The 57,671-nt window shown below is 45.7% G+C and carries 59 protein-coding genes (2 of these 59 cut by a window edge); 42 read left to right on the forward strand and 17 right to left on the reverse strand.

Features of this window, described 5'->3' with window-relative positions:
• The 3 genes in view from nirB (EJP77_RS00985) to EJP77_RS00995 are tightly spaced (at most 42 nt apart) and all read left to right on the forward strand, a layout consistent with a single transcriptional unit that may run on beyond the window.
• A protein-coding gene (gene nirB / locus EJP77_RS00985; RefSeq protein WP_127197328.1) for a nitrite reductase large subunit NirB crosses the window boundary here: on the forward strand, positions 1-1,510 show its 3' portion. Its footprint begins 854 nt before the window's first position; only the last 1,510 of its 2,364 coding nucleotides appear in the window; its start codon lies beyond the left edge, outside the window; its stop codon occupies positions 1,508-1,510.
• A gap of 42 nt (positions 1,511-1,552) precedes the next feature.
• The gene (nasC, locus tag EJP77_RS00990; RefSeq protein ID WP_246021589.1) at positions 1,553-3,664 is read left to right on the forward strand and encodes an assimilatory nitrate reductase catalytic subunit NasC; all 2,112 of its coding nucleotides are present in this window, start codon (positions 1,553-1,555) and stop codon (positions 3,662-3,664) included.
• Positions 3,665-3,704: 40 nt separating this feature from the next.
• Positions 3,705-4,901 carry a nitrate/nitrite transporter gene (locus tag EJP77_RS00995; protein WP_127197329.1) on the forward strand — a complete coding sequence of 399 codons (1,197 nt, stop codon included), beginning with the start codon at positions 3,705-3,707 and terminating at the stop codon, positions 4,899-4,901.
• A 154-nt stretch (positions 4,902-5,055) separates the two neighbouring features.
• On the opposite strand, the gene EJP77_RS01000 is transcribed toward EJP77_RS00995, so the two are convergent.
• Entirely contained in the window at positions 5,056-5,778 is a 723-nt protein-coding gene (locus EJP77_RS01000; RefSeq protein WP_246021598.1) for an MBL fold metallo-hydrolase, read from the reverse strand.
• A gap of 176 nt (positions 5,779-5,954) precedes the next feature.
• On the opposite strand from EJP77_RS01000, the gene EJP77_RS01005 reads away from it, so the two are divergent.
• Both EJP77_RS01005 and EJP77_RS01010 read left to right on the forward strand, forming a co-directional pair.
• Positions 5,955-6,845, forward strand: coding sequence for a TetR/AcrR family transcriptional regulator (locus tag EJP77_RS01005; protein WP_127197331.1), 891 nt, complete (start codon positions 5,955-5,957; stop codon positions 6,843-6,845).
• Between the two features lie 109 nt (positions 6,846-6,954).
• Positions 6,955-7,326 carry a rhodanese-like domain-containing protein gene (locus EJP77_RS01010; RefSeq protein WP_185897089.1) on the forward strand — a complete coding sequence of 124 codons (372 nt, stop codon included), beginning with the start codon at positions 6,955-6,957 and terminating at the stop codon, positions 7,324-7,326.
• A gap of 55 nt (positions 7,327-7,381) precedes the next feature.
• Here EJP77_RS01010 and EJP77_RS01015 read toward each other — a convergent pair whose 3' ends face one another.
• Positions 7,382-8,416: a SepM family pheromone-processing serine protease gene (locus EJP77_RS01015; RefSeq protein WP_127197333.1), complete on the reverse strand. Its 1,035-nt coding sequence runs from the start codon at positions 8,414-8,416 to the stop codon at positions 7,382-7,384.
• Positions 8,417-8,813: 397 nt separating this feature from the next.
• Between EJP77_RS01015 and EJP77_RS01020 the strand changes: the two genes are divergently transcribed.
• The 5 genes from EJP77_RS01020 to EJP77_RS01040 all read left to right on the forward strand — a co-directional run bounded on the left by EJP77_RS01020 (position 8,814) and on the right by EJP77_RS01040 (position 13,398).
• Positions 8,814-10,007 carry an MFS transporter gene (locus EJP77_RS01020; RefSeq protein ID WP_127197334.1) on the forward strand — a complete coding sequence of 398 codons (1,194 nt, stop codon included), beginning with the start codon at positions 8,814-8,816 and terminating at the stop codon, positions 10,005-10,007.
• 161 nt (positions 10,008-10,168) lie between these two features.
• Complete coding sequence (locus tag EJP77_RS01025; RefSeq protein WP_127197335.1) at positions 10,169-11,428, forward strand: ATP-binding protein; 1,260 nt, start codon at positions 10,169-10,171, stop codon at positions 11,426-11,428.
• A gap of 129 nt (positions 11,429-11,557) precedes the next feature.
• Positions 11,558-12,373 carry a DUF2935 domain-containing protein gene (locus EJP77_RS01030; protein WP_127197336.1) on the forward strand — a complete coding sequence of 272 codons (816 nt, stop codon included), beginning with the start codon at positions 11,558-11,560 and terminating at the stop codon, positions 12,371-12,373.
• A 165-nt stretch (positions 12,374-12,538) separates the two neighbouring features.
• On the forward strand, positions 12,539-12,976 hold the full coding sequence (locus EJP77_RS01035) for a MarR family winged helix-turn-helix transcriptional regulator (RefSeq protein WP_127197337.1): 438 nt from the start codon (positions 12,539-12,541) through the stop codon (positions 12,974-12,976).
• Positions 12,977-12,978: 2 nt separating this feature from the next.
• Positions 12,979-13,398 carry an organic hydroperoxide resistance protein gene (locus tag EJP77_RS01040; RefSeq protein WP_127197338.1) on the forward strand — a complete coding sequence of 140 codons (420 nt, stop codon included), beginning with the start codon at positions 12,979-12,981 and terminating at the stop codon, positions 13,396-13,398.
• An 88-nt stretch (positions 13,399-13,486) separates the two neighbouring features.
• Here the strand turns inward: EJP77_RS01040 and EJP77_RS01045 are convergent, their stop codons facing one another.
• Complete coding sequence (locus EJP77_RS01045; RefSeq protein WP_127197339.1) at positions 13,487-13,873, reverse strand: SET domain-containing protein; 387 nt, start codon at positions 13,871-13,873, stop codon at positions 13,487-13,489.
• Between the two features lie 183 nt (positions 13,874-14,056).
• On the opposite strand from EJP77_RS01045, the gene EJP77_RS01050 reads away from it, so the two are divergent.
• On the forward strand, positions 14,057-15,322 hold the full coding sequence (locus tag EJP77_RS01050; RefSeq protein WP_127198246.1) for an erythromycin esterase family protein: 1,266 nt from the start codon (positions 14,057-14,059) through the stop codon (positions 15,320-15,322).
• On the opposite strand, the gene EJP77_RS01055 is transcribed toward EJP77_RS01050, so the two are convergent.
• Positions 15,319-16,056 carry a spermidine synthase gene (locus EJP77_RS01055; RefSeq protein ID WP_127197340.1) on the reverse strand — a complete coding sequence of 246 codons (738 nt, stop codon included), beginning with the start codon at positions 16,054-16,056 and terminating at the stop codon, positions 15,319-15,321. The genes EJP77_RS01050 and EJP77_RS01055 overlap by 4 nt on opposite strands.
• A 141-nt stretch (positions 16,057-16,197) precedes the next feature.
• Complete coding sequence (locus EJP77_RS01060) at positions 16,198-17,217, reverse strand: ABC transporter substrate-binding protein (protein WP_127197341.1); 1,020 nt, start codon at positions 17,215-17,217, stop codon at positions 16,198-16,200.
• A 211-nt stretch (positions 17,218-17,428) separates the two neighbouring features.
• Here EJP77_RS01060 and EJP77_RS01065 point away from each other — a divergent pair, with 211 nt between their 5' ends.
• The 4 genes from EJP77_RS01065 (at position 17,429) to EJP77_RS01080 (ending at position 20,666) form a co-directional block, all read left to right on the forward strand.
• Complete coding sequence (locus EJP77_RS01065; RefSeq protein ID WP_127197342.1) at positions 17,429-18,412, forward strand: FecCD family ABC transporter permease; 984 nt, start codon at positions 17,429-17,431, stop codon at positions 18,410-18,412.
• Positions 18,409-19,452, forward strand: coding sequence for a FecCD family ABC transporter permease (locus EJP77_RS01070; protein WP_127197343.1), 1,044 nt, complete (start codon positions 18,409-18,411; stop codon positions 19,450-19,452). Before EJP77_RS01065 ends, EJP77_RS01070 begins: the two co-directional genes overlap by 4 nt.
• Before the next feature lie 18 nt (positions 19,453-19,470).
• Entirely contained in the window at positions 19,471-20,280 is an 810-nt protein-coding gene (locus EJP77_RS01075; protein ID WP_127197344.1) for an ABC transporter ATP-binding protein, read from the forward strand.
• 113 nt (positions 20,281-20,393) lie between these two features.
• On the forward strand, positions 20,394-20,666 hold the full coding sequence (locus tag EJP77_RS01080; protein ID WP_127197345.1) for a SunI/YnzG family protein: 273 nt from the start codon (positions 20,394-20,396) through the stop codon (positions 20,664-20,666).
• A 184-nt stretch (positions 20,667-20,850) separates the two neighbouring features.
• Here EJP77_RS01080 and EJP77_RS01085 read toward each other — a convergent pair whose 3' ends face one another.
• The gene (locus EJP77_RS01085; protein WP_127197346.1) at positions 20,851-22,188 is read right to left on the reverse strand and encodes an amino acid permease; all 1,338 of its coding nucleotides are present in this window, start codon (positions 22,186-22,188) and stop codon (positions 20,851-20,853) included.
• A gap of 173 nt (positions 22,189-22,361) precedes the next feature.
• Between EJP77_RS01085 and EJP77_RS01090 the strand changes: the two genes are divergently transcribed.
• The 10 genes from EJP77_RS01090 (at position 22,362) to EJP77_RS01135 (ending at position 33,512) form a co-directional block, all read left to right on the forward strand.
• Positions 22,362-22,979 carry a DNA-3-methyladenine glycosylase family protein gene (locus EJP77_RS01090; protein ID WP_127197347.1) on the forward strand — a complete coding sequence of 206 codons (618 nt, stop codon included), beginning with the start codon at positions 22,362-22,364 and terminating at the stop codon, positions 22,977-22,979.
• A 159-nt stretch (positions 22,980-23,138) separates the two neighbouring features.
• Positions 23,139-23,390, forward strand: coding sequence for a DUF2164 domain-containing protein (locus EJP77_RS01095; RefSeq protein ID WP_127197348.1), 252 nt, complete (start codon positions 23,139-23,141; stop codon positions 23,388-23,390).
• 289 nt (positions 23,391-23,679) lie between these two features.
• Positions 23,680-24,948, forward strand: coding sequence for a copper amine oxidase N-terminal domain-containing protein (locus EJP77_RS01100; RefSeq protein WP_127197349.1), 1,269 nt, complete (start codon positions 23,680-23,682; stop codon positions 24,946-24,948).
• A 247-nt stretch (positions 24,949-25,195) separates the two neighbouring features.
• The gene (locus EJP77_RS01105) at positions 25,196-27,025 is read left to right on the forward strand and encodes an assimilatory sulfite reductase (NADPH) flavoprotein subunit (protein WP_127197350.1); all 1,830 of its coding nucleotides are present in this window, start codon (positions 25,196-25,198) and stop codon (positions 27,023-27,025) included.
• A 37-nt stretch (positions 27,026-27,062) separates the two neighbouring features.
• On the forward strand, positions 27,063-28,784 hold the full coding sequence (gene cysI, locus EJP77_RS01110; RefSeq protein ID WP_127197351.1) for an assimilatory sulfite reductase (NADPH) hemoprotein subunit: 1,722 nt from the start codon (positions 27,063-27,065) through the stop codon (positions 28,782-28,784).
• A 239-nt stretch (positions 28,785-29,023) separates the two neighbouring features.
• A complete protein-coding gene (gene add, locus EJP77_RS01115; protein WP_246021599.1) occupies positions 29,024-30,055 on the forward strand; it encodes an adenosine deaminase in 1,032 nt (343 codons plus the stop codon).
• A 109-nt stretch (positions 30,056-30,164) separates the two neighbouring features.
• Complete coding sequence (locus EJP77_RS01120; protein ID WP_127197353.1) at positions 30,165-30,416, forward strand: YolD-like family protein; 252 nt, start codon at positions 30,165-30,167, stop codon at positions 30,414-30,416.
• A 236-nt stretch (positions 30,417-30,652) separates the two neighbouring features.
• Positions 30,653-31,639: an aldo/keto reductase gene (locus EJP77_RS01125; protein ID WP_127197354.1), complete on the forward strand. Its 987-nt coding sequence runs from the start codon at positions 30,653-30,655 to the stop codon at positions 31,637-31,639.
• Between the two features lie 441 nt (positions 31,640-32,080).
• A complete protein-coding gene (locus EJP77_RS01130) occupies positions 32,081-32,596 on the forward strand; it encodes a DinB family protein (RefSeq protein ID WP_127197355.1) in 516 nt (171 codons plus the stop codon).
• Entirely contained in the window at positions 32,583-33,512 is a 930-nt protein-coding gene (locus tag EJP77_RS01135) for an ADP-ribosylglycohydrolase family protein (RefSeq protein WP_127197356.1), read from the forward strand. Before EJP77_RS01130 ends, EJP77_RS01135 begins: the two co-directional genes overlap by 14 nt.
• A gap of 14 nt (positions 33,513-33,526) precedes the next feature.
• On the opposite strand, the gene EJP77_RS01140 is transcribed toward EJP77_RS01135, so the two are convergent.
• Positions 33,527-34,165, reverse strand: coding sequence for a cupin domain-containing protein (locus EJP77_RS01140; protein ID WP_246021601.1), 639 nt, complete (start codon positions 34,163-34,165; stop codon positions 33,527-33,529).
• A 150-nt stretch (positions 34,166-34,315) separates the two neighbouring features.
• Positions 34,316-34,537, reverse strand: coding sequence for a hypothetical protein (locus tag EJP77_RS01145; protein WP_127197357.1), 222 nt, complete (start codon positions 34,535-34,537; stop codon positions 34,316-34,318).
• A 186-nt stretch (positions 34,538-34,723) separates the two neighbouring features.
• On the opposite strand from EJP77_RS01145, the gene EJP77_RS01150 reads away from it, so the two are divergent.
• Entirely contained in the window at positions 34,724-35,002 is a 279-nt protein-coding gene (locus EJP77_RS01150; protein ID WP_127197358.1) for a GNAT family N-acetyltransferase, read from the forward strand.
• Between the two features lie 117 nt (positions 35,003-35,119).
• A complete protein-coding gene (locus tag EJP77_RS01155) occupies positions 35,120-36,127 on the forward strand; it encodes an LLM class flavin-dependent oxidoreductase (RefSeq protein ID WP_127197359.1) in 1,008 nt (335 codons plus the stop codon).
• Positions 36,128-36,132: 5 nt separating this feature from the next.
• On the opposite strand, the gene EJP77_RS01160 is transcribed toward EJP77_RS01155, so the two are convergent.
• A complete protein-coding gene (locus EJP77_RS01160; RefSeq protein ID WP_127197360.1) occupies positions 36,133-36,831 on the reverse strand; it encodes a nucleotidyltransferase domain-containing protein in 699 nt (232 codons plus the stop codon).
• Between the two features lie 103 nt (positions 36,832-36,934).
• On the opposite strand from EJP77_RS01160, the gene EJP77_RS01165 reads away from it, so the two are divergent.
• Both EJP77_RS01165 and EJP77_RS01170 read left to right on the forward strand, forming a co-directional pair.
• A complete protein-coding gene (locus EJP77_RS01165) occupies positions 36,935-37,036 on the forward strand; it encodes a dihydroorotate dehydrogenase (protein WP_127197361.1) in 102 nt (33 codons plus the stop codon).
• Positions 37,037-37,145: 109 nt separating this feature from the next.
• A complete protein-coding gene (locus EJP77_RS01170; protein WP_185897091.1) occupies positions 37,146-37,871 on the forward strand; it encodes a class I SAM-dependent methyltransferase in 726 nt (241 codons plus the stop codon).
• On the opposite strand, the gene EJP77_RS01175 is transcribed toward EJP77_RS01170, so the two are convergent.
• Positions 37,872-39,074, reverse strand: a complete 1,203-nt coding sequence (locus EJP77_RS01175; protein WP_246021603.1) for a CapA family protein — start codon at positions 39,072-39,074, stop codon at positions 37,872-37,874.
• A 167-nt stretch (positions 39,075-39,241) separates the two neighbouring features.
• Between EJP77_RS01175 and EJP77_RS01180 the strand changes: the two genes are divergently transcribed.
• The 4 genes from EJP77_RS01180 to EJP77_RS01195 all read left to right on the forward strand — a co-directional run bounded on the left by EJP77_RS01180 (position 39,242) and on the right by EJP77_RS01195 (position 42,199).
• Complete coding sequence (locus EJP77_RS01180; RefSeq protein ID WP_127197363.1) at positions 39,242-39,571, forward strand: ArsR/SmtB family transcription factor; 330 nt, start codon at positions 39,242-39,244, stop codon at positions 39,569-39,571.
• A gap of 20 nt (positions 39,572-39,591) precedes the next feature.
• A complete protein-coding gene (locus EJP77_RS01185) occupies positions 39,592-40,101 on the forward strand; it encodes an SRPBCC domain-containing protein (RefSeq protein WP_127197364.1) in 510 nt (169 codons plus the stop codon).
• Positions 40,102-40,178: 77 nt separating this feature from the next.
• Positions 40,179-41,459: an ArnT family glycosyltransferase gene (locus tag EJP77_RS01190; RefSeq protein ID WP_127197365.1), complete on the forward strand. Its 1,281-nt coding sequence runs from the start codon at positions 40,179-40,181 to the stop codon at positions 41,457-41,459.
• A gap of 176 nt (positions 41,460-41,635) precedes the next feature.
• Positions 41,636-42,199, forward strand: a complete 564-nt coding sequence (locus EJP77_RS01195) for a DUF1541 domain-containing protein (protein ID WP_127197366.1) — start codon at positions 41,636-41,638, stop codon at positions 42,197-42,199.
• A 175-nt stretch (positions 42,200-42,374) separates the two neighbouring features.
• On the opposite strand, the gene EJP77_RS01205 is transcribed toward EJP77_RS01195, so the two are convergent.
• The gene (locus tag EJP77_RS01205; protein WP_127197367.1) at positions 42,375-43,163 is read right to left on the reverse strand and encodes a protein-glutamine gamma-glutamyltransferase; all 789 of its coding nucleotides are present in this window, start codon (positions 43,161-43,163) and stop codon (positions 42,375-42,377) included.
• A 157-nt stretch (positions 43,164-43,320) separates the two neighbouring features.
• Here EJP77_RS01205 and EJP77_RS01210 point away from each other — a divergent pair, with 157 nt between their 5' ends.
• The 5 genes from EJP77_RS01210 (at position 43,321) to EJP77_RS01230 (ending at position 45,639) form a co-directional block, all read left to right on the forward strand.
• Positions 43,321-43,464, forward strand: coding sequence for a lmo0937 family membrane protein (locus EJP77_RS01210; RefSeq protein ID WP_127197368.1), 144 nt, complete (start codon positions 43,321-43,323; stop codon positions 43,462-43,464).
• A 125-nt stretch (positions 43,465-43,589) separates the two neighbouring features.
• Positions 43,590-44,015: a DMT family transporter gene (locus EJP77_RS01215; protein WP_127197369.1), complete on the forward strand. Its 426-nt coding sequence runs from the start codon at positions 43,590-43,592 to the stop codon at positions 44,013-44,015.
• A gap of 55 nt (positions 44,016-44,070) precedes the next feature.
• The gene (locus EJP77_RS01220; RefSeq protein ID WP_127197370.1) at positions 44,071-44,787 is read left to right on the forward strand and encodes a Crp/Fnr family transcriptional regulator; all 717 of its coding nucleotides are present in this window, start codon (positions 44,071-44,073) and stop codon (positions 44,785-44,787) included.
• Positions 44,784-45,254 (forward strand): DMT family transporter, encoded by a 471-nt coding sequence (locus EJP77_RS01225; RefSeq protein ID WP_127197371.1) that lies wholly within the window; start codon positions 44,784-44,786, stop codon positions 45,252-45,254. The genes EJP77_RS01220 and EJP77_RS01225 overlap by 4 nt, the downstream gene beginning before the upstream one ends.
• Positions 45,241-45,639 carry an NUDIX hydrolase gene (locus EJP77_RS01230; RefSeq protein ID WP_127197372.1) on the forward strand — a complete coding sequence of 133 codons (399 nt, stop codon included), beginning with the start codon at positions 45,241-45,243 and terminating at the stop codon, positions 45,637-45,639. Before EJP77_RS01225 ends, EJP77_RS01230 begins: the two co-directional genes overlap by 14 nt.
• A gap of 19 nt (positions 45,640-45,658) precedes the next feature.
• On the opposite strand, the gene EJP77_RS01235 is transcribed toward EJP77_RS01230, so the two are convergent.
• From EJP77_RS01235 to EJP77_RS01250, 4 genes are all read right to left on the reverse strand, one after another.
• Positions 45,659-46,753: a GerAB/ArcD/ProY family transporter gene (locus tag EJP77_RS01235; RefSeq protein WP_127197373.1), complete on the reverse strand. Its 1,095-nt coding sequence runs from the start codon at positions 46,751-46,753 to the stop codon at positions 45,659-45,661.
• Between the two features lie 34 nt (positions 46,754-46,787).
• Positions 46,788-48,017, reverse strand: a complete 1,230-nt coding sequence (locus tag EJP77_RS01240; protein ID WP_127197374.1) for a Ger(x)C family spore germination protein — start codon at positions 48,015-48,017, stop codon at positions 46,788-46,790.
• An 11-nt stretch (positions 48,018-48,028) separates the two neighbouring features.
• Positions 48,029-49,639, reverse strand: coding sequence for a spore germination protein (locus tag EJP77_RS01245; protein ID WP_246021605.1), 1,611 nt, complete (start codon positions 49,637-49,639; stop codon positions 48,029-48,031).
• 219 nt (positions 49,640-49,858) lie between these two features.
• On the reverse strand, positions 49,859-50,104 hold the full coding sequence (locus EJP77_RS01250) for a hypothetical protein (RefSeq protein WP_127197375.1): 246 nt from the start codon (positions 50,102-50,104) through the stop codon (positions 49,859-49,861).
• A gap of 238 nt (positions 50,105-50,342) precedes the next feature.
• On the opposite strand from EJP77_RS01250, the gene EJP77_RS01255 reads away from it, so the two are divergent.
• Complete coding sequence (locus EJP77_RS01255; protein WP_127198250.1) at positions 50,343-51,326, forward strand: glycoside hydrolase family 5 protein; 984 nt, start codon at positions 50,343-50,345, stop codon at positions 51,324-51,326.
• A gap of 113 nt (positions 51,327-51,439) precedes the next feature.
• Here the strand turns inward: EJP77_RS01255 and cobA are convergent, their stop codons facing one another.
• Positions 51,440-52,213 carry a uroporphyrinogen-III C-methyltransferase gene (gene cobA, locus EJP77_RS01260; RefSeq protein ID WP_127197376.1) on the reverse strand — a complete coding sequence of 258 codons (774 nt, stop codon included), beginning with the start codon at positions 52,211-52,213 and terminating at the stop codon, positions 51,440-51,442.
• 224 nt (positions 52,214-52,437) lie between these two features.
• On the opposite strand from cobA, the gene nirB (EJP77_RS01265) reads away from it, so the two are divergent.
• The 3 genes from nirB (EJP77_RS01265) to EJP77_RS01275 are packed head-to-tail and all read left to right on the forward strand — an operon-like array spanning position 52,438 to position 56,076.
• Positions 52,438-54,858, forward strand: coding sequence for a nitrite reductase large subunit NirB (nirB, locus tag EJP77_RS01265; protein WP_127197377.1), 2,421 nt, complete (start codon positions 52,438-52,440; stop codon positions 54,856-54,858).
• 31 nt (positions 54,859-54,889) lie between these two features.
• On the forward strand, positions 54,890-55,228 hold the full coding sequence (nirD, locus tag EJP77_RS01270) for a nitrite reductase small subunit NirD (RefSeq protein ID WP_127197378.1): 339 nt from the start codon (positions 54,890-54,892) through the stop codon (positions 55,226-55,228).
• A 26-nt stretch (positions 55,229-55,254) separates the two neighbouring features.
• Positions 55,255-56,076, forward strand: a complete 822-nt coding sequence (locus EJP77_RS01275; RefSeq protein ID WP_127197379.1) for a formate/nitrite transporter family protein — start codon at positions 55,255-55,257, stop codon at positions 56,074-56,076.
• A gap of 60 nt (positions 56,077-56,136) precedes the next feature.
• On the opposite strand, the gene EJP77_RS01280 is transcribed toward EJP77_RS01275, so the two are convergent.
• Positions 56,137-57,671 carry the 3' portion of a glycoside hydrolase family 13 protein gene (locus EJP77_RS01280; protein WP_127197380.1) on the reverse strand. It continues 151 nt past the right edge of the window, so the window shows 1,535 of its 1,686 coding nt (coding positions 152-1,686); its start codon lies off the right edge, out of view; it ends in the stop codon at positions 56,137-56,139.

Raw genomic sequence — 57,671 nt, forward strand, 5'->3', positions numbered from 1 at the left:
TGGACTTGTTGCTCCGCTCTATGAGCAGGCAGCTATACTTGCCCGCAAAGTGTGTGGATTACAGACAGCTCCATACCAAGGCTCGACTTTATTCTCTCAGTTGAAGGTTGCGGGCATTCAAGTATTCTCGGCAGGACAAATTCATGAAAATTCAGCCGAGCAATCCATCATTTCCTATGACGGCCTGAAGGGGACCTATAGAAAGGTCGTTATCTCCTCTTCCGGCACCATAGCCGGAGCAGTGCTGTTTGGGGATGTCCAGGAGGGGACGATTCTGCTTGAGCATATTCGTCGTCAATCGGATGTTACCGAATTGTACAAGGCGGATCAACAAGGAGCAGCATCATCCACAGGAGATTCATTGATCGCCGAAATGTCAGATCATGAGACCGTCTGCTCCTGTAACGGAGTTAGCAAGTCAAGAATCATGACAGCAATACGTGAGGAAGGGCTGGAGACGGTTGACCAAGTCCGGGAATGCACTAGAGCATCCGGCACTTGCGGAGGTTGTAAACCGTTAGTCACTGCACTCCTGAATTATACACTTTCGAATAAGGGGTCAGGTATTCAGACCGTAGAAGCTATATGCAGTTGTACGACTTACTCTCATGAAAGGGTTAAGGAAGCTGTTCATTCTACTTCTTACAAGGATGTATATCAGCTCATGACCTCTCTGGGGTGGAATCAGCCTATGGGCTGCGAGACATGTCTGCCTGCTCTTAAATATTATCTGGGCTCACAGGATCCTTCTCTGTTCAGCACAGAGGATTCTCGCAAGAAGTCGGGAGCTTTGAGGAGGGAGGATGGAACATATACTGTGATTCCGCGAATTCCAGGCGGAAGCTTGAGTGAGAAGGAGCTGAAGTTAATAACCGATGCGATGAGAAAATACGAGATTCCGCATACTCGCCTAACGAATGGAGGGATAGAGCTGTCAGGGATCTTAGATTCCGATATCGATTCTCTTATCCAGCATCTTGGATTAGATGTGGTGGAATACCTCTACGGTTATCCGCTACCGTCAATTACGACCTGTACAGAACCAGGCAGCGGTGTGGATGCCTACCATGAAGCGGTCAATTTGGCAGCCAAACTTGAGATGAGCTTTGGGACCACACAAATGCCGAGCCCTCTCTCCATCGCAGTCTCTGGCAGTCCCCGGCATTTAGCCGGAACTCTTACTAAGGATTTGGGATTTGCCGCAGTGCCGGCCGGATGGGAGGTTTATGTGGGAGGAAGCGGCCAACATCCTCTAGTGGAGGGGCAGCTCCTATCTGTAGAAGCTGGGGATGACGAAGCACTGAAGCTCGGGACCGCTTTTTTACAGTGGTACAGGGAGTCGGCGTGGTTCATGGAGCCAAGCTGGAAATGGGCCCAGCGTATGGGCGGTATCGTTAAGCTGCGTGAAGAACTGTTCGATGTGCAGCTCAGAGATGAACTAGCAGGGCGTTGGAGTAAGCAGCATTGCAATGAACATTCTGGCCTTCATACCTTGGTTCTTAACAATTAGAAATCTCAGTTGACTTCAGTCCATTAAAGGGAGGTGTTGATTATGAGTGTTGCCGAGCGAGCTTTATCTACCGAACGATTTATCATGAATACGCAGTGCCCCTTCTGCAGTGTTCAGTGCAAAATGCAGGTCACTGAAGAGAAGACGGCGGGAGGACGCACCACTTATTCTGTAGAACCCACTCCCAATCAAGCTTCTCAGGGGCGGTTATGCATCAAAGGAATGAATGCCCACCAGCATGCGGTACATCGTGACCGGCTTCTGTATCCACTTAAGAAGCATAACGGAAGCTTCGTAAGGGTGTCCTGGAATGAGGCGTTCGAGCTCATTCGCGAGCAATTCACATCCATTCAAGCCAAGTATGGCAAGGATGCACTCGGTGTATACGGTGGAGGGTCATTAACCAATGAATCAGCCTATTTACTCGGAAAGTTCGCGCGGGTAGCCCTAGGAACACGTTATATCGACTATAACGGAAGATTCTGTATGTCATCCGCTGCCTCAGCCGGAATTAAGACATTTGGGGTTGATCGAGGACTCACAAATCCGCTCTCTGATATCCCGCATACCCGGTGTATTATTTTGGCCGGTACGAATATTGCCGAGTGCCAACCTACACTGATGCCATATTTCACAGAAGCTCAGAAGAACGGTGCTTATCTTATTGTCATAGATCCTAGAAATACGGCTACGGCTAACCTGGCTGATCTGCATTTGAAGGTCAAGCCAGGGATGGACGCGGCACTTGCAAACGGAATGCTGAAGGTGATTCTGGAGGAGGGGCTGGCAGACCGGAACTTTATTGAAGGCAGAACGAAGGGCTTTGAGGCGTTGCAGATGCATTTGGAGTCTTCCAGTCTGGAGGAGCTTGCTAATTTGACAGGGGTCTCTGTACAGGATATACGGAAAGCGGCTGTGAAATATGGAACCTCTGAGACCGGGATGTTATTTACGGCAAGAGGGGTTGAACAGCACACTGACGGACATCTTGCAGTCCGAAATTACATGAATTTGGTGCTAGCAACCGGCAAAATCGGCCGTGCTTACTGCGGCTACGGTGCAATAACAGGCCAAGGGAACGGCCAAGGTGGCAGGGAGCATGGACAGAAGGCGGATCAACTGCCCGGCTACCGATTGATCGAGAATGAGCATGACCGTGAGTACATTGCTGGGGTATGGGGACTTGATCCGGCTCATCTCCCAGGGAAGGGGGTATCGGCTTATGAAATGATGGAAAAGGTTCATGAGCAAGAAATCCGCTCCTTGTTCGTTATGGGCTCCAACCCGATTGTCTCCAACCCGAACGCGGATTTTGTTGAGGAGGGGCTAAGTAAGCTTGATTTCCTGGTTGTAGCGGACATGTTCCTGTCCGAAACGGCGCGAATGGCTGATCTGGTCATTCCTGTGTCCTCTTATCTTGAGAACGAAGGAACGCTGACGAATCTGGAAGGGCGTGTTCTGCTTCGTCAGGCTGATCGCCCGCTTCCGGGAGAAGTGCTTCATGATTGGCAGATTCTCTCGCTGATTGCTCGTAGTATGGGCAAGCCGGAATTCTTCCCTTACGAGTCCGCTGAGGAAATTTTCAACGAGCTTAGAGTGGCCAGTAAAGGTGGAGCAGCTGATTATTACGGGATTAGTTATGATCGGCTGCGCGAGGAGGAAGGCGTATACTGGCCTTGTCCACAAGAGGAGCATCCGGGTGAAGCCCGGTTATTCGAAGAGGCCTTTGCCCATCCGGATGGCAGAGCTGAATTTGTCTGTGTTCCAGAGCATGTTCTACCCGAGGAGATTGATGCGGAATATCCACTCTATATGACTACCGGACGGGTACTCGCTCATTATCTGTCCGGGGTACAATCCCGAAGAAGCGCTGCTTTAGCGGCTCGGAATGTGGAATCCTTCGTTGAAATTCACCCGAACGCGGCTAGACGCTACAGGGTGCAAGATGGGGAGTGGGTTACATTGGAATCCCGTCGCGGAACTACCGTGGTGCGGTGCCGAGTCACCGATCAAATCAGGGAGGACACTTTGTTCGTCCCTATGCACTGGGGAGATACACAGAACGTGAACCGGCTGACGAATCAGGCTCTGGATCCCTTTTGCCGAATGCCGGGTTTCAAAGTATGTGCTGTACGAATTCAAGCTTACGTGTAGATAAAGAGATAAATGAGATAAAGAGATAGGAGTGGAATCGATGAATAATAAGCGTGTATATCAACTTCCTCTTCAGACCCTAAGTCTGATACTGGGCTTTGCCGCATGGGTACTTCTGTCTTCCATGATCTCTACGATCAAAGTAGATCTCCATCTGTTACCCGGCCAAATTGCTTGGATCACAGCCATTCCGGTACTTTCGGGGTCGCTTCTTCGGATACCCGCCGGTTATTTAACGAACCGATATGGGGCAAGGATCATATTTATGACGGGTTTTCTCATTCTTATTATTCCAATGCTGTGGCTGACAGCCGCTCGTCATTTTGAAGAACTGCTCGGGATCGGGTTGCTATTGGGAGTAGGAGGATCCATGTTCTCCGTTGGGGTAACCTCGCTGCCGAAATATTATCAGAAAGACAGGATGGGATTTGTCAACGGAATTTACGGACTGGGTAATCTGGGTTCTGCACTGACCACCTTCGGATTACCGCTTCTTGCGGCATCGCTCGGCTGGCGTAACGCTCCATGGATCTACATGGGCGTAATGCTGCTCATGGCTCTAATCGTATTTAAGACTGGCGACCGGGAGGAATCCAGGGTGAACCAGCCGCTTATGAAGCAGATCAAAGAACTATCCAGGCAATCAAAGTTATGGGTGCTTAGTTTGTTTTACTTTATTACATTTGGTTCGTTTGTTGCCTTTACCGTATTCCTCCCCAATTTTCTTGTAGAATCCTTCGCGTTAACCAAGCCGGAAGCAGGTATCTATACGGCGTGTTTCATCGGTCTAGCTACTCTGATCCGCCCTGTAGGAGGCCTCATAGCCGATAAATTGAATCCTTATATGTTATTATCGCTCGTATTTGCCGGCATCGGAGTCTCCTCGCTAGTTCTCAGTCTCTCTCCAGGCTTTGGGGTCTACACTGCGGCCACGATGAGTATTGCCTTATTCGCTGGGGTTGGCAATGGGGCTGTGTTCAAATTGGTTCCCCTGTACTTTGTACGGGAGGCTGGCGTAGCAAACGGTATTATCTCCGCAATTGGCGGATTAGGGGGATTCTTCCCACCGCTGTGTCTTGGGCTGATCAAAGGATTTACAGGCAACTATATGCTTGGCTTCATTTTGATGAGTGGCTATGCATGGATTTGTCTGGTTATTGCCCTGCTCTATGTCAAATATTTCAGAAAGCCTGCAAGAGAAAGTAGTGCGGCTGTGGTAGCTTTTCAGACTAGGTAAGTGTAAGCACATCATGTCTAGTGCATGAAATAAGACTAAGAGCTGCAGTATCCCACGTTCATGGGTACTGCAGCTCTTATTTGATATGGAAGGCAGCAACAGTAGGAATGACCGCGCCGCTTCATCTGGCTCCTCACCGAAGTTAGTCAGCTTCCTAGGATTCGGGTAGGAGCGCCAGCTTGGCAATCTGCTCCTGTACATCGGTGTTCAGAAATCCGCCGTGGTAGCAGATCACGTTCTGAACAGGATACTCTAGGAATTTACCAATCGATTTCATAGCCGTGCTCTTGTCAGGAGTCATGGTTGGATTAGGTCCAACTAGCTGACCTTTACTAACCATCATTGCGTCTCCGGCAATCAAAATCTGGCTTGGTCTGTGGTACAGGCTAATATGTCCGGGAGTATGACCAGGAGTCTCGATAACCGTTAATCCCCCGCCAAAAGGCAAGGTCTGACCTTCTTCCACCAGTACGCTAATGTTCGCTTCAGATTCAGAAGAGAAGACCCGCTCAAATTGCGCCCGATCTTGTTCACTTAGTAAACCCAGAATGATTTCACGTCTTTCCGGAGATAACTTGATCAGCGGCTTCTCTCCTTCAATATAAGGCTGATCCTCCTTATGGGCATATACCTTAGGACGCTTGCTGCTATTCTCTAGGAATTGGGGAAGACTTCCGATATGATCAGCGTCTTGGTGAGTAAGTATAATTGCGTTAAGCTTCTCAGGAGATAGTCCAGCCTCGCTGATCTGCTTCAAGATGAGATCTCTGCTGCCCGGAAAGCCTGTATCTATGAGAACCATTTGTTCATTATCGTAGACAACGACAGGATGAATAACCATGGTCTGATCACCAGCTTGAAAGGTTAAACTTAACATTTCTACTCCATTGGAAATTTTCATCGTAGACCAAAGCCATGTAAGCTTTGGAGTCACCTCCTTGTAATTGGAAAAACTTATAAGTTCATTATATGACTTTCAAGTTTCTTACGTCAATTATCAAATCGGTTGACGCTTGAAACTGAACCTGTCACTATTTATAAGGGGGGCTTACCATGGAACAATTAAAGAAACGACAAATTATGAATATGGCGATGGAGGTATTCAAAGACAAAGGTTATGTGAATGCCTCCATGCAGGATATAGCAGAGAAATGCGGAATGGCAAAGGGGAGTATTTATAAGCTTTTTCCTTCCAAAGAAGAGTTATTCATTGCTGTGTTTGAAGATTGTTATTACCAAATGTTCATTTTGGCTGAAGAACTGGAGCGCAAGAGGAAGCAAGAAAGATGGACCAGAGAACAACTATTTCTACAGCATATTGCGTTCCAGCTTGAATACATAACCGAGCACTACTTTCTCATGATGGAATTTAAAGAACTGCCAATTAAGACAAACGAACTGTTCATTTCAATAACGATGAAGAAGAAAGATTATATGCTCAAATGGCATCGGGATTTCATTCTTAACATGTATGGAGAACAAGCAGAGGCCTGCATTTGGGATATCGTGATGATCTATCGGGGAATTCTGAAGGAATATTTGTCACTGCTGCAGCAGCATGTGATCGGACTCTCCATTGCAGAGATTGCTGCTTTTATCGTTAGCCGGATGCATGCCTTAGTTGCTGATCTCCGTGCTAAGGATGCTGATCCCATCCTCAAAGAAAGTAATATTCTTAACAATGCATCGAACCCGGCAAATCAGCAAATGACACAAGCTGCCGTACACGAACTCCTGGATTCTATTATAAAGGAGCTGCAGCAGGATACAGAGGGAGAGAATCTGAACCGGCAGCAGCTTCTTGAGGTAACCGGACTAATGCGAAAGGAATATGATCTTCCAACAGCCAATCCTACCATGCTGCAAGTCTATATGGCTTTCCTGGAGACAGCTCCTGAGCTGCGCTCCTATGTAAGGCAGCTAAAGTTAATGTTAAGATTTTAGCGATTAGGTCTTCATAACTTCATTACAGTTGCACGAACTTGAGATGTCTTTTATAATACCCATAGGGGTATGTAGTCGATCTATTACATCTAGGACACTGGAGGTTGAAATGACGATTCTAATACTGCTTGTTATTTTAGGTATTCTTGGGTATATACGCACACTTTGGCCCGTCAAGGGACTCTCCTATGTTGACGCTCATGTACTGCGGGAGAAAGATAGATCCGGTCAAAAGCTCCTTGATGTTAGGGATGCTTATGACTATGAGAAGTGTCATATTCAAGGCTCGATTAATATCTCGATTGGACGGTTGCCTTTTGTATGGAAAAAGGATATTTCAGCCGAGGATTCCGTCCTTATTCTTGCAGACAGTATGCGCAAGAGCAGGAAGGCGGCGAGGATATTGAGAAAGCATGGCTTTCAAAGGCTGCAGGTTCTGCGGGGAGATTATTGTGAATCGGTGAGATTTCTTCTTAGGTAAAAACAACAGCCAACCTCTTAGGGGGTTGGCTGTTGTTGTTAAATGGCCTTGCATTTTAGGATTTAGGGGTAAGCTTCCTTAAATATGCTACCGCCTCATGTGTGGATTTGACGGGAACAATGGTTATCTTATATCCCCGCTTTTTTGCTTCATCAAGGATATCCTTCGTGTTGGAATCCCCTGGTTTCACATCAGCGGGTGCGAAGAAGATATCGATCCCTGCTGCATGAGCCGCGACAATTTTGTCCCGGATGCCACCGATCTGCTGCACATTCCCCTGGATGTCTAAAGCTCCTGTACCGGCAATTTGATATCCTCTGGTCAGGTCATAGTTAGGCAGAGTCTGACTGTACACCTCGAGGGAGAACATCAGGCCGGCAGAAGGCCCGCCAATATCCGAGGCTTCTATCGTAACGTTACGTGGGGGGTTGATGGCATATTCATCCTCGGGCATTATACCCAGTCCGGGCTTGCCGCTTGGTAGCTGAATAAGCTTAACCGATTCGGTATGATCGTTATCTCGATGACGGTAGGAGAGACTGACCGCTTCTCCGGCTTTCTTATGACGAATATAATCGATCATATCCGAGGCTTTCCGGGTAGGCTGGCCATCTACAGCAGTGATCACATCTCCAACATCAAGCTTATTGGCTAGATTAGACTCTGGAATGATACTGGTTACGAAGACACCTTTGTGGTGAGCCGGTACTGTAACCCCAGCTTCCTTAAGACCCGCAATGATAGCGTTCTGCTGGGAGGTGCTCATCATATGCCTGAGCAGAAAGCTGTATTCTTCATCAGTTAATCCACCTTTTACGTCCTTGGCTTTCTCGATTTGCACATCGTCTCTGAAGAACGATGCGATCCAATTGTAGACATTCAGCTTGCTCGAGAGGACGGTAGTCAGGTAAAAGCTCCCTTGTTCGTTCTTGTGCCCGTTCTCCACCGTAATTCTTGGGGCAAGGGCTTCCAGATCTCCCGGCTCCTTCAAATAGTAAGGAAGGGGAATAAGGTACATGCCCCCAAGTAAAATAACACTCGCGATGAGAATAAGAGCGGATTTACGGATCCTGTTATGTAATGGCTTCACTCGATTGTATTCCTTTCGTTTTTCTCTAGTATACTATATCAGAATGCCCACTGAAGAGAAGGATGTGATAAGTTTGGAATGTGTAATACACGAACCCGACTGCGGAAGAGCGACAGAAGTATATCGAGATAGCGAAGAGAGCCGGTTTCAAGACAATAGGTTATTACTTTGAACCAGATTATGATGAATCGATCCGGCGCAATGCTCACAGATCGGGGAAGGCGTGCATCCCGGAGAAAGGAATCCGGAGTGTTCTGGGTAAGTTGGAAGTTCCCCAATATACTGAAGGTTTTGATGAGCTGTACATAGTAAGGTCGTCTACGAGTTCATTTAAGGTAGATCGATTAGATTAACCCGGGCGGGAAAGCTCGATTTCACTTCACTAGAGGAGATTTTCATGAGAAAACTAATTTGGATAGGCTGCTTGTCTTACTTCTTGATCGGACTGGCCCATGTCGTACTGGGTTCGGTATTACCCGTTGTTCTGGAACATTATAAGCGGGACTACAGCCAGGGAGGAACGCTGATTTTTGCCCAGTTCGCGGGATTCCTTGTCGGTGTTCTGGTGTCCCCTTGGTTCAACCGGCGTTTTGGTAAGAGAGGGGGACTCTTGATCGCCATTGGTTTGTTGTGTTGTTCAGAACTGCTGTACATGATGCTTCCGCCTTGGGGCTGGATGTATGTTATCGCTTTGGGTGCGGGTTTTGGGTTCGGTATGATTGAAGCTGTCATAGGGACCGTCATCATATCTGCAATTAAAGAGAATACCGCCGTAGCGATGAGCCGGCTGGAGGTCTTGTTCGGTATTGGAGCTATGGTGATGCCGTTAATTGCAAGCGGATTGATTGAAGCGGGGTATTGGCGGATGTCATTCGCGGTAGTTGCGTTGTTCGCAATGGCCACGTTAGGTTTCTGGGCGAAGGGCTCCTTTGGAGAGATGGATCAAGTGCTGGATCAGCGTGCCGCTCCAGAGGAGAATGGTGTATCGTCCTCTCTAGGGATGCGTGCTTATCAAGGGAAGAACCTGCTTGTACTGATCCTGTTCATTATATTCTTCTTTCTGTATGTCGGTACAGAAATGAGTCTGGCCAATTTTATGCCAGCCATGCTAATTGAGAAGATGGGGATGAAGGAATCAGGTGCGGCGCTAAGTGTTACCTGCTTCTGGATCGCCATGTCTGTCGGACGAATATTTGCGGGCTATATTGCTGAGAAATTTCAGTACCGGGTCTATGTTCTCTTCAGCTGCCTAGCAAGCGTGCTACTTCTTATTCTGCTTCCATTTACAGAGCAAGTCTGGTCATCTTTTGCAGTCGTACTCCTGCTTGGGCTTGCCATGTCAGGGATATTTTCAATCACCTTGGTCTTTGCCAGCAAGCTTCTTCCCGGGACAGAGGAAGCTACCCCAAGCATTCTGATTGCTTCCGGCGGAGTAGGCGGGGCGCTGCTTCCGCTCCTGACGGGCTGGAGTCTCGATCACTTGGCAGTGAACCAGACCCAGTGGATGTTCGCTGGATTTGCCGCAGGGCTCCTACTTATTAGTGTACTGGCTTTCCGGTTACAGCAAGCTAGCCATGATAAGGCTCTCTAACCATATGTAGTATAAAAGGGAGGTGAAAATAAAGTTAATTAGCTGCCGTGAAATGGATAGCTTTTCCGATGAAAATTTAGTATTTTAGATTTACATAGACAGTACAGACCTCATAATAAAGCTTTCCCATTATAATTCTAATAAGGGGTTAGAATCAGGTTATGGTACTTGAGAAATTAATTCTTAATATTCTGTTCGTCTTAGCTCCGATTCTAATTTATACCGCTTTTGGAGATGGCGGTAAGCATTTGAGGTCCCGTATTGAAATAGGCTTGATTATGGGGATTTCCTCCTCACTATGTCTGCTGTTCTCTTACCAGGCTCTCGATCTGTATTGGGATCTTAGATATGTACCGCTTATCATAGCCACAGTATATGGGGGACCGATCGCCGGTCTGATTAATGTGCTCATGTTATTCGCTTTCAGAACCTATCTGGGTGAGCATGGCCTCCTGATGGGGTTGACCTGTATTACGATAGCTTATTTAGGAGCTATATGGTTTGCTAAGCGGGTTTTTAGTACAACTGGCCGACTGCGGATCAGAGCAGCAACCCTAATTTCTTTTATTTGTTCATGTATCATGCTGTTAGTGCAAACGTTCGCCCTTCTTATACACTCTCCTATACACATTATGGATTTCTCTCCTTTCCCGATTATTCTACTCTTTGAATTTGTTCAAATTCTTGCAACCTGGTTGTCGGCTACACTTCAGGAACTTTATCTCGAAAGAGCAGCAATGAGAGAAGTAATTGAACGCGCCGAGAAGCTGAAAACTCTTGGAGAGGTTGCTTCTTCCATCGCACACGAGGTTCGTAATCCGCTAACTGCGGTGCAGGGTTTCCTGCAGCTAATGAAAGCCAGCATCATTGAAGGCACTAATCAGAAATACCTGCAGATTGCCTTGGACGAATTGGCACGAGCTGAAGCTGTCATTCATGAATATCTGAATTTTTCAAAGCCCAAATTGATGAAATACGATCAAATTTCTCTGACCCATTTAATGGAGAACATTCAATTAATTTTAACTCCGATTGCGAGCCCAAGATCCATCCGTTTAGTGATTCATGTGAGACAAAATATACTTATATTTGCTGACCTAAAGCAGCTCCAGCAAGCTCTGGTGAACCTGATTAAGAACGCGATTGAAGCCTCGCGCGATCAGAGTGTTGTACTTGTAGAGCTATCCCAGTTAGAGTGTCATGCCGAGATAAGGATCAGGGATAAGGGAAAGGGAATGACACCCGGTGAGATTCAGAGAATTGGGACGTTGTTCTATACCACAAAGGAGAATGGCACAGGACTTGGTGCCACAGTTGCGCTCCGGATTATAGAAGCCATGAAGGGCAACGTTCATTTTGAAAGCGAAGTTGGAAAAGGGACGGTCTGCATCATCAAGCTTCCACTGGAGCCAGTTAGTTAATAGGTTCTAATTCCGCTAAAATCACTCTCTTTGGACTTTTCGCGTTGGTTATGGATAAAAGTTCTACGAATTAATCCAAGCACAGCCAGCATAGGGTCAAATAGATGGTATTGGGGAGGGAGTGCTTTAATGTCAGACCGATTTGTAGCACAATCGCTTGAAGAAATCAGTTTCTGGTCGAGGATCATGAAAGAACATTCATTCTTTCTCGGGTTGGGTTTCCGGGCAGAGGATACAGTTCTAATTAATGAAGCCCATCACTTTTACCGGGTTTTCGAGGATATTGAACGACGAGTTCACTCATTCAGTCTTGATGTAGATCCATCAACGATCTATCAATTCAATCAAGAAGTGCATACCGCGGTATGTCACATATGGGCATTTAAAAGAAAAGTACTTGGCTTAATATTGGCTTGTAAGCTTCCAGGGGGGACGAATTTCCCTTTATTAGTGGATCATGTAAGTAGAGAAGCCAATTATTTCAGAAATCGTTTGGAAGAGCTGAATGAAGGCAAATTAGAACCCTTGTATGATGCGATCATTGACGAGAATGTATTTTTCTTAAGGATTATGGCAGACCATGCCAAATTTATCGGGCACCTTCTGGATCCTTCGGAACGAAAGCTTGTTGATCAGGCACGGGAATTTAGTCATGATTTTGATCAGTTATTATTCCAGGCCAGAGATATCGAATCCATGAGGCCTCAATCTCAGACCGCTCCGATTCTAGATCAGTTTCTAGATCAAAATAGAGTATCCGTTAAATCTTTAAGGGATTTCAAGAAGACTGCGCGCGATCTTATTGAACAATGCAAAATAAAAAGCATCATACATCCACTGCTGGCAGACCATGTATTCCGTGAAGCAGAGCGGTTTTTGGAAATTATCGATATGTTCGAGAATTCCCTTACAGGGAAGGGGAACGCCCCTATGATTCACCATTAGCTAAGATGCTGGACCAATAATAGATCAAGTGAATGTACGTAGTGAACCTCGTTTGAAAAAGCGAGGTTTTTAATTATGTAAAGCTTGCTTATTTTAATTAGATCGTGTACGATATAGTCATGAACGATCTAAGTGAATTTAGTACTGGAAGATAGGAGGATAGCCTTGCTCACACCGCAAACCTTGAATAATCAGCTTTGTTTTGCCATATATGAAGCAGGAAATGAGCTGCAGAAGCTTTATTCGAAAGCTCTTAATCGTTTTTCTCTCACCTACCCGCAGTATTTGGTTCTGCTGTCGCTTTGGGAATACAACGGGGTGACCGTGAAACAACTGGGAGAGCAACTCTCGCTCGGCAACGGAACACTTACTCCCATGCTCAAGAGAATGGAGAACCATGGCTGGCTTAGAAAAGAAAGATCTACGGATGACGAACGTAAAGTATATATCCGGCTGGAGGACAAAGCATGGGAATTGCAGCATGAGATATTAGAGTCGATACAGTATCAGCTTAGCCTGTGCAGCATTTTTGAAAAGGATATTGCTCTTATGGACAAGCTGCACGAACTTACTAGACAAATCAGAACTAAAGGAGAGAAATAGAAATGAAGACACTATATGAAACAACGATTGTGAACACTGGAGGAAGAAATGGGAATGTTCATTCTCCTGATAATGTATTTTATTTGGATGTAGCCGCGCCAAAGGAATTAGGCGGAGAGTATACTACGGCGACGAATCCGGAGCAGCTGTTCGCAGCCGGATACAGCGCATGTTTCAACAGCGCGCTTGAGTTTCAGTTGAAGAAGCATAGTGTAAGCATCGAGAAGAGCTCGGTAGCTGCAACTGTCCAATTGTTAACGGACGCGCAAGATCAGGGAGTCAAGCTTGGGATCCAACTGGAGGTACATATCGATGGTCTTGATATGGATACAGCCAAGAAATACGTAGAGCTGGCTCACGCTTACTGCCCTTATTCCAAGGCTATAAGCGGCAATGTCGATGTAGTTATCGAGGTCATCTAAAGATTCAGATACCGAGTATCTAAAGAGAAGAGTCTGCCCTCATGATGAGGACAGACTCTTTGTATTCTGTGGATCAAAGCCGGATCCTTTACTCTTGTTCTTCTTCATAGAACCATAATGGATCGTTGCAATCAGCTTCACCGTTGTAGTTAATTAGAATTTCTTCTCCAGCCTCTATATCCGTATAAGCATAGAAATCGAACGTATGCTGATCAAAGTTAATGTCATATATGGCATTTGGCTGATAGGAGTGATTGAACAAGCTGCCATAACCCAAAAGAACAGCTGTATGGTTAATACCATACTCAAATACATAATCTGCAAGGATAGTTTTCTCTATAAATTCGTGCTGTTCATTCGGATATGGAATGACAGGTGCTTCGTGGATCAGCTCACCTTTTGCAATCTTTCTTGTTGCGAATACCCCTCTTTTGAACTCTCCGCCGCTAAGTGATGAATTTTTTATTTCAATCATTGATTTACCTCGCCATCTTATGTGTTCTTTCCTTATATAGAAAGATTAATTTTAACCTATGCATCCAAATAGAGCAACAAGTGATCCACGAGTTGGTGAATGCTTGAACGGTTTTGCGCACACACTTTCATAAGAAAGAGTTAATTGTAAGCGAAAGGTGAGGAGATAACTTTGAAGGACGAGATGAAATTTCAGTCCATATTAGATTCGATTACCAGGGTAGCGGTGCCATTTAACCGGAACAATTTAAGCCGCCTGGTAGAGCGTATTGGAGAAGCAAGATATGTGCTCTTGGGAGAAGCTTCTCATGGAACCTCGGAATATTACCGTATTCGTGCAGAGTTGACCCGGCAGCTGATTACGGAGAAAGACATTCGGTTCATCGCCGTTGAAGGAGATTGGCCATCCTGCTATACTCTGAACCGCTATGTGAAGGGCTACGCGGATTCCGGGGCTAGTGCAGCAGATGCACTGCGGGATTTCACACGTTGGCCTACCTGGATGTGGGCCAATCAAGAAATTACTGAACTGGCCGACTGGCTGCGGGATTATAATGAGGGCCGGTCTGATGAAGAGAAGGTTGGATTCTATGGGATTGATGTATACAGTCTTTGGGAATCGATGGATGAAATTCTAAAGTATTTAAGTGCCAAGGATACAGGCGATCTAGCTGCCGCAAAGCGGGCATTTGAATGCTTTGAACCTCATGATAGGAATGAACAAGCCTATGGAATTTCTGCATCTCTGTATGGAGAAGGGTGTGAAGACGAGATCGTGACCCTGCTTCGCAGACTTCAGGATAAATGGAAGGCTGCACATCCGAAGGACCAGGAGAATGCCTTAAGTGCTGAAATGAATGCACTGGCTGTAAAGGGGGCAGAAGCCTATTACAGAACCATGATCAGACATGACACAGAATCATGGAACATACGGGATCGCCACATGGTTCATGCTTTGGAGAAACTAATGGAATTTCATGGCCAAGGTTCACGGGCGGTCGTATGGGAGCACAACACCCATATTGGGGATGCCAGGGCAACGGATATGGCGGAGGAGGGAATGGTTAACGTTGGCCAACTGCTTCGTGAGAAGCATGGGGAGGACGTATTCGCTTTGGGCTTTGGGACTTATCAGGGAACCGTGATTGCAGGTAAAGCGTGGGGAGCTCCGCAGGAGGAGATGAAAGTGCCGAGTGCGATCAAGAACAGTTGGGAGGAACTTCTGCATCGAACTGGAGCCGAGGATAAGCTGCTTATTTTCAACTCGAATGAACCTGTTCTGGAGGAATTTGTAGTGGGGCACCGAGCTATTGGTGTCGTGTATCATCCCGAATGGGAGCGAGGGAACTACGTGCCTACCCGGATCGCCAAGCGCTATGATGCCTTTATCTACCTGGATCAGACCCGCGCATTAGCTCCTATTACGGTTGGTTCTCTCAGTTCAAGTTAGTCCGTAATAATGTGACCCTCGCTGAGTTCAATTTCTTTGAAGCCTGACATATGCCGGCTTTGATACTTGGTGGGGAGGTTCCTGCCTAATAAGATCATATTCTTGAGATCACTTGAATTGTCGAAGGGAAGAAGAAACGCAAGGGTGTAAGCATACACTTGTCTGAGCGTAGAGTGAACGGCATGAATCAGCTTGTCGTTCGCTCCTTTTCCCATTAGATTCATGATCAATGACCCTTCAGCGTCCAGCTTGTCTCTGGTTATCTGAAAAAACTCCTTAGAGATCAGATGGAGAGGGGTTCCTTGTTCCGTGAAAGCATCGAGAATAATGAAATCATAGGCTTGCTGCTCTTCCCCTGAGAGAATCTGCCGGCCATCACCAATCACAACATTGTCCAGACTGTAATCGAAATATGTCCTGCTTAATTGCACAACCGTCTCATTCAGCTCTGCAACTTTGAACCTTTTGTCCGGAAAGTGTCTGGGAATAGAACCGATCCCTTGGCCAATGACAAATACATCTTCAAACGCCGGATCGATACACTGCATGAGATGGATAATAGCTCTGGGGTACTCAAACATAATCCGTGTCGGATCGTTCAAATCCATGGCGCCCTGAATAGCCTCATTCTCGAATTCAAGAACTCGAAAGCTGCCGATCTCTCCATATAATTCATTCGTATCATAGACGGTTATCGTCTGATTCTCTTGGACCTCTTGAAATAGAATTTGCAATTTCCCATACTCCTTTCACAGGTCATAAAGAACAGTATACACCGTGATTTATCCAAGTTGAAGCTAACACAGCATTGGTCTCAGAAAAATAAAAAAAGAGACCTTAGAATAAGGTCTCTAATTGAGCTGCATGCAGGTACATTACGGCTGAATTTCGTAAATTTTGTACAGATCATCCAGCATTAGATTTGCCGCTTTATAACCACCAGCCGTATTCCAGATTGAATCGCTCACTTTGTACGCATGGCCGCTCTTTACCGCACTTAGGTTCTTCCAAAGCGGATCTTTCGTCCATTCCTGCTCGGTCTGGTTCGCCTTGCCATCCCCATTGTCATAAGTGAAGTAGAAGATTCGGTTCGCATCCGCTTCCGGAAGCCGTTCTTTGGTAATCTCATCAACAAAGGTATCCTTGGCATTCTTGGTCATTTCATTTCGAGCGATACCTATCTGATCAAAGATGACTCCCGAGAAGGTATTGGTGTGGTATACACGGGTCTTGCCAGACAAGAACCGCACAACGGATACGGTCTGAGTCAATTTATCCCCCGCTTTAGCCTTGAAATCCTCAATTCTCTTGTCAAAGATGGCCATTAAGGCATTCCCTTCAGCGGTCTTGCCCAGGGCTTCGGCATAGAGCTTGAAGTTTGTCTTCCACTCCCCGCGAAGGTCTTCAGCCATCACCGTTGGAGCGATCGCATTCAGCTGCTCATACACCTTTTCCTGGCGCATTTTATTACCAATAATCAGATCGGGCTGAAGGCCGGCAATTAGCTCCATATTAGGCTGACTTTCATCTCCAACTACAGTGACACCTTCCATGTCAGCCTTGATGTGTTCGTACCAAGGATCTCCTGTCCATGATTTTACAGCCCCGGCAGGTTTGACACCCAGTGCAAGAAGTGCCTCAGTTCCTTCATTCGTAAGTACAACTACTTTTTGCGGAGTGCCTTTGAGTTCAGTCTCTCCCATGGCGTGCTTAATCTTGCGAACCTGACTGTCTGCAGCAGGAGATGAGGTATTATTCTGGGAAGAAGTATCGGACGGGCTGGATTCCGATGTGTTCTTATTCCCGCAGCCTGACAGAAGTACAAGCACGACCAAAGCAAGTGCGCCTATTTTGGCAGATCGGCTTAACCGTTTGGATGATCTTGTAGTTAACATGTAAATCGAGTTCCCCCTAAAATTATGTATTGTCGATGAATGAGAATCATTATCACTGATAAGTCAAACTATAAGTGGAGGCAGTCATCGGTGTCAACACATTTTTTGAGAATGATTATCATAATCATTGACAAAACGGCGAACATTCCTCTAGAATTCAAACAAGAAATGGCTTAAGGATCAAAAATTCAATATAAGAAAGTGATCTATTATGAAAATAATTTACTTAATTGTTCCTTTAGTTGTATTGGCAGGAGTTGTTGTCTGCAGTGTGGCATTTGGCGTGACGGACATTCCCATTGGAACCGTCTGGGAATCGATTATCCATTACAATGCCAGCAATGAACATTTGATTATTCGGACGACACGAATTCCAAGAGCGCTTATAGCTGCTGCCGTCGGCGCGTGTCTTGCGATTGCCGGGGCGGTCATGCAGGTGTTGACCCGTAATCCGATCGCATCCCCAAGCACACTTGGTGTGAACGCGGGGGCCGCTTTCTTCATTATGCTCTGCGGATTAAGCCTGGGGATTAGCGGTCAGCAAGCATTTACCTGGGTAGCCTTGATTGGCGCAGCACTAAGCGGGGGAATTGTGTTCCTGCTGGGCAGTATCGGCAGAGATGGAATGACACCTGTGAAGATCACACTAGCCGGGGCCTCCATGAGTGCATTTTTTGCCTCGCTTACACAGGGACTGATGCTTACAAATGGTAAAATGTTCGATCAGATTCTGGCTTGGCTGGTCGGTTCTGTAGCCGGCAGGGAAATGAGCCAGTTGGAAGCCGTATGGCCTTATATGGCTGCGGGAATGGCTATAGCCCTCTTGCTGAGCAGGCATCTGAACGTGCTTGCCATGGGGGATGATATGGCCCAGGGACTTGGTCAGAGCCCGGGCCGTACAAAAGCGTTCGGCGCTGCTTCAGTCATTCTTCTGGCTGGTGGTTCTGTCGCTGTGGCAGGACCGATCGCTTTTGTAGGCATTATTATCCCGCATATCGTTCGATATTTGGTGGGTACCGATTATAGGTGGATCCTGCCCTGCAGCGCAGTATTCGGTGCGATTCTGCTGGTGGCCGCCGACTTGGGTTCAAGATACATAGCTATGCCGAAAGAGGTGCCTGTCGGTGTCATGACCGCGATTATGGGCGTACCCTTCTTCGTCTATATTGCTAGGAAAGGCAGACGTACATCATGAGCAAATATAAATCGATTCGATCTGCGGGCACCGGGTACTCGGTATTAATTGAGAAGAGAACGATCTGGATCTCCGCAGTTCTGCTTGTCCTTACTATGGGTACGATGATTATAAGCACCGGCATGGGCAGTCTCTACATTTCTCCAATGAATGTAGTTAAAGTTCTTCTGGGCGTGGGGGACCCCGCTCATCAGGTGGTCGTAATGAAGCTTCGTCTGCCACGTATCGTGATTGCCGCACTTGTTGGGGCATCGCTGGCGGTTGCAGGGGCCATATTACAGGGGGTTATTCGCAATCCTCTGGCTTCTCCGGATGTCGCAGGCATTACAGAAGGAGCTTCACTTGGTGCCGTGCTGTTCATATTTCTGCTGGGAGGAACAGTTCCGGTGCAATGGATGCCGATTGCCTCCATTACGGGGGCTCTTGCTGTGACAGGACTCTTGTACGTTCTGTCATGGAAGAGAGGAGTGGATCCCCTAAGGCTTGTTCTTATAGGAATCGGACTATCAGCAGCTATCAAATCCTTATCTTATATGTTCATTATTTCCGGACCTATGCAGCTGGCTGAGCGTTCATTAACCTTTATGACGGGAAGTATCTATGGAGTCTCATGGGATAAGGATGTGATCACGTTGCTTCCCTGGTTAGCGATTCTGTTCCCCCTTACCTGGCTCCAAGCCCGCATTCTTAATATACAGGCACTCGGGGATGACACCGCCAGCAGTGCTGGGGCGCAGGTACAGAGACAGCGTTTTATTTTGATTCTACTGAGTGTAGCCTTAGCAGGAGCGGCAGTTGCCATCGGGGGCGCGATCACTTTCATTGGTCTTATGGCGCCGCACATGGCTCGGAAGCTTGCGGGTGCTTCATTTGGAAGTGTTCTTCCCGTTAGCGCCCTTCTGGGTGCACTTATTCTGCTTATATCAGATTTGGTGGCGCGAACCGTGTTCATACCTAAGGATGTACCGGCAGGTGTTCTGACCGCTGCGATTGGGGCACCGTTCTTTATGTACTTGCTGTACCGCAATCGCAATCGTTAATCGACTGGAGGAACGAATATGCTCGAAGCTGAGGGACTCGGATTATCCTATGGGGATAAATATATATTCAATAGTCTGGACCTATCGATTCCCAAGGGGAAAATCACCGTATTTATAGGAAGTAACGGGTGCGGTAAATCTACGCTCCTCCGGTCTATGGCGAGGCTTCTTAAGCCTCAAAATGGAACGGTTATGCTGGATGGAACTGATATTTCCAGGATGGCGACCAAGGAGATCGCGCGTAAGCTGGCGATACTTCCGCAAGGCCCAATTGCTCCTGATGGCTTAACTGTGCTTCAGCTCGTCAAGCAGGGAAGGTATCCTTATCAAAGCTGGTTAAGACAATGGTCAAGAGAGGATGAACGTATTGTAAGGGAGGCACTGGAAGCAACCGGAATGAGCGGACTGTCGGAGCAATCCGTAGATTCCCTCTCTGGAGGTCAGCGGCAGCGTGCATGGATCGCCATGACCCTTGCTCAGCAGACACCCATTATTTTGCTGGATGAGCCAACGACTTATCTGGATATGACACATCAGATCGAGGTTCTGGATCTCCTATATGAAATGAATAGGCGGGATGATCGTACGATTGTTATGGTACTTCATGACATTAATCTGGCATGCCGATATGCCGATCATATTGTAGCCATCCGTGCCGGCCAGATTGAGGCCGAAGGAAAGCCGGGTGAAGTCATAGACGAGCAGTTGATCGAAAAGGTATTCCGTCTGAAGTGTGAGATTATCCCTGATCCTTTGTACGGCACTCCGCTATGTATTCCCTATACGAACTGCAGCTTGAAGGCTGTAAAGGAAGTGCTGCGGAGGTAAAGGTTATTAGAGTATTGACTTTCTAAACTCTACTATGTGGACATATTTACCTTATTATCCATATAATAGAATTTAAAGAGTGACTAATAACTTATACAGAAAGCAGGGATAATATGGTTGGCATTGATGTTAAGAGAATAGGCGATGCTCTAGTCATTCATTGGCAGATGTCCAAAATTGAAATACCGCTTTCAGAAATCAAAGAAGTTTTTTACGATAATACTTATGCAGGCGAGGGGAAGGATGCTGTGAGAATTGGCACTCCATACGGGACTACGGATAGGGTTGTTATAAGTACCCATAATAGACCATATGTTTTGTTTACTACTAACGGAGTTAACCTTCTGAATAGAATTAACTCATATATTGAGGAGACTAACAATTAGGAGAGACAGAAAGCCGGGGTCGCTGTTAGTTTAGGAAGTCTTTTGCTTCACACTCTTTCCAGAAAAAGATAGTGACAGTGATGGGAGTAACATTCGTTCTCGGAGCTTGCGCGTACACATACAATTCCTTTACACAATCAAAGGGGCCGCCTTTTGGGACGGCCCCTTTGATTTGGGTTAGGATTTATTTTTTTTTAAACTTGAACATAGACCAAAAGGCCAGGAGAATCACTAATCCCAAACATACACTAATACTTATCCGATTCTGGGCATCAAGCACAAATAGGATCGCGATAACTCCAAGGATCAAAGCGGTAAGCCCTGTAATATAGGGAAATCCCCATACCTGGAAGGTAGGCTTATTGGGATACACTTTACGAAGTTTAATCTGTGATAAACAAATACAGATCCAGACCAGCATAACCACAAAGCCCGGCACGGCCATCAAGATGCGGAATAGTCCTTCCTGCGTAATGTAGGCAAGCATGGAACCAATCAGCAGGATAACCGCACAAAAATACAGACTATAGACAGGGACTCCCTGCGGAGAGACCCGTCTCAGCCAGCCGGGTGCCTCTCCATCCTTGGCCATCGAATGCAGCATACGTGTCGCACCATAAATTCCTGAGTTAGCCGCTGAGAGGACAGCCGTTACAAGAATGAAATTCATCAAGTGGGCCGCGCCTTGTAATCCGGTAGAGCTCAGAACCTGAACAAATGGACTTGTATTCTCATTCAATTGATTCCAAGGAATCATTCCGCAGATAATCAGAATTGGTAGGGTATAGAATAGGATTACACGCAGGATGAAGTTCTTAACTACTTTCGGAAGAACCTTGTCCGCATTCTCTGTCTCCGTTAAGGTAAGACCGATAAGTTCAGATCCCCCGTAGGAGAACATGACAATTAGCAGGGCGGAGAAGATGGCAGTCCATCCATTCGGGAAAAAACCGCCATGTTCTGTATAATTGCTAAGTCCTGTGGAACTTGGTCCCGGAAGGATGCCGAACAGGATGCAGGCACCTAACACGATAAATACAATAATCATAAAGATCTTGATTCCGGCCAGCCAGAACTCCATCTCTCCATAACCCCGAACGTTCATCATATTTATAAGGATAATCAAAGCTGCGCTTGCAAGGCTCAGTACCCATAATGGAATGCCGGGGAACCAGTATTGTAGGAAGCTGCCTGCAGCAATAACTTCGATAACACACACAGCGAGCCACATGAAGCAGTACAGCCACCCTATAATGAAGGACACGCGTTCACCGAAGGCTTTCCGTATGAAATCCTTCATGTTTCTGTTCGGGTATACCGTCGCCATTTCAGCAATAGCACCCATAACAACCAGCAAAAGCAGACCTGCAAAGATATAGGAGAAGATGACTCCGGGACCTGCAAGGTTTATTGTTTCAGCACTTCCTTTAAAAATACCTGTTCCGATGACGCCGCCCATAGCCATAAAAGTAATATGGCGAGGAAGCAGCTTTTTTTGTAGTGAACCCTCATTTGATTTCAAAGTTCAATCCTCCTAGACGTATATAACTTGGATGTCTCTGTTACTAACCTGTCCATCATACAACAAATCATAATCGTGAGAAATAAACAATTACATATATTTAGGTTACAATTGGAATGTGAACTATTAATTAACTTATCCGGTGAATAGCAAATTCTATAAAGGAGAGATGCATGGGTACCCTAGACTACAAACTTTTTGAATATGGACGAAAGGAAATGGATGAATTAAGCCAGGCAGATAAGATACTTGGAGCTGCAATACAACGGTTGGGCAAGATCGATCGTGTTATTATCCCGGATCTGTTCACTGCGCTTATCCATGCCATTGTGGGCCAGCTTGTCTCCGTCAAGGCAGCGGCAACCATATGGGGACGCATGCTCAAGCATTACGGAGCGATCTCCCCTCAGTCGATCGCCATGCAGAATGCCGATCTGATCCAAAGTTGTGGAATGACAATGAAGAAAGCAGTCTGTATCCACAATATTGCAGTAACAATATCCCAAGGAAACTTTGACCTAGACGGACTGCACTGCTTGTCGGATCAACAGGTCATTCACAAGCTATCTGCCTTGCCAGGTGTTGGTAGATGGACGGCTGAAATGTTGTTGATTCATGCCATGGAGCGGCCGGATGTTGTTAGCTGGGGGGACTTGGCTATTCGACGCGGTATGATGAAATTATACGGCCTTCCATCGATAAGCAAAGGTCAGTTCGATACCCACCGGTCTGCTTATTCACCGTTTGGATCCGTGGCTTCTATCTATTTGTGGAAGATTTCTTCCGAATAAAATTTTGATATGGAGGAACACGATTGAATTCCAACAAAGTAAATGAGCAGACTAAGGAGATAAAGAGTCACTTAAGAAATAGAATTGGAAGCGTATTTATACCGGCAATGTATCCATGATGCTATGCTGTAGAATAATTAATAGCTAGGAGGGACTAATTTGAACGTTATCAGACTTCCGAGAGAAGAGAAGGAACATCTGATTCAGCATGTGCAGCAATACTTCGAAGAAGAGCGATCAGAGACAATTGGGGAGTTAGGCGCGGAACAATTGATAGACTTCATGATTAAGGAACTCGGACCTTATCTGTATAACAAAGCTATCGCGGATGCACGGAGTATGATTCATGAAAGGGTTAATCAGATTGATGATGAACTGTATTCACTTGAGAAGACGATTGGCAGAAGGTAAATAGCAGCACTTAGACAAGAATAAGCCCCGTTCTATGGATAAACATTATCTATGGAAGGGGGCTTTGTTGCGGATTGTGATCGGCCAGCCGGGAAGGAGAACGAACTCTTTTTCGACAAAAATAGTCATTGCTCTCCTAAGTAGGCTCAAAGTATGATAATAGGTATGGGTAAATTTTCCCGTATGAATATTTTAGTGAGAATATACTTAAGAAAGGACAGCAAGGGGCATTGGGAAATTCATTTTAGAAATTAGTATATTAAGATCAATTATAACTAGGAGAGATCAAATGAAGTCAAATGTGATGAAGTACATAGTACTTACTTTTCTTGTTTTCGGTTTAGCCTTAACTCCCTTGCTGAACCTGAACACTGCAGCTGCTGCATCTGCACCAGCAAATAAAGCAATCCGGGTCTATGTTCACAATAAAGAAATCCACCCGAGTTCAGCTCCAATAATAAGGTATGGTCGTGTGTTCGTGGAGCTTCGCAGCATTCTTAAAACATTAGGCTACACGCTGAGTTATGATGATAAGAAGAAGGTGTTCTCTGCTGTATCTGAAGATAAGACGATCAAAATCGATCTGAAAACGGGCAAGGCTAATTTGAGCGGTGAAGCTTTTCCTAACGATCCGAAAGACCCCTATGTGATTACAGGTGCAGCCAGCACATTCGTAGATCTGGAATTTCTGGATTATGCCACGGGTCTAGAGACAGACTGGGATAAGGCAAACAGAACGATTAAAGTTCATAAATCAACTACGGGTGAACCTTTGAAAGCAGATATAAGAGAGATGAATACTGTAATCAAAAAAATGTTCAAGGCCATTAAAGATGGGGATACCAAAGGTTATTTGTCCCTTATTAACAAGGACTCAGATTATGAATTCTATGAAGAGGTCATGAGCGACCCAACTTTGCTTACTAAATACGCAGGTTACACTTCGATTGACAAACTTACCCCAGACTTTGACCATACTCCTGCAGATGGCAACTATATGGTCAAGAGGATAAACGCTGACATTTATATCCCTAAGAGACCCGGCGAGCTTCTTGACCGTATCGAACATCTAAGCATCGATATGGAACTCGATAAGAATTACAAGTGGACTATTGATTATCTCGGAACAGAGGATACGGAATATGTCAATTATAAAGAAGTATTGAAAAAGGAAGCCGAAGTGCCAGAAACAGATAAAACTGCGATTCGTGCTTTGTTGGATGCTTTTATTAAAGCTCTTAACGATAGAAACGTTGAAGCGGTGATAGGTACAATGAATACGGACTCGTCTAATATCAAAGAAGTCAAGAATGGTCTTTTCAGAATTTTTGCACTCAGTGATTTGGAAATCAAAACAGAGTGTATGTCCATCGTTTCTTATGATAATAATTCTGCTACTATTTATTTGATTCAGAAGAATCGATATACTGACTATGGATTGGAGACAAGAAACTACACACTCCACAAGCTAATTAAGCTATCAGACGGAACCTGGCGTATTGCTCTGAATGGTTCTGTGCAGCTTGAAGAAGAAGTTCTACATGATCATTCTCAGTAGGATTCCTCTAATTAGTTAAACGTCACATAAAGTAAGGATTAGCAGCAAGCGGCTTAACCCGCTTGCTTTTACTATTTTATTGTCACAATGTTCATAAAATTCCCTTTATCAGATTAACTAATGAGTCCTATAAAATCATTCAAATTGACCCTGAATGCCTAGTGTGATAGGTTCTAGTAAGTAGATTTATTAAGTTGATGATAATTGTAGGAATTAAATCTAAGTATGCTACGTGAGGTGGATTTTGTTGGAACTCCAAGTAACAAATAGTCCTTTTAATCAAGAGCAGGCTGAACTGCTCAATCGTCTTCTGCCTACACTAACGGATAACCAGCGGATTTGGCTTGGTGGTTATATCGCAGCTTCGCTAGGAACAGCAACTGCCGCAACTGCTGCACCTGCGAGTGCTCCGTTAGCCGTTCTGACAGAAAATGCACCTGTTATCTCCAAAGAAGTTACAGTCCTCTTCGGATCACAGACCGGCAACAGTGACCGGCTGGCCAAGAAATTGACCAAGAAGCTTGAAGAGAACGGCTTCCAGGTGACCGTGTCCGCTATGGGAAGTTATAAGTCTAATAACCTGAAGAAGGTTGAGAATCTCCTGATTGTAGTAAGCACACAAGGAGAAGGTGAACCGCCTGATAATGCGATTCCTTTCTATGAATTCCTTCATAGTAAGAGAGCGCCTAAACTGGACACTCTTCGTTATTCCGTTCTTGCCCTGGGAGATACTTCATATGAATTCTTCTGCCAGACAGGGAAGGACTTTGACAAGCGTCTGGAAGAACTCGGAGGCAAGCAGCTCACTCCACGAGTGGATTGTGATGTAGACTTTGATGAGGCAGCAGCTGAGTGGATGAACCAGGTGCTTGGCGCATTAAGTGAGGGTTCTTCAGCTCAGGCAGCAGGAGCAGTAAGCCAGCTGGCCACTTCTACTGAAGTCGAGTCGGAATATTCCAGAACGAATCCTTTCCGTGCAGAGGTTCTTGAGAATTTGAATTTGAACGGCCGTGGTTCAGACCGGGAGACTCGTCATGTTGAGCTATCTCTTGAAGGCTCGAACCTACAATATGAACCAGGTGACAGCCTTGGCGTATATCCTGAGAACCACCCTCGCCTTGTTGATGAACTTATCGAGGCGCTTGGATGGAATGCTGATGAGCTTGTACCTGCAGGCAAGAATGGGGAAGAACGTACGCTTAGAGAAGCGCTGCTTCGTTACTATGAGATTACGGTCCTAACCAAACCTCTTCTTACTCAAGTGGCAGAGCTTACTTCAAATCCGGAATTGATGAACCTATTGAGTGCCGGACATGAAGCTGAATTAAGAACTTATCTTGCTGAGCATGATCTGCTCGACCTGGTTCAGGATTTCAATCTTAAAGGCGTATCTTCCCGTGCGTTAACCGCGCTTCTTCGCAAAATTCCTGCCCGCTTGTATTCGATTGCAAGCAGTCTAAAAGCGAACCCGGACGAAGTGCACCTCACCGTACGTACGGTAAGGTATGAGACTCATGGAAGAGAACGTTATGGCGTATGTTCCGTACAGCTCGCAGAACGGGTAGAAGCTGGAGACACCCTGCCTGTATTTATACAGAATAATCCGAATTTCAAACTGCCTGAAAGCAGTGACACACCTATTATTATGATCGGTCCTGGTACTGGGGTTGCTCCTTTCCGTGCTTTCCTCGGGGAGAGAGAAGAGACAGGAGCAGAGGGCAAAACTTGGTTGTTCTATGGTGATCAGCATTTCTCAACTGACTTCCTGTACCAGGTTGAATGGCAGCGCTGGCTCAAAGAAGGCGTGCTGACCCGTATGGATGTAGCCTTCTCACGTGATACCGATCAGAAAGTATATGTTCAGCACCGGATGCTGGAGAAAAGCAAGGAGCTTTACCAATGGCTGCAGGAAGGCGCAGCGGTCTATGTATGCGGGGATGAGAAGAAGATGGCTCATGATGTTCATGCAGCTCTGGCTGCCATCCTTGAACAAGAAGGCGGCCTCAGCCCTGAGGAAGCTTCAGACTATTTGACACAAATGCAACAGCAGAAACGTTATCAGCGGGATGTCTATTAATTAGACCATCCGCCGATTACGAGAGGAGAATAAAGCTATGTCCGAGAATAATTTGTTGTCGCCTAACAGTGCTCCACACAGCGATGTGGAAGAGATCAAGCGCAGAAGTAACTATCTGCGCGGAAGCCTGGAAGAGACACTTAAAGATCCATTGACGGGCTCGATCCCTGAAGATGATAACCGACTAATGAAGCATCACGGCAGTTATATGCAGGATGACCGTGATCTTCGTAATGAACGTGCGAAGCAGAAGCTTGAGCCGGCATACCAGTTCATGCTTCGTGTACGTGCTGCTGGCGGTGTAGTTACACCTGAACAGTGGCTAATGATGGACCGTGTTGCCAAGAAATATTCCAGCGGCACGATCCGCCTGACTACTCGTCAATCTTTCCAGCTTCATGGAGTGTTGAAGTGGAATTTGAAGAATACGATTCGCGAAGTTAATGAGTCTATGCTCAGTACACTTGCCGCTTGCGGTGACGTGAACCGTAACGTGATGTGCAACCCGAATCCTCACCAGTCAGAGATTCATTCGGAAGTCTACGACTGGGCCAGCAAAGTGAGTGATCACCTGGACCCTCGTTCACGCGCTTATCACGAAATCTGGCTGGATGGAGAGAAGATTGTAGACAGCCGGGATGGAGAAGAACAAGAGCCGATCTACGGGCATGTCTACCTTCCGCGGAAGTTCAAGATCGGAATTGCGGTTCCTCCTAACAATGATGTGGATGTCTTCTCGCAGGACTTGGGACTCATTGCTATCGTTGAGGATGGACAATTGAAAGGCTTCAACGTCTCGGTAGGCGGTGGCATGGGGATGACCCATGGAGATCCGAAGACCTATCCGCAAGTATCCAAAGTGATTGGCTTCTGCACTCCAGAGCAGATGATTGATGTAGCGGAGAAGACAGTCACCATCCAGAGAGACTATGGAGATCGATCTGTCCGTAAGCACGCCCGGTTCAAATATACCATTGACGATCGTGGGCTGGATTGGTTCAAGAAGGAGTTAACTGCACGTCTGGGCTGGGAGCTGGCGGAAGCCCGTCCTTATCACTTTGACCATAATGGCGATCGTTATGGATGGGTGAAGGGCAGCAATGGAAAGTGGCATTTCACCTTGTTCATTCAGAATGGACGTGTCAAGGATGAGGAAGGTTATCCACTCATGACAGGGCTTCGCGAAATTGCCAAGGTCCACACTGGGGATTTCCGTCTTACACCTAACCAGAGCTTGATCATCGCGAATGTAGCGAAGCAGCACAAGAAGAAGATAGAAGCCTTGATCAAGGAATATAACTTAACCGACGGGAACCATTACAGTGCACTTCGGAGAAATTCCATGGCTTGCGTAGCACTTCCAACCTGCGGACTGGCTATGGCCGAATCGGAACGCTACTTGCCATCCCTAATGGATAAGATTGATCCGATTCTGGCTGAGAATGGTCTGCAGGACGAAGAGATCATCATCCGGATGACGGGATGTCCGAACGGATGCGCAAGACCAGCGCTGGCAGAGCTCTCCTTTATCGGTAAAGCCCCGGGTAAATATAATATGTATTTGGGTGGCGGCTTTGCAGGTCAAAGATTGAACAAGCTCTATAAAGAGAATATTGGTGAAGCTGAGATTCTGGAGAATCTGAAGCAGCTGTTCGCTCACTATGCCAAAGAACGGAATATCGGAGAGCACTTTGGTGACTTTACAGTTCGTGCTGGCTATGTCCCTGAAGTTCTAGATGGGCAGCAGTTCCACGCTTAATGCGGACTGTATGATAAACTTATTCAACTAAATATTGAAAGGCTGATTCTAGGTTAGAAACTTGGGAATCAGCCTTTTTTTATGTAAAATGAATGTTATTTTAATTGACATCCTAAGAGGGCAGGGGTATCATTGCAAATAATAAATTTGCTAAATGTCTAATTATTTGCAATAACTCACATTTCATGTGAATAATCGCATCTTTTAAGTGAGAATGAACAAGGATGGGGGCAGCAATCATGAACATACTGAAGCTTATGCCTAAAGCAGAATTGCATATTCATTTGGATGGAAGTGTAAGACCCGATACAATTATCAGCCTGGCCAAAGAAGAGGGACTCATGCTTCCGGTGATAGATCCCAATGAGCTTCGACCTTATTTACATGCAAGCGAGCAATGCAGCAGTCTTACCGAGTACTTATCCAAATTCCAGCTGCCGCTGCAATGCCTCCAATCTGCCGAAAGTCTGCGCAGGGTGGCTTACGAGCTTGTTGAGGATGCACATCGGGATCATGTCAAGTATATGGAAATTCGATTCGCCCCCCTACTTCATATGGAGAAGGGTCTTACTGTAGAGGAGATTATTTCTCATGTTCTTGCTGGAACAGATGAGGCTGAACGAAAATTGGGTACGACTACGAGATTAATCATTATTTGCTTGAGAAGTCATCCTGTCAACAAGAATCTGAAAGTTGTCCACGCAGCCAGCGCATTCATTGGAAAAGGTGTGGTTGGCATGGACCTGGCAGGAGACGAAGTGTCATATCCCCCTGAAATTCATCGCAAAGTGTTCGAGCAAGCCCATGACTATGGACTCCCGATTACCATTCATGCGGGAGAAGCAGCGGATGCAAATAACATTGATGAGAGTATCCGCCACTTGCATGCGGCAAGAATCGGGCATGGTGTCAGGCTCCAAGACGATGCAGCTTTGATGCAATGGGTGAAGGATCATCACATTGTGTTAGAGATGTGCCCATCCAGCAATGTGCAGACCAAAGCTGTGGAGAGTTGGTCGGATCACCCGATAAAAGAGTATTTCGATCAAGGAATTCGAGTTACCGTGAATACAGATAACCTGACCGTATCCGGTACGACGCTAACCAAGGAATACGAAAGGCTTATGGAAATACACGATTTCTCAACGGCTCAATTTGCTGAAATGAACTTGTATGCCCTACAGGCCTCTTTCCTGGAGAACCCCGAGAAGCTTCGCCTGCTTAATTATTTCCGAGAAGAGTATGAAACAATGGGTCTGCTCCCGAAATAAGGCATGCCGATTTCTGATATGTAAGATGTGAGGTTCCTTTTTTGATAAGGAAAAGTATAATAGAGTAGTGCACAAATGCGACTAATTAATTACACACTTGGAGGATATAATGGCTAAAGCAAAGGTTGCCAAGAGGCCAACCCGTGATGAATTTGTGTTAGAGGAGTTAGGTAATCAGTTAACTGAGGCCTTTCAGGAGAAATCGGAAATTGTCTTAACCGTGTGGGGCTGGGAAGAGACCGTGAGAGGACAAATTGTTCTAATGGATTCCCGCACAGGTAAGGTTCACGTTATGCAGAAAGAAGTAATGCTCAAGATTCCATTCATGGATATCATGAACGTGGAGTATCCAAGAGATTAGAAGGTTGGATTAATGAACCCACTAAATCCGCGGAATTCTTATATTTAGACCAGTGTAATTATTATACGCTGGTCTTTTTGTATTCTAACGAGACCAGTCAGCCGAAGCTTGATGTGACAAGCTACGCGGCAGAGTGATTTTTGGAAAAGACGGGGAGAGTGATATAATTTAGAATGAACTTCATTGCAGCTCAACTCGCAAGAACACATTTAAACTAAGAAAAGAGGATGATCCGGTTGCAGACAAGAACGTTGGGAAAAACAGGTTTGCAGGTTTCCGCTTTAGGTTTGGGTTGTATGGGCATGTCCGACTTCTACGGTGGACGTGATGATGACGAATCGATTCAAACGATCCATCGGGCATTCGATTTGGGTGTAACCTTCCTGGATACAGCCGATATGTATGGTGTTGGCCGCAATGAGGAGTTGGTGGGAAGAGCAATTAAAGGACGGCGTAATGACGTTGTTTTGGCTACGAAATTTGGCAATGTTCGTGCTGCGGACGGAGCAATGCTTGGGATCAACGGGCGTCCGGAATATGTCAGACAAGCCTGTGAAGCCAGCTTGCTGCGGCTTGGCGTAGATCATATCGATTTATATTATCAGCACCGCGTTGATCCGAAGACGCCGATTGAAGAAACGGTTGGCGCCATGGCTGATCTCGTTAAGGAAGGTAAGGTACGCTTCTTGGGATTGTCCGAGGCATCGGCAAATACGATTCAGAAGGCTGCGGCCGTTCATCCCATTACAGCGCTTCAGACCGAGTATTCGTTGTGGAGTCGTGACGTAGAGGATGAAATTCTTCCGGTGTGCCGCGAACTTGGGATTGGATTCGTTCCGTATAGTCCACTGGGAAGAGGATTTCTTACAGGCCAGATTAAACGCTTTGAAGATTTGGCGGAGGATGATTATCGCCGTTATTCACCCCGGTTTCAGGGTGAGAATTTCACCAGGAACCTGGAGCTCGTAGATCGGATTCGTCAGATTGCCGACGAGAAGGGCTGTGAGCCGTCTCAACTTGCACTGGCCTGGCTGCTTGCTCGGGGAGACGACATTGTACCCATCCCAGGGACTAAGCGAAGAACGTATTTGGAGGAAAATATCGGAGCCTTGCAAATCAAGCTGACCGAAGAAGATAAAGCTCGGATCGAAGAAGCCGCCCCACAGGGAGCTGCAGCAGGGCAGCGTTATCCTGAGGCGTCCATGAAGAGTTTGGATAGATAAGTTTAAACGAAAAGAATACATGTATACAAAGTCCGCGCTTAGCGCGGGCTTTTTAATTATAGAAATACAGGAAATAAGTTATTGTGCTAACATATGGTTATAAGTGGAAAATGGAGAAAGAAGGTGATAACTATCTTTTTGCCATAGTCTTTCCAATATTATTTCTCAGACGCTACAAACACTTGCTGTTACTCTTTCTTATGTCTTGTGTAGTATCCAGTGTACTAGTAAAGAGTTATTTACTGGATACGGGAACCTATTTTAAACCCTTTGGACAAATACAGGAGGTATTAGTAATCACCGAAGCATTGATTTTTGGAATAGTGCAAGTATTAATTGTTCTCTTAATTAACTTTCTTTTGCGTGCAAAAAGAGCATATAAGTGAAGGTAATAGAAATAATGCTGGAAATATTATCATAGCGATTTAGGGAGGATTTACTGTGAACGAACAAATTCTGGACTGGTATGATTATAATATATGGGCGAGTGAGAGAGTGTTTGAGCATCTCAAGACACTGCCAAGTGATATTTTTGACAAGGAAGTGGATTTAGGGTTTAAATCGATAGCAGAAGTACTGAGCCACCTTGCTTCAGCTGATGAAGTTTGGTTGGACCGGCTCCAAAACGATAGCAGTGCATCGATTAAGACTATTCGGTTAACTAGTCTTGAGGAAGCGAGAATTTACATAGATAGTCTGCAGTCCCGGATGCGTGAATATGTTTTATCAATCGATCATCCGGAGCAAATTGTGTACTATAAGAACTCCATGGGACAGGAGTTTCAAAATTCAGTATCCGAGATCGTGCAGCATGTTGTGAATCATGGAACCTACCATAGAGGTAATATATCCACAATACTCAGACACCTGGGTTATACAAGCATACCAACGGATTATATTGTCTACTTAAGACAGAGCCACTCTTCAGAAAAGGAATCTAAGTATGAACAAAATTAAGAGCGGTATCCTGGGTCTCTGTATTGGAGATGCACTCGGAGTCCCGGTAGAATTTCTTGGCCGAGATCTACTAAAGAGAACTCCTTTAACGGATATGATCGGCTATGGCAGTCATCAACAGCCTGCAGGCACATGGTCAGATGATGCATCACTAACCTTATGTCTGGTGGAAAGCCTAGCAGAGTGCGGCAGTCTCAATCTTAACGATCTGGCGGCTAAATGTGTGGACTGGTTAAGAGGCACAAGGTGGACTCCCCACGGGGAGGTATTTGATATCGGAATTGCGACCCGGCAAGCATTAGAACGGATTGCACAGGAATCTGTTCAGCCGGAACGGGCAGGTGGCGAGGATGAATTCAGCAACGGCAACGGGTCTTTAATGAGAATACTGCCATTGGCCTATTATTTAAATGCAAATGAACAGGAGGACTTCATATCCGCAGTAACCGGGGTATCTTCAATAACCCATCGCCATCCCATATCCATTCTTGCATGTGTATTTTATGTTAAATATGCCTCATATCTAATCAGGGGCAAGAACTTGCAGGAGAGCTATCTTGAGAGCGTCGAATACATGAAGGAGACTTTCCCGGCAAATCCTTATCTTGCACGTTATGAGCGACTCTTGTCAGGTCAAATTGCACAGCTCGAAGAGACGGAGATTCAGTCGTCCGGTTATGTGATTCACACCCTTGAGGCAAGTGTATGGAGCTTATTAACTACAAATTCTTATCAGGAGGCTGTTCTGCGAGCGGTCAACCTGGGTGAAGACACGGATACAACGGGCGCAGTGACCGGAGGATTAGCCGGAATCTATTATGGTCTTGAGGGGTTACCTCAGCAGTGGGTACAGATGCTGGCAAGAGCTGATGACATCGATTCATTGTGTGAGAGATTTGAAACTATTTTTAACTAGTAATATCAATTCGATTAGCCGGAATAATTCCACCCGTTCCCAATCGTTTGTGGCATAGAAGGAATAGAACTCAACCGGGCTGAGGGAACACTATGGGGTGCACGCGACTCTTTAGATTGTGGTGGGCAACCGCTGGGTGGACCAATGACAACGGTATCTGTAATCGGTGCCAAGGCTGCTTGGAGCTGAGCTTCATCCAGACAATAAGTATGCGATAGTATACTTGCGGGCGTGAGTCTCAACAAGTCGGAACCCCCGATAAATTCAGGAATTGGCGTATCGAAGATCGCAAGTAAGTGGGTATTATCGACCGTTGCTATTTCATAATGCCACCAGCCTTGAGGGACGTTTGCGACTTGGCCAGGAGTGATCGGCAAATTAACAAGGGTTTTGGTGAACGGGTTGATCAACGAGACCGTGGCTGCCCCGGCGATACAGAAGACTAGCTCGTTCGCATTCTGATGATAATGAGGCTCGACGATATTAGACCTGCTCAGATAAATATCCAGAAGAGAGACATTCCCTAAGGTGTTAAGCTGATTAATGGATAGGGAATTTATATAATTATTAGAGTCTTTTTTGAAAAAAGGGTTGCTGCTTAAATCATAAGTGTACTGTACATTTGGTGATGTGAAGTCCATATAACTATTCATTTGGTTGGCGCTCCTTTAACTTTGCGAGGTTAGTGCAGTATATGCCGCTCGTTAGGATATGGCCCATTGGAATGCACAAATATAGGGACACCTTCAAGAAGAAGGTGTCCCTAGGCATGTGACTTTGCTTTATTGTGTTGTTAACTCAGCTTAATTATGGCTAATTTGGCTTGATGTGGATGGGCTTACTGCCGATGCCGAGCTGCTGTTATTTTTACCAACTCCAAATTGATTCAGAAGATTGCCAATACCGCCTGCACCGGACTTCGAGAAATTCTGTACCTGGCTCATAAGCTTCTGGCGGGATTCCGGATTTCTCATTAAATAGGCGGCTCCCATTGCTGCTGCAGTAAACATCAGTTTCTTATTCATAGTTGAACACTCCTTTTGGCTAAGACTGTTGTTGACCTATGTATAGGAATTTACCCGATCCACGCTTATTTAAACATGAGAAAAAAGGGAGTAGGCTCTCCAAGAGATCAATGACAGATGTATGAAAGCGATTGAGGACGGGTATATAACTAGAGAGGTTACACGAACATGAGAGGAGCGGTTAATATGAGGGAAACGGTTCAGGAAGGCAATGCTTTTGTAATCAAGGAGGGTGGCAGTGTGATCGCTGAAGTCACCTTTAAACCCGCTGGTGAGAATACACTTCTTATTGATCATACCTATGTTGCTGAAGAAATGCGAGGTCAGAAGCTGGCTGAGGACCTTGTCCGGCGTGTGGTTGAGCATGCGCGCGAGACCAACCAAAAGATCATACCCGCATGTTCGTATGCGGACGCCCAATTCCGGCGCCGTAAGGAATACGAGGATGTATGGATGAAATCCTGATTCATATTCTTTCATTGAATGAAATGTTATAATTAAATTTCCAGATGGAATCATGAGCCCTCTTCAGGAAGGGCTTTTTTAAATTTATAAGCAAAAGAAAGCGGGGTTAGAATCGATATGATTACATTAGGAGTACTGGACCAGGTCTATATCTCCGAAGGCTACGGGGCTACTGAAGGTCTGCAGCAATCCACTCGACTTGCTCAAGCAGTAGAAGAGCTGGGTTACTCCAGATTCTGGGTATCCGAGCATCATTCCATGCCAGCGCTAGCCTTCTCAAGCCCGGAGGTCTTGATTGCCCATCTCGCCGCAGCGACCTCCCGGATTCGAGTTGGCTCTGGTGGAATCATGCTTCCACACTATAGCGCATATAAAGTGGCTGAGAATTTCCGGCTGCTGGAGGCCCTGCATCCAGGGCGGATCGATCTGGGCCTCGGACGTGCTCCAGGCGGCATGCCGCTCGCAACAAAAGCACTTCAACAGGATAAATACGTAGATGTTAATAAATACCCTCAGCAGGTACTCGATATCATTGGCTATTTGCATGGATCACTCCCAAGCGGGCATCCATTTGAGAAGCTTCTGGCATCTCCTTCGATTCCTACGGCACCCGAAATATGGCTGCTAGGTTCAAGTGGGGAGAGTGCTAGACTTGCAGCTATGCTGGGGACTTCCTACGCTTTCGCTGAGTTCTTCGGCACACCCGGCGGAGAGCAAGCGACAAAGTACTACAACGAGCATTTTGAGCCCCGTGATGAACTTCCGAAACAACCTCGCTCCATGATTGCAACGCTGGCCATCTGTGCCGAGACGGAAGAAGAGGCCAACCGACTGGCATTCAGCAGTGATTTGTTATTCCTTGGAATAAGAACAGGCTTGGTGGTTCCTTATCTGCCTTCCGTGCAGACAGCGGAGAATTATCCTTACACAGAAGCCGATCTGATGCATATTCAGCAACTACGCACACGGCGGATTATCGGAACACCTGACCAGGTGAAAGAGAAGTTGATTCAAATGGGCCAAGATTATGGCGCAGGCGAGATCCTTATAACGAGTCCGATCTATGACGAACAAGCAAGAATACATTCGTATCGGTTGATTGCCGAATCATTCGGAATGAAATAAGATACTTACTGTTCGAAGCCATCAAGAAGAGTTCCGCCATATGGCTCCAGTGTTCTCGATACCAAAGTTTCGATAGGAGAGAGGTCCCTTCTCAGATATACAGCCTGAAGGGCTGTATCCAAATTGTCTGCCATAGCGGGATCGAATGTTTTTAACGCTCTAAATAGATGTTTGCCTTCTCCAATCCACTGCTGATTTACTCGCAAATGAAATTCACAACAGGTTACAACCAGTCTATTTACGGAGAACCATAGCTCGACTGTGGATTCTCCTCCTCTAATATCCTCTAACAAATCCGTAATGACATAGCGCTGAAAGTTAATTTCATTCAAAGACCAGGGCATAGGGCCATATGCCAAATCGGTTCGTGCTTCTTCAAGTACATGTATTCCTTCTTCTTCGCATTTAATGACGTGCCCTTCAACAAGCATTCTCTGTAGCGAAGGATTCGCAGCATAGATCCCTTCATTGAAGATGTCTCTGTAGCTGTAACTGGTAAGAACAAAGCATTCAATGATCCAATCATATTCCTTAATCGTCTTATGACAAGCCATTTCAGCCGTATCGTCTACAATAACTATGTCCAGATCAGAGTGGATGTTAGGGTCGCTCCTGCTTCCGCTGCCGCCCAAAACTGCAAGCGAGCATTTAGGAAAGTTAATCTGAATAAACTGCTCTGCCGCTGCTCTTCCCTGAATTCGCATTTGGTTTCCTCCGAAAGGTTGTTAGTCATTTACACTTCAGCCCAAGCGGAATGCCCTCCATCTGAATAATGTAGATTAACCTATACAGAAGGTGGTGGTAAATGTGAGTCATGTTAAAGGTTATGGCGGTTTCACTTCTACAGGTGCAATCCTCGTTCTTTACATTTTGCTGGTAATTATTCTTAGCGCTGGTGTATGGGTGTAGGTTGAACTTGTATTAATGCCTCCTTGATCATCAGGGGGGCATTAATCCCTTATAACTGAATGTATGAAGCAAATGTACATATGTTGATATAGAACTAAGGGGGATGACAATGGATTATTTGGAAATGGTGGCCCGGTTGGGTATTGGAAGCGCACATCCCGGAGGATTTCTGGCAACTATCGAGCAGCTTGAAAAGTATAAGCCGGCAGTTGGCGGGACTGTGCTGGAAATTGGCTGCGGTACGGGCAGAACGGCATGTTATTTGGCTGAACAGGGGTACAAGGTAGTTGCCACGGATGTAGATCCCATTCTTTTGTCAAAAGCAAAAAAAAGAGCAGCCGCTATGGGGGTTCATGTGGATTTCTGTCAGGCTGATGCGCATGCGCTGCCTTTCCCAGACCATACATTCCAGACCATTCTGGTTGAATCCGTAACCAACTTTACTCAAGCAGGGAGATCCGTCTCCGAGTATTTTCGTGTTCTCAAGCCAACCGGGCTGCTTTACGACCGCGAGATGTTCGTCAGAACTTCAGCTCCAGACGGGGCTTTGGATGAAATGAAATCATTCTTCCGTATGCCTTCCTTAATGAAGAAAGAAGAGTGGATAAGTATAATGGAGAGCAGCGGCTTTTCCCAAATCCAGATGCTGGATCTGAGCGAGCTGAAGGATGAGAAGTTGGGCCAACAATATGAATACCCGGATGATTATCAATTTTTTGACGAAGGATCCTTGTTGGACGATAGCGTGCTGGAATGTGGGATCCGATCTTCCAATTTGATTATGGATAACAAGGAACATTTGGAATATGGGACCCTTCGTGCCGTGAAATTATAATTACCTGAAGGCTAAATCAGGGATGAATGCAGACATATGTTTTTTGGTTTTCTCTAATTGTTGAGCCGCATTCTTAAGTCTGTCGCTGGAGGTCATCGTACTCATGGGAATGATTTTGAAGTTTCGATGATTTCTATAGTAATTGTAAGTGGGTATGAATGAGGGATGCTTAAGCGTGATTGTTTTGCTGACTCCCGTCACGGTCTTGATCACCTCAATACTCCCAATTCCCCCGATTAAGCGCTCTGTCTTCTCCTGTGCAGATAGGAAGTTCCCGAGCGAATACATTACAAAAGTTTTGTTCCCATTCTTCCCTTGAACCCAAGCCGGAGGCTGAAGCACATGCGGGTGGTTCCCGATTACAATCTGTACACCCATATCGGCTAACTGCTGTGCTAACTGCTGCTGCTCCCGGTTGGGCATTGGCTCGTACTCAGTACCCCAATGCATCGATACAACAATTACATCTGATAGCTTCTTGGCTTTCTCTACGTCAGCTTTGATTTTGTCCAAGTTAATCAGATTAACCAGATAAGGCTTATCTTTCGGTACTGCAATTCCGTTGGTACCGTAAGTGTAGGCGAGAAAAGCGAAAGTGATATTATTGCTGGTTAAGGTGCGTAGGGTACCTGCGTCCTCCTCAGATCGAAAGGAACCGGTATATGGCATATGCAGCTTATCCCAATAGGCTAAAGCGCTGCGAATCGCTTTCTCACCGCGGTCCATCGTATGATTATTGGCAAGAGTCACCATATCTACTCCAGCCATCTTTAGCGCGTCTCCAATCTCATGAGGACTGTTGAAAGAAGGATAGCTTGAAAGCCCGAGTTCCGAACCGCCAATCATGGATTCCTGGTTCGCTACTAGAATATCCGGTTCCTGGGTAAGCTTTCGAATCTCATCAAACATCGGATTGAAATTATACCTGCCTTTTGAGATAGCCGCATCTTTATAGACCGGACTATGAATTAACACGTCTCCGACAGCAGCCAGTGTGGCTCGAGTGATCACGGGTACATGAATTGTTGGAAGATTCACGGTGGACGAGCCCGGGAGGGGAGGGATGAAAGTCCGTTCTCTCATACAGCATGAATTAGTCGCCGACTGACGAATGTTGTTGGAATCCGTAGCGGATGTACCTCCAGTACAACAGCAAAGCAATAAGAACATTGCGGCTGCACAGAAGAAGGATCTTCTACTCAAATAGACACCCCCTAACCGTGTAAAAGCAGCACAATAACTAAAACTATGATGGGGTAGGGGAAAAGATACCTTTTTGAGCTATATTGAATATTCCTTGACGGGAATATTCCTGTAATGTTATATTGTTCTTGTAAACAGTAATTAGCAACTCAAAGGAAATGACAACCATGGATATAACTACATTTAGTGCTCTTGCTGAACCAAACCGATTAAGAATGATTGAACTTCTAGCAAGCGGCCCGCTAACCGTCGGGGAGATTGCTGAGCGTCTCCAGCTTCGCCAGCCGCAAGCCTCCAAGCATCTGCGAGTCCTTCTTGAGGCGGGACTGGTGGAGGTCAAGCCTGACGCCAATCGGCGGAACTATCAGCTGAGAACTGAGCCGCTTCAAGCTCTGGATCAATGGCTCAGTGCCTATCGCCGAATCTGGAACGAACGGTTTGACAATCTTGATAGTTACCTGAAGAAGCTGCAATCGGAAGACAACAAATCAGAATGAAAAATGAGGAGGAATTATTCATGTCAAGCCCAATGATTTCAAAAGTAGAGGGTCAGGAATTGGTTTTGGAGCGAGTATTTAATGCGCCTCGCGATTTGGTATTCAAAGCATTCAGCGAGGCCGAGCATCTGAAGCATTGGTGGGGACCACGAGGTTGGATCCTCACGGTATGCCATGTTGATTTTCGTCCAGAAGGAATCTGGCACTACTGTATGAAGTGCATCGATGAGAATCAAGGGGACTTTTTTGGAATGGAATCATGGGGGAAGGCGGTCTATAAGGAGATTGTTGAGGGTGAGAAGATCGTCTACGTGGATTATTTCTCAGATGCCGAAGGTAATGAAGCGGTGGGAATGCCATCTTCTTATATCACTATGACTTTTGAAGAGCAAGAGGGGCGTACCAAGCTTACCAGCCGATCCAAATATGATTCTGTGGAAGCCCTTCAAGCGGTTCTGGATATGGGTATGGAACAGGGAATTACGGAGACCTGGAACCGCCTCGCAGAGCATCTTCAGTCAATGAAGTAACTCCGACAGGGTAGAGAAACTTTCCGAGAAAGTTTAAAATATACAGGGTACTGACTTATTTGGAAAGAGAGAGACGGATGGAGAAGAAGAGAGACTCGTTTGTATTTTGGGTTTGCTGCGGGGTATTTGCAGTGAGTATTCTGACGATATTTATTCACCAGAATTCATTACTGCTGGGCAGTTTGGGTAAGCTGGATAATGACGATGTCAGGTATTTGCGCAGCGGACAGTATTTATTGGAGCATGGCAAATTAATTTACTACAATCCAGTAACCACGCTATCTGCTTTCATTATGCCCGGGCTGCCCGTCTTGATCGCTGGGATCATGAAGGTATTTGGAACAGGTGACGCGGGAATCTATGCATTTCGTATATTTCAAGCCCTCCTGACCACGGCTTCCATTGGACTTATCTACTTGATTGCTAATCGCCTATTTGGTCTTCGGACAGCCAAAATCGCAGTGGTTCTCGCGGCAGCTTATGTTCCTATTTATTATGCGGGGGACTTGATTCTGACGGAAACCTGCTTCACTTTTTTCCTGCTATTGCTATCCTATGTGTTCTTGATTGCACTCAGTAAGAACCGGAAACGGGATTATGTACTGCTGGGATTAGTTATTGCAGCTGCTATTTATTTTAGACCCACAGCAGCTATGCTGCCACTAATAATCGGAATGACTTGGTTGTTCCGAAGAGAGAAGCTTAAGCTTATTCTCAGAAACACAATTCTATTGGGACTAACATTAATCATATGCCTAAGCCCTTGGTGGATTCGCAATTATCAGGTGTTTCATCAATTTATACCTTTAACTAACTCTTCTGCTAATCCTCTGCTGCTGGGGATGCTGATCAATGGGGAAGAGCCCCAGGACTTCATTCGCGATCACGAGCAGATCTATCAGACTTACCGTCACGGAAGCGAAGAGCAGCAGAAAGAACTGGCGATGATGATTTTCAAATATCAGATCACGCATCATCCTTTTATATTTGGAGCGTGGCTGATTTTTGGCAAATTGATCCGGTTGATTATTGTTCCGTTCTATTGGGCGCCGATTCTTGGAATTCCATATTGGCTTGCTGCACTTCAGCATGTCATATACTTGATCTTCAGTATTGCGGGTATATGGAAGATGCTCCGGCATAGAACCTCAGCTTATTATGGCTTCTTGAGCATTCTTGCTTATTTTGTGGTGATCTATCTTCCGTTCATCACGATGGAACGATACTTTTACCCCACTATGCTGCTGATGATGATTCCTTTGGCTCATTTCATGGAGCAGTGGAGGGTTCTCCCGATTAATCGTCGTAGAGCACGGAGCACTTCTCTATCAGAAGCCAAAGTGAACGCAAGTGCTTAGGATGTGTTATTTAGTAAGGATTAACGGCATCTGAATGGTAATAATAGCATATAGACGAAGAGACCTTGTAAGGCTGAATGTCTTCAAGGTCTTTTTGACAATTTATAAAATGTTTGATATATACTGTAGGAGGGTATAGTATACAAATAGATAGAAATTAACAGAGGAGTGTTATTATGAAAAAACATTTGCTAGTTCTCGGTGCTGCTCTAATTGTCACGTTAAGTGGATGCGGCAATAGTACGCAGCAGGAGGGTTCATCCTCCAACAATGCTACAAACAGTCATGCTGATATGGCAGAGATGAACCATTCGGGTTCAGGCGAGGTGCCGAAAGGGCTGAAAGAAGCTCAAAATCCAACCTTTAAAGTAGGGAGCCAAGCTGTGGTTGAGGCTGACCATATGCCGGGAATGAAGGGTGCGACTGCAACCATTGCAGGTGCTTACGACACCATAGCTTATGCTGTTACTTATACACCGACAACAGGTGGGGATCCGGTTCCCAATCATAAATGGGTGATTCATGAAGAACTTCAAGCCCCGCATGCGGAAGCTTATAAGCCTGGTGATGAAGTGGTTCTTAAGGCAGATCATATGAAGGGCATGATGGGTGCCAAGGCTAAGATTGATTCAGCAGAGAAGACAACCGTCTACATGATCGATTACACGCCTACAACAGGCGGCTCCAAAGTGACCAATCACAAATGGGTAACAGAGAGTGAGCTCACGGCAGCAAAATAATTACCGTACCTTCCTTAAAAACCTCGAAAAGAGGTTTTTTTGTTTGTCTACTGATAAAATATGGGAGCCATCGAAATAGACACAAGATGAGCTTCGTAGTGTCAATGCACAGATAGAGTTCATTTTGCGTGAAGCACTGAAGCAAAAAGGACGAGATAAATAAATTTTGGCAGCATTAAGCCCATACCTGCAACGAAAGCATGCCGACTCGAGCTGCCACGGGTCTGGACTGAAATTTTCTTAGAAATTCGAAGTCAGGATTAACCACGTAGTCGGTCAGAAATGCTGAGGTCTGACTGTTCGGCTTACGATTTCTGTTCAGCGCAGCAATAATGGTCTCCGCGCTCTTAATGCCGATTCCGTGACCATAATATAGGCCGGGCTCTAGCAAAACCACATTCTCACCCTGCCATTCATTCTTTTCCGGGGCGACATCCGGGTTCTCGAAGTACAGGACATCGCCTGGAAAAGCCTCTTTACCTTTGTCACTGACTTGAAGTACAAGATTAGGGTCATGTTCTCCATCATATAGGAATAAGTGATTGAAATAGATATCAAACGAATCTGGGGAGATTGATTCGATTACGGCTTTGTACCATACGATAACCATGGCAGTTCCACATTCGAAAGCGTATAGCGGACCGTTCCTGTAGATATCGTTAATGGCGTCTGACGGCTTGACCCCACTTTTTAGCCGAAAACCTCCACTGCTCTCACGAATCCAAAAAGCCTCATTACAGCGTGAGCTGCTGAATTTGGCGAATTTGACGCCACTCGAATTCAATTCTCTGGCAGCTGAAGTAATTTCCTGCCTTACCAGCAGTTCAAATCTCAAGGAATCCAGCGAGGGATACCGATATGTGAATGAGCTTTTCTCTTTCTGCAAGACAATTGCTCTCTCAAGCTCAGACAAGGGTAACTTGCTGATCTGCTCATTTGATGTATGATCATCGATCAGAATCATATTTCGTTCCTCCAATCTTATAGGACTCTACAATATTGTAGGCAGAAGCCCTGTAATTGGTGACTTGATTAGCCGGATTAATGTCCATATGCATAATCGAGTTCAGAGTGGGAGAAACTTCTGGAAGTGACAATTCTAATGAGTTAGGACGTGACATATGCTCTGGACAGTGTTTGTAATATTACTAATACTCTGGCTGCTTGGTTTTATGTTTCACATCGCTGGAGGCCTGATACATATCCTGCTGGTTATTGCAGTGATCACACTGATCTATAATTTCATACGTGGTCGACGAAGATAAGACCAAGTGATACAGGCTGCCGAAGATTTCGGCAGTCTTTCTTTACATTTGAGGACATATGTCCTTCTCTATTGTTCAGATATATCTTTTAATTATGAAACAGTACTTAACTTAGGAGAGAGACAATGAAAGGAATTATATTTGCTTTTTTGGGCGGTGCCTGTATTACTCTTCAAGGTGTTGCGAATGCCCGGATCAGTCAAGATATTGGAACCTGGCAGGCCGCGGCAATCACACAATTAACCGGATTTATATTGGCATTATGCATCTTGGTGTTTGTGAGAGATGGGAGCTTGGCTCAGTTGAAGTCGGTAAAGCCGCTATACCTACTGGGAGGGGGATTTGGAGCCCTTATTATATTTAGTGAAGTGACCGCGATCCAGCAGATTGGAGTTACATTTACCATCTCAGCTCTGCTAATTGCTCAACTGTTCCTTACTTTCGTGATTGATATTAATGGGTGGTTCGGCATGGCGAAGCAGAAGATGAAGGTTCCTCAATTTATTGGAATCGGCATGATGGTCGCGGGTGTGATTATTATGAAATTTTGATAGAATGAAGTCTCGGAAATACGCTGGCATATAGGCGAAGAAGGTGTGATACGAAGTGAAAGAAGTTCAGGATCGGGCCAGGCTAAGGTCATATTTGGAGATGTATCAGTTAGGAACCGTATTTGATGAACGGCTGCAGCAGCATTTGTCATTATACAGCTTCGAGCAGGGAGAGCTTATCTGTTCACAAGGTGACCCAGCTAATACTCTTTATGTTCTGGTTAAGGGGAAAGTGAAGATTTATACGACTTCAGCAGAAGGCAAGACCTTGATCCTCTCTTTCAAGAATCCGCTGGATATCATTGGTGATATTGAATATGTGCAGGGGATTGAAATTATAAATACAGTTGAAGCTGTATCCTCGGTTGACATGATTGGCATTCCCCATCGGTGGCTTGTCAAATATGCTCAAGATTACCCGCCGTTTCTCCAATTTTTGCTGAAGATCATTACCCAGAAGTTCTTCCTCAAATCCAACTTTTTGAGCTTTAACTTGATGCACCCGGTTGAAGTGAGATTAGCTAGTTACTTGTTATCGATCACTTATGACGACTCAGATTCCAAGTTTGAGGGGCAGCTCACCTCCTTAAGCTTGAAGGATGCGGCGAACTTAATAGGAACCAGCTACAGACATCTGAACCGGGTTATCCAGAAGTTCTGTGCCGAGGGTCTTATAGAACGCAGCAAAGGTAGTATTAAGATTATAGACCGGAAAGGACTTAGTGAACTGGCAAGCCTGAACATCTACGAAAGGGAGGAGGGAAAGCCATGATGCTCGGAATTATATTGGCTCTACTCGCTGGGGGTCTGGTCAGTCTGCAAAATATATTCAATACCAAGGTAAATGAACACACAGGATCCTGGGCCACTACTACTCTGGTGTTAGGGATGGGATTTGCAGCGTCTCTCTTTATCAGTCTACTTGTAGAAGGAAGAGGAACCTTCTCTTTACAGCATATGCAGCCTTGGTATTGGATCAGCGGGATGATTGGAGTAGGAGTAGTCATCTGTTTGGTAAAAGGAGTCCGGCAGCTTGGGCCCACCTTCGCGATTTCCATTGTGATGACCTCTCAGCTTGGTTTTGCATTGTTGTGGGATTCACTGGGCTGGCTGGGACTGGATCAGGTCCCTTTCACCTGGAATCAATTGATCGGTGTGCTCATCCTGCTAGGTGGGATACTTGTATTCAAATTTGGCGGAACATCAGAGAATAGGGGGAGCAAGTATGAGAGTCATTGATAAAATCGCTTGGATTCATCTAAGAAATGGCCAAATCTTGTGTGCCAGGTCCAAAGGACAAGATACCTACTTCTTGCCTGGTGGCAAAAGAGATCCGGGAGAAAGCGATGCAGATACACTCGCAAGAGAGATTGCGGAAGAGCTATCCGTACGAATTGAGAAGGAGACCATTCATTTCTTCGGAGTATTTGAAGCGAGGGCTCATGGGAAATCGGAGGATATTATGGTGAGAATGACCTGCTATACCGCCAATTATTCAGGCATGCATACTCCTGCCTCGGAGATTGAGGAGATTGCCTGGTTGAATTACAAAGACCTGCATAAGGTATCCCAGGCAAGTCAGCTTATCTTCGAGCAGCTTTTTGCGATGAAGTGGCTCGATTAATCTTCAAGAAGGCTGCCCATCAGCCTTCTTTTCTTTTTTTCTTGCGCAGGAGCATCACACATAATAACAAGAAAGGCAGAGCAATTTGAAAGATCGGAAAGACCTTGTTGACCGTGAAATGGAGTCCAACCCAGATAAATTCAGTGTAGGTTTTAGACAAGAGAGAGAGCATCAGGATCGTGATTCCGAGCGGAATCACCCATATGTTAATTTTTATGGACGTAATTCTGTAAAGACCAATCACGGCACCGAGATAAAAACTGGCTATTTTTACCCCTAATCCAAGGTAGAGAATTAGCGTAAAGAGGGCATCGGTTCTCTCGAGTACCTTAGTCACTTGTATAACCTGAACGACTTGGAGCAGTGGGTAGGTACTAATCCCGGCTAAATCAGGTCCCAGTACGAGAATCTCCAGCTGATTCAAAATAATCAGAACAACTGCACTGATGCAATAGGCTACCAATATTGTCTTGTTCAGATGTTTGCTCTTCGGGACCAAACAAAAGAACACCAGGAATAGCAAGGTCTGTCCGAAGGGAAAGGACACTAGTTCGGGTATAGCAGCCGACCACACCGGACCCATCCCGTTCTCCAGAACAGGCAGAAAGTAATCCAGATGAGCAATTCCTGTAACTGAAATGAATAGGACGAGCAGCCCGTATCCGATAACCATAATAGGCATCAGGATAGTACACATGATAAATAAGACCATGGGACCATAGCGTACAGTGTTACCAACTACCGTAATAGCAATCAGCAAAATTAGGAACAATGGAGTTTTATTCAACAGGGTCATGGCGGTTAATTCGCCAAGATCTCGCAAGTTCCGGGAAGCCTCATAAGTGAAATATGCAACAAATACAAGGGCAAGCACACTGCCCAGGATTTTCCCGAAATACTTCCGATAAAGTTCAAACAAATCGTGCTTCGCATCGAGGTTATAGATTACAAGATAGAGGAGCAGTAAGATAAGACCACTTATTGCTCCTATAGACATCGATATCCATGCATCCTGCTTGGCTTTCCCACCCAGTAAAAAGAGTGTGGTACTTCCAATCTCGAACAATGACAATGTTATGGCCAGTCCGGATACTCGTACAGAATATTTGTTCATTCAAGGTGAACTCCTTTTTTAAGACGTCACGATTTTACTCTTGCTCAGACTGCTCAAAAGATTTCAGTATGAGCCCTGTACGTTTAATGGTCGTTTGTACCTGTACATCCAGATCCATTTGAGCCAGCTCATCCTGCCAATTCTCCTTGATTCTTCTCCAATCCGATGGGTACTTCCGGTGTATTTTATCTGCTAACCCAGCTGCATCGGTCTTAAGCTTCTTCATGGCTGACCAACCCGTCATGATGTAATCTTCAATTTGCTGATCTATTTGAGCTTCTAACTCCTTGATTACTTTCGGGTTAGTTAAGTCCTGCTGACAGGTCGACTCCGTTAAGTTTCCCTTGACCTTGACTTTAACCTGCATGGCAAAATGGGAGCCGGACTTTCTCGGCGTAATTTGGGTCTTGGATGAACTTACGGTAAACCCTGCATGTTCTTGAGTCCGGGCTTCCTTAGAACAAGGGAATGATATCTCGGTTTGATGGACTTCACCTGTGATCCAGGAGAGACCATAACTTTCCTTATAATCAAGGAATCCAACTAAACGGTCATGGTTAAAAATTGCAAGTTTGGTAATTTTCATTTTTAACGGTTGCTGGGTCTGTTTCAATACATCCTCTGATTTTAATTCTTCCTCGCGGCCAGGGGTTCTTTCTCCGGCCAAATCAATAACAGGCACGCCAACACCTTTGGAATCTGAATTCATTTTTAGTGCGAAATTAAATACGGATATGATGGGATACGCAGAGACTTGATCGCTTTCCTTACTTAACATATCGGACAAACTGGCTCCTGGAAGCTTTTCCGGCGGACTTAGTTTATTCAGCACTTCAATAGCCTGCCCTTCGGTAAGTGCCATTTTCACGGTCTCTCTGGGTTCTGTATTACGGAAATAGTAATCCATAAGTTCGCCAATCCCTCGTTCTGCCGCATTTCTTCCAATCACAACCACCTTGTTATGTGCAACGTAGACACGGCGAGGATGCTCAAGGTTGCTGAGATTCAAGGCCTGATGAATGGACTTGGAATTTACGGAGAATACGTGAACTGCCGGTTGTGAAGCACTCCCGGATTGGCCTCCATTTCCTGAAGCCATATTGGAGGGGACAATGACCTGATAGGAGATTATCCATTCCCCATCCATATAGTCCAAGCCCGTTGCCACGACAATTCCGAGCTCATTGAGCTCAGTCCGATTCCAGCAGCCTGACAGGATCAGCATGAACATAAGCGAGACAATACCTAAGCTTATAGTGCGCATGGGACTCCTCCTTATCGCATCGGATCTTTGTTATGATCAGTGGCCTGCTCAGAAAAGGAATTATGGTTAGCGGACTGCCTTACCTCATTGTTGTCCCCGATCATTACGGGACGAGTCTTCATTTTCCACCAGGGTGCACGGTAGATAACGTCCTTCATATTATTCTTGTTAAAGGGAGCAAGCGGCATTAAATAGGGGACACCAAAGCTTTGAAGTGAGGCCAAATGAGCCAGAATCGGGATCAGGCCGGCAAGAATCCCGAATAATCCCATGGTCCCAGCCAGAAACATCAGTATGAATCGCAGAAGTCTCACCGCAGCTGCCATATTAATGGCGGGAAGAACAAAGTTAGAGATCGCGGTAAAAGAAACTACGATGACCATTGCCGCAGATACAATCCCTGCCTGCACCGCCGCTTGTCCAAGAACTAGTGCGCCAACAATAGAGATCGCCGGCCCAATGGCCCTAGGCATTCGCACGCCTGCTTCACGGATAACCTCGAAAGTTATCTCCATGACGAGCGCTTCAAGTAGAGCAGGCAGAGGTGTGCTTTCACGCTGAGCGGCGAGAGCAATGAGCAAGGTCGTTGGAAGCATTTCCTGATGAAACGTTGTTGTGGCGATATAGATCGATGGAAGCAGCAGGGCAACAAAAAATGACACGAACCTGATGATCCGAAGAAAGGTAGCAAGATCGTATCGCTGGTAGTAATCTTCACTCGAAACAATGAACCGGAAGAAGGTGACGGGAGCAATCAAGGTAAAGGGTGTTCCATCAACCAATATGGCGACCAAGCCCTCTAATAATCCGCCAGCAACCGTATCGGGCCGCTCAGTATTATAGATTGTTGGGAAGGTAGATCTGACCCCATCTTGGATGAACTCTTCAATATAGCCGCTTTCAAGGATGCTGTCAGTCTGAATCATGTCAATTCGGGATAATACTTCTTTTACAACATCCGGGTTGGCGATGCCTTTTATATATGCCACGGATATTTTGGTCTGCGTGTATTTCCCTACGATTCGTGACTCAAAACTCAAATCTGCAGATCGGATTCTGCGTCTAAGCATGGCGGTATTGGTTGAAATATCTTCAGTAAAACCTTCCTTGGGTCCCCGAACCACAGTCTGAGAGGTTGGCTCTTCGACGCCCCGCCGCTGCCCGCCTAGAATAGAAACGGCGTAAGCTTCTTGGACACCATGGATCATGACGAGAACACGCCCTTCCAGGATGGAATTCACCATTTGCTTCTCGGAAGAGACAACGTTAAGATTACCAACCGGAAGTTTGTCCTTGAACCATATCGCAGGATCAACATCACCCTGAAAGGAATTACCAAAGTCTGAGGTTAAGGACTCCATTAAGTCTGCAAGAAGACCCTGATCAATTAATCCATCAATATAGCTTATGGCAAATGGGTAGGGGCCAGATGAAGTATCACTAATTTCCCGGATGATAAAGTCAGAGCTGGTACCCATTCGTTCTTTGAGTACAGCCAGCTTAGACTTAAGTAAGGGACTTATTGTATCGCTTGAAGAGACGTTCGCCTGGTTCTTGGCCTCTACTTGAGGTTGTTTCTGGCGAGAGCGGAATAAAAGCATCTTTAAAAGCTTGAAGATCATAAGTTCTCCTTCTTCACTTAATTTCCATGTAATTTGCTCCCAAATGTATGTATTTATTCACTGTATGGTTTGAACTTCAATCCACATACAGCAAATCTCAGCCTAGTTTCACCGCAAACTATCATTCGTTCGCCGCAATATATAGAACGATATGTGTTGTTAGAATAGAAAGAAGGAGAACAGCGGATTGCTGTTCTCCTTCTTCTTGCGTGTTACATGTTATCTTCTGCCTGAGGACGAGCTGTCATTGTTACCGTGTTCCGATTGGTTATGATCGTTCCCGGCGCCTTCACCAGCTTTGTTGCCGAGTGCAGCTCCAGCCACTCCGCCAACCACGGTTCCAAGTGGTCCCAAGATTGAACCTACGGCAGCACCTACAGCTGCACCGCCCACTGTTCCCACGGCTTTACCCGCGTTAACACCATCCTTGTTGTCTTGATCTCGGTTGTTGTTTCTGTCAACCATTCCATGTCACTCCCTCGCTGCTTAGGATAAGGAGAGCTGCTGTTAGACCAGCGCAGTCCTGAGCAGTAGTGTACCCCTGCACTTCGAAAGAATTCCTGAACTGGGAATCTAGCATAAAATAATTATATGAAAAAGAAAATAGAACAATGAACAACACAAAGGAAACCAATGTTATGCCGAAATATGGATGATAGAATGAAAAGTGTTCATATTTTGTCAAAAAGAAGAGGAGGAATTCATCAAAATGCACTTACGCAAAGGTTTTCTGACTTCATTGGTTGCTCTGCTGGTCTTTGTCGGAATGGGGAGTACACTTCCTAAAGCATCTGCAGCTACCGGGTTTTATGTAAGCGGTACCAAGTTATACGATTCAACTGGAAAACCTTTTGTTATGAGGGGGGTAAATCATGCACATACTTGGTATAAAAATGATCTGAGCACTGCGATTCCAGCTATTGCTAAGACTGGAGCCAATACAGTTCGGATCGTGCTGTCGAACGGCAGCCAATATACCAAGGATGATCTGACTTCTGTCAAGAATATCATTTCATTAGTATCACAGAACAAAATGGTTGCTGTGCTTGAGGTACATGATGCTACAGGCAAAGATGACACAGCCTCTCTTGATGCAGCTGTGAATTATTGGATTAGCATTAAAGATGCACTTATAGGAAAAGAAGACCGGGTTATTGTAAACATTGCTAACGAGTGGTATGGATCATGGGATGGAAGCGGTTGGGCTAACGGGTACAAGATGGCCATTCCTAAGCTAAGAAGCGCCGGGATTAAGAATACGTTAATTGTTGATTGTGCAGGGTGGGGACAATACCCGCAATCCATTGTCGATTATGGTACTTCTGTATTTGCGGCAGATTCACTCAAGAATACTGTCTTCTCCATTCATATGTATCAGTATGCAGGGAAGGATGCAGCTACCGTTAAAACCAATATGGAAAATGTGCTAAATAAGGGACTTGCGCTCATCATTGGGGAATTTGGAGGATACCATCAAGGTGCGGATGTCGATGAAACCGCAATCATGAAATATGGCCAAGAGAAAGGTGTAGGTTGGCTGGCCTGGTCATGGTTTGGGAACAGTTCCGATTTATCTTATCTGGACCTGGCAACAGGACCCGCAGGCAGTCTGACAAGCTGGGGGAACACCGTCGTTAACGGTACTAATGGAATTAAATCTACTTCGGTAAAAGCAGGGATTTATTAATCTTGCATTTCTAAATGAATAGCGTGAATTGAGATATTGAATAAGCTCCTGGGAAGTGGCCACTTTCCAGGAGCTTATTTGTGCTAATCAGAGTTAAAGCGAACGACTTTGCGTTAACTGAACATCTCCACTGGCTGTTCAGGGAACCAAGCATACTGGTCATGCATGCGTACGACCTCTCCAACCAATATGATCGCTGGATTTCGAACCTCATGTTCCCGGACCAGCTCGGGTATAAGCTGAAGTGTTCCAGTAAGAGTTCGCTGGGTTGAAGTGGTTCCCCAGGAGATAATAGCCGCAGGTGTGTCAGGATCCCTGCCATGATCGATGAGTCGATCTCGTATATAAGCGATATTGCTTATACCCATATAGAAAGCAAGAGTATCAATTCCCACTGCATAGGCCTTCCATTTCTCTTCAGGGATCGTATTTCCATGACATAAGTGTCCTGCTACCATAGCGAATGAGGTTGCAACCTTACGCTGTGTTACTGAAATTCCCGCATATGCCGGTGCTGCAATGCCAGCAGTTATACCTGGAACTATTTCGTAATGGACCCCGAGTTCTTTCAAACCCTCAAGCTCCTCTTGAATCCGGCCAAATACGCACGGATCTCCGCCTTTTAACCGGGTAACGGTTTTGCCTTCTAAGGCTTTCTCTATTATGATCGCGTTTATTTGAGTCTGTTCTATATAGTGATGATTTGGCTGTTTGCCGCAATAGATAAGTTCCGTATTCACGCCAGCATATTTCAGAAGTTCCGGGTTAGCTAACCTGTCATATAAGATGACATCTGAGCTTTGAATACATTTCAGTCCTTTAACGGTAATTAATTCTGGATCGCCAGGACCTGCCCCCACAAAGAATACACTCCCCACTTGCTTCATAGTACCCTCTCCCTGAATGTAATGTTAGTAAACATGACATTGATATTGATCTCAATATATATGACAAACGTACGGTTTTCAAGCATTTTTAAAGAAATGGTTGATTTTTGCATTAAAAAGTTGTAATTTATAGTCACTAAACATGTTATATATGATCACATTGACGAGGAAATGAGCAAAACAAGTTAAAAGTTAACACAAACATTACATGAAGGAGCGGACTAATGAAAAAGAAGCTTGTACTTATTGGAAATGGTATGGCAGGAGTCAATGCAATTGAGCAGCTGCTTAAGCTGGCGCCTGACAAGTATGAAATCACGGTATTCGGAAGTGAACCCCATCCCAACTACAATCGTATTCTGTTATCTTCGGTGCTTGCAGGCGATGCAACAATTCAAGATATCGTAATTAACGATATGGATTGGTATACAGATAACGGAATAACGCTTCACACCAGCCAGACGGTAACCCATATAGATACCGAAATGAAAATCGTATCAACCGATAAAGGATTAACTGCAAGTTATGATGACCTGATTATTGCAACAGGCTCTCTACCGTTCATGCTTCCTCTACCCGGAGCGGATAAGGAAGGCGTTATTGCTTTCCGCGACATACAGGATTGTGAGTCTATGATTAATGCCGCCAAGCAGTACAAACATGCCGTTGTAATCGGTGGAGGATTACTGGGATTGGAAGCTGCCCGGGGCCTTCTTAATTTGAACATGGAGGTATCCGTGGTACACATCTTCAAGCACTTGATGGAACGCCAACTGGATGAGACAGCCTCTGATATGCTGCGTTCCGAGCTGGAGAGCCAAGGGATGAAGTTCCTGCTGGAACAGAATACCGATTCCATACTAGGTGATGAGCGAGTAACTGGAGTCCGGTTCAAGGATGGCAGTGAAGTGAAAGCCGATTTGGTTGTTATGGCTGTTGGGATCCGTCCGAATGTCGCTTTGGCTAAAGAGAGCGGAATCGAGATCAATAGAGGGATTGTCGTGAACGATTATCTTGAAACGGATACGCCCCATGTCTATGCAGTAGGGGAATGCGCGGAGCACAGTGGTGTGGTATACGGCCTGGTTGCGCCTCTCTTTGATCAAGGAGCCGAGCTGGCTAAGAGGCTCGCTGGAATTCCATCTTCCGGTTATAAAGGCTCCGTTGTCTCTACCAAATTAAAAGTGTCCGGTGTGAACGTATTTTCTGCGGGGCAATTCGTGGATAGTGAGGGGACACGTTCATTCCGAATCCAGGATGATTTTGATCGGGTATACAAGAAAATCGTTGTTCAGGACGGCAAGCTGATTGGTGCCGTACTCTTCGGTGACACCAGTGACGGCTCCAAGCTCTTCTCAATGATTCGTGCAGGTCAGGATATCAGCGGTCAAGAGAAGGAATTGGTGCTTGGCGCACAGGGGTCAAGCAAGCCTAAGTCAGGTATTGATTTCGTGGCAGCTATGTCTAATGACGAAATTGTATGTGGATGTAACGGTGTCTCTAAAGGGACTATTCTCAGCGCCATCGAGGAGAAGGGATGTACGAGTGTTAATGATGTCAAGTACTGCACCAAAGCAACAGGAAGTTGCGGTGGATGCAAGCCATTGGTTGCGGATTTATTGACCTACGCCCTAGGAGCTGAAGGGGTTACCGCGATTAAGGAAGGGGTCTGCGGCTGTACAACGCTTGGACGTGAGGAAGTGGTAGAGGCCATTCGGACGATGAGATTGACTTCTTCCAGAGAGGTAATGAATGTGCTGGAATGGAAGAACCCGGAAGGATGCTCGAAGTGCAGACCAGCACTTAACTACTATCTGGGAATGATCTGGCCTGAGGAGCACACAGATGAGAAGGAATCCCGATTTGTGAATGAGCGGAACCACGGCAACATCCAGAAGGATGGGACGTACTCGGTCATTCCGCGGATACACGGAGGAGTTACAACTGCTGAGGATCTGAAGAAGATTGCCGATGTCGCGGTCAAATATGATGTGGAAACCGTGAAAATTACAGGTGCTCAGCGAATTGGACTATATGGAATCAAGAAGGAGGATCTGCCTAAGGTCTGGGAAGAGCTGGATATGACCTCTGGCTTTGCTTATGGGAAATCCCTTCGAGCGGTCAAAACATGTGTAGGCTCAACCTGGTGCCGATTTGGAACTCAGGATTCGATGAGCATGGGGATTGAACTGGAGAAACGCCTTGAACGAATTAGCACTCCTGCCAAAACGAAAGTTGCTGTATCCGGTTGTCCTCGAAACTGTGCTGAAGCAACCATCAAAGACCTCGGTGTTGTAGCGATTGATGGCGGCTGGGAGATCTATGTTGGCGGCAATGGGGGTACGGATATCCGGCCGGCTGAGTTACTGGTCAAGCTGAAGACGGAAGATGAAGTTATTGAATGGACGCTGGCTTACTTCCAACTGTACCGTGAGAATGCCAATTACAATGAGCGGACATCCAAATGGATTGAACGTGTAGGCATCGAGTCCATCAAGAAGGGGCTTGCCTCCCAAGAAGAACGCAAGGCGCTGCAGCAGCGTTATGAATTTAGTGCAGGACTTACCCAGGATCCTTGGAAGGAAATCATAGAGCAGGAACGCCTGAACAAGAACTACGAACCACTTCAGTCGCTTAAAGTGTAATCAAATTTACTTGAAAAAGGGGAGCTGTAATATGAATCGATTCATCATCGGCCAAGCCAGCGAAATTGAGGAGAAGAGGGCACGTGTAGTTCGCATACTGGACACGGAGATTGCCATATTTAAATTAACCGGCGGAGAGCTGCGCGCAATTGAGAATTTGTGTCCGCACAAAAACGGCAAGCTGTCGGAAGGCATAGTATGCGATCATCATGTGTACTGCCCACTGCATGATTGGAAGATCGATTTAAATGATGGTCTGGTTCAGGCTCCAGATGAAGGGTGCGTCAAGTCATATCATGTGGAAGTGGAAGAGACCACAGGCAATATTATTCTTTATGTAGAGAGCAAGGAGCCTACAAGGGCTTCCTAAAGGGATTTAAGAGGGGGGAGATTACTGTGAATTATATAAAGCCTCAGGAAGTAGTGAATCAAATGATTCAAGCCGGCGCTGTCAAATCTAAACTTTCTGTCAAGGATCTACTCATCCGGGGGTTTCTCGCCGGGGCTATCCTGTCCTTTGCAACCACACTGGCTTTCACGGCAACTACCCAGACGGGTATTGGGCTTGTAGGCGCGTTGGTCTTTCCGGTAGGATTCGTCATTATCATTCTTCTTGGACTTGAGCTTGTAACAGGTACATTTGCTCTTGCACCCATCGCCGTTATGGCCAGGCGTGCCACCCTTGGAGGCATGCTCGAAAATTTCTTCTGGGTAATTCTTGGACATATTCTAGGTTCTATCTTCTATGCAGGTTTGTATTACGTGGCTGTAACCAATTTTGGCCATATTCATGATCAGCCTATAATCAAGTACATCATCAAACTGGCAGAGACCAAGACAAATGGATATTCAGTTCTGGGTAGTGATGGAATGATTGCGGTATTTGTGAAGGCGATATTGTGCAACTGGATGGTAACACTGGGAGCGGTCATGGCGATGACTTCCAGCTCGACAACAGGCAAGATTCTGGCGATGTGGCTGCCAATTCTGACCTTCTTCGCCCAAGGATTTGAACATGCGGTAGTGAATATGTTCGTCATTCCGGCAGGTATAATGTACGGAGCCAAGGTCAGCCTTGGAGATTGGTGGCTGTGGAATCAAATTCCGGTGCTTCTAGGTAACCTGGTAGGTGGAGTGTTATTTACAGGAATATTGCTCTATATTACTCACAGAACCACGGAAACCTCGCAAGCCAAACCAACTACGAAGGTAGCATGAGTTCTTAATAAAATACTTTATAAATAAGAACCCGTCTAATCTGACGGGTTCTTTGGCATTTCATGTTAATTTATAAACCCTGGCTTCGTAAGGACGGAGCATGAACATGTTCTTGTCCTCCTCTGCAGGCAGTTCGTAATTGGCAATAAGCAGCTCTCTGGATGCATTCTTAAGTTCATCAGACCATTGAAATACAGGGGTGCCATCGAAAAAATTAAGGATAATAAGAAGTCTCTCATCATTCAGTGTTCGGGTATACACATATAATTCCGGATCTAAGGGGAGCAGCAGCTTATACTCACCATAGACAAATACTTTATTTTTCTTGCGGAGAGCTAGGAGCTTACGGTAATGATGATATATAGAGTCCGGATCCTGGACAGCCGAAGCAACGTTCACTTCCTCGTAATTCTTATTTACCTTGATCCAAGGTTCTCCAGTAGTGAAACCTGCCTGAGCAGAATCGTCCCACTGCATGGGAGTCCGGGCATTGTCCCGGCTTTTCGCCCTGATTGCAGCCATGGTCTGGTCGCCTGGTCTGCCTTGCAGATTAGCATGCTCATAGAAATTCAATGTCTCCACATCACGGTAATCGCTGATCGAATCATACGAAACATTGCACATTCCAATCTCTTCACCTTGATAAATATAGGGTGTTCCTTCCAAGGTAAGCATCCAAGTGGCGAGCATTTTGGCTGATTGAACGCGATATTCTTGGTCATTCCCAAACCGGGATACAGGTCTTGGCTGATCATGGTTACCGAGGTAATTTGCATTCCAACCCTTATTATGCAGGGTGGTCTGCCATCTGCTCATAATTTTCTTCAACTCCAGCAAGGTCCAGGAGCGCATCTCCCATTTTCCCGTTCCGTTGGAAGCGGAATCCAGGGTCATATGCTCAAATTGAAATACCATATTGAGTTCATGGCGCTTGTCCCCAACATATTCTAGTGCCTGTTCTGGTCCAAGTCCAGAAGTCTCCCCAACTGTCATTATGTCGTAATCCATAAGAACTTCTTCGTTTAATTTACGAAGCATAAGATGGACCTTCTCCAGATTAGAGAAAAGCTGATAGGCCTGGACAACAGGAAGGTGCTGCGGATTGTTCGCGTTCGGAAGACCTTTGGCTTTTACAATATGGGCTATAGCGTCGAACCGGAAACCGTCCACTCCTTTTTCGAGCCACCATCGAATCATTTGGTACAGACCGTGGACCACCTCATCGTTCCTCCAATTGAGGTCCGGCTGATGCTTGGAATATAGATGCATAAAGTATTCATCTGTCTTGCCATCATGTTCCCATACTGAACCGCTGAAGTAAGATTCCCAATTGTTCGGATACATTCCATTGACACCTTCACGCCAGATATAATAACTGCGCTTGGGATTATCTTTCGAAGAACGAGATTCGATGAACCAGGGATGCTGGTCCGAGGTATGATTAAGCACAAGATCCATCATGATCTTTAATCCGCGGGCATGAGCTTCTTTAAGTAGGTTATCAAAATCCTCCATTGTGCCAAACTCGGAATTAATCGCATAGTAGTCACTGATATCATAACCGTTATCTTCCCCAGGTGACTGATAGATTGGAC

The organism is Paenibacillus zeisoli (genome assembly GCF_003994465.1).
GTDB classification, from domain to species: Bacteria; Bacillota; Bacilli; order Paenibacillales; family Paenibacillaceae; genus Fontibacillus; species Fontibacillus zeisoli.

Bases quoted from the DNA above. Each gene is read 5' to 3' on its own strand.
- EJP77_RS01235 (WP_127197373.1), bottom strand. From the start codon at position 46,753: ATGAACAAATATTCTGTACGAGTATCCGGACTGGCCATAACATTGTCA.
- EJP77_RS01160 (WP_127197360.1), bottom strand. From the start codon at position 36,831: ATGCGAATTCAGGGAAGAGCAGCGGCAGAGCAGTTTATTCAGATTAAC.
- EJP77_RS01170 (WP_185897091.1), top strand. From the start codon at position 37,146: ATGGATTATTTGGAAATGGTGGCCCGGTTGGGTATTGGAAGCGCACAT.
- EJP77_RS01145 (WP_127197357.1), bottom strand. From the start codon at position 34,537: ATGAATAAGAAACTGATGTTTACTGCAGCAGCAATGGGAGCCGCCTAT.
- EJP77_RS01040 (WP_127197338.1), top strand. From the start codon at position 12,979: ATGAAGACACTATATGAAACAACGATTGTGAACACTGGAGGAAGAAAT.
- EJP77_RS01190 (WP_127197365.1), top strand. From the start codon at position 40,179: ATGGAGAAGAAGAGAGACTCGTTTGTATTTTGGGTTTGCTGCGGGGTA.
- nirB (WP_127197377.1), top strand. From the start codon at position 52,438: ATGAAAAAGAAGCTTGTACTTATTGGAAATGGTATGGCAGGAGTCAAT.
- EJP77_RS01205 (WP_127197367.1), bottom strand. From the start codon at position 43,163: ATGATTCTGATCGATGATCATACATCAAATGAGCAGATCAGCAAGTTA.
- cysI (WP_127197351.1), top strand. From the start codon at position 27,063: ATGTCCGAGAATAATTTGTTGTCGCCTAACAGTGCTCCACACAGCGAT.
- EJP77_RS01250 (WP_127197375.1), bottom strand. From the start codon at position 50,104: ATGGTTGACAGAAACAACAACCGAGATCAAGACAACAAGGATGGTGTT.
- EJP77_RS01080 (WP_127197345.1), top strand. From the start codon at position 20,394: ATGGTTGGCATTGATGTTAAGAGAATAGGCGATGCTCTAGTCATTCAT.
- EJP77_RS01210 (WP_127197368.1), top strand. From the start codon at position 43,321: ATGCTCTGGACAGTGTTTGTAATATTACTAATACTCTGGCTGCTTGGT.
- EJP77_RS01070 (WP_127197343.1), top strand. From the start codon at position 18,409: ATGAGCAAATATAAATCGATTCGATCTGCGGGCACCGGGTACTCGGTA.
- EJP77_RS01000 (WP_246021598.1), bottom strand. From the start codon at position 5,778: ATGTTAAGTTTAACCTTTCAAGCTGGTGATCAGACCATGGTTATTCAT.
- EJP77_RS01100 (WP_127197349.1), top strand. From the start codon at position 23,680: ATGAAGTCAAATGTGATGAAGTACATAGTACTTACTTTTCTTGTTTTC.
- EJP77_RS01065 (WP_127197342.1), top strand. From the start codon at position 17,429: ATGAAAATAATTTACTTAATTGTTCCTTTAGTTGTATTGGCAGGAGTT.
- EJP77_RS01240 (WP_127197374.1), bottom strand. From the start codon at position 48,017: ATGCGCACTATAAGCTTAGGTATTGTCTCGCTTATGTTCATGCTGATC.
- EJP77_RS01045 (WP_127197339.1), bottom strand. From the start codon at position 13,873: ATGATTGAAATAAAAAATTCATCACTTAGCGGCGGAGAGTTCAAAAGA.
- EJP77_RS01195 (WP_127197366.1), top strand. From the start codon at position 41,636: ATGAAAAAACATTTGCTAGTTCTCGGTGCTGCTCTAATTGTCACGTTA.
- EJP77_RS01245 (WP_246021605.1), bottom strand. From the start codon at position 49,639: ATGATCTTCAAGCTTTTAAAGATGCTTTTATTCCGCTCTCGCCAGAAA.
- EJP77_RS01090 (WP_127197347.1), top strand. From the start codon at position 22,362: ATGGGTACCCTAGACTACAAACTTTTTGAATATGGACGAAAGGAAATG.
- EJP77_RS01180 (WP_127197363.1), top strand. From the start codon at position 39,242: ATGGATATAACTACATTTAGTGCTCTTGCTGAACCAAACCGATTAAGA.
- EJP77_RS01025 (WP_127197335.1), top strand. From the start codon at position 10,169: ATGGTACTTGAGAAATTAATTCTTAATATTCTGTTCGTCTTAGCTCCG.
- nasC (WP_246021589.1), top strand. From the start codon at position 1,553: ATGAGTGTTGCCGAGCGAGCTTTATCTACCGAACGATTTATCATGAAT.
- EJP77_RS01050 (WP_127198246.1), top strand. From the start codon at position 14,057: ATGAAATTTCAGTCCATATTAGATTCGATTACCAGGGTAGCGGTGCCA.
- EJP77_RS01020 (WP_127197334.1), top strand. From the start codon at position 8,814: ATGAGAAAACTAATTTGGATAGGCTGCTTGTCTTACTTCTTGATCGGA.
- EJP77_RS01230 (WP_127197372.1), top strand. From the start codon at position 45,241: ATGAGAGTCATTGATAAAATCGCTTGGATTCATCTAAGAAATGGCCAA.
- EJP77_RS01215 (WP_127197369.1), top strand. From the start codon at position 43,590: ATGAAAGGAATTATATTTGCTTTTTTGGGCGGTGCCTGTATTACTCTT.
- EJP77_RS00995 (WP_127197329.1), top strand. From the start codon at position 3,705: ATGAATAATAAGCGTGTATATCAACTTCCTCTTCAGACCCTAAGTCTG.
- EJP77_RS01030 (WP_127197336.1), top strand. From the start codon at position 11,558: ATGTCAGACCGATTTGTAGCACAATCGCTTGAAGAAATCAGTTTCTGG.
- add (WP_246021599.1), top strand. From the start codon at position 29,024: ATGAACATACTGAAGCTTATGCCTAAAGCAGAATTGCATATTCATTTG.
- EJP77_RS01135 (WP_127197356.1), top strand. From the start codon at position 32,583: ATGAACAAAATTAAGAGCGGTATCCTGGGTCTCTGTATTGGAGATGCA.
- EJP77_RS01005 (WP_127197331.1), top strand. From the start codon at position 5,955: ATGGAACAATTAAAGAAACGACAAATTATGAATATGGCGATGGAGGTA.
- EJP77_RS01075 (WP_127197344.1), top strand. From the start codon at position 19,471: ATGCTCGAAGCTGAGGGACTCGGATTATCCTATGGGGATAAATATATA.
- EJP77_RS01060 (WP_127197341.1), bottom strand. From the start codon at position 17,217: ATGTTAACTACAAGATCATCCAAACGGTTAAGCCGATCTGCCAAAATA.
- EJP77_RS01225 (WP_127197371.1), top strand. From the start codon at position 44,784: ATGATGCTCGGAATTATATTGGCTCTACTCGCTGGGGGTCTGGTCAGT.
- EJP77_RS01010 (WP_185897089.1), top strand. From the start codon at position 6,955: ATGACGATTCTAATACTGCTTGTTATTTTAGGTATTCTTGGGTATATA.
- EJP77_RS01150 (WP_127197358.1), top strand. From the start codon at position 34,724: ATGAGGGAAACGGTTCAGGAAGGCAATGCTTTTGTAATCAAGGAGGGT.
- nirD (WP_127197378.1), top strand. From the start codon at position 54,890: ATGAATCGATTCATCATCGGCCAAGCCAGCGAAATTGAGGAGAAGAGG.
- EJP77_RS01140 (WP_246021601.1), bottom strand. From the start codon at position 34,165: ATGAATAGTTATATGGACTTCACATCACCAAATGTACAGTACACTTAT.
- EJP77_RS01120 (WP_127197353.1), top strand. From the start codon at position 30,165: ATGGCTAAAGCAAAGGTTGCCAAGAGGCCAACCCGTGATGAATTTGTG.
- EJP77_RS01185 (WP_127197364.1), top strand. From the start codon at position 39,592: ATGTCAAGCCCAATGATTTCAAAAGTAGAGGGTCAGGAATTGGTTTTG.
- EJP77_RS01155 (WP_127197359.1), top strand. From the start codon at position 35,120: ATGATTACATTAGGAGTACTGGACCAGGTCTATATCTCCGAAGGCTAC.
- cobA (WP_127197376.1), bottom strand. From the start codon at position 52,213: ATGAAGCAAGTGGGGAGTGTATTCTTTGTGGGGGCAGGTCCTGGCGAT.